The following is a 56,503-nucleotide window of genomic DNA, read 5'->3' as shown; positions in this document are numbered from 1 at the left end:
CTCAGCGGCGCTCTGGTCTGGGGTGCCACCAACGCCGACTGGAGCGGGACCAGCAGCAACAGCGGCAACACGTGGACCGCCGGCTCGTTGGGGGTGGCCAACGACAGCAAGGTGCCCATGTTCCGCGTCAAGGACATGCGACCGGGCGACACGGGCTCCAACTGCATCAAGATCAAGTCGAACGCCGACTTCCCCACCGCGCTCAAGCTGTACAGCGACTCACCGAACTGGCCCAGCAACTTCCAGTCCTTCATCGACCTCAAAATCGAGGTGGGCAGTGGTGGTGACGCCGGAAACTGCCACGGCTTCACTCCGCACAGGACCGCCTTCGACAGCACCCTGGACGAGTTCATCGCCCTGCACACCGACTTCCGCACCGGCGTGGGTCCCTGGACCCTGCCCGGCAGGCCACCCAACTCGCTGAGCTTCCGGTTCGCGTGGAAGTTCAGCCCGAGCGCGCCCGACGGCTCGCAGGGCGAGGCCACCAACGAGGCGTCCTTCACCTGGGAAGCCCGGGAGCGCAGTGACTCTCCGAAGTGACCTGGCCGTCGGCGCGCTCGGCCCGCCCACGGCCGAGGACGGGCCGCACCCGATCCGCCTCGTCACCGCGGTCATCTCACGTACCGTGCTCGGCTCGATGGTCGGGCTGATGGTGTGGGCGCATCTGCCCGTGCTGGCGCTGGGCTGGACAGCGGGCGTGGTGCAGTCCGGCTCCATGCGTCCCGCCCTCGTGCCGGGCGACGTCGTTCTCTACCAGCCGCTACCGCGCGACCGCACCCCGGCGGTGGGCCAGATCGTGCTGGTCCAGGACCCCACCCGACCCAGCCGTCTGCTCACCCACCGGGTCCACCGGGTACTTCCCAACAACGACCTGATCACCAAAGGTGACGCGAACTCCGCACCGGACTCCACGCCGGCACGGCCCGCGGCACTCCAGGGTGTAGCACGATTGCGCGTGCCCTGGGTCGGGCTGCCGGTCCGGCTCTGGCGCGCCGGGCAACACGTGCCCGCGGCGACCATGCTGCTCGGACTCGCCCTTGTGCTCACGCTTGCCGCTCTGCCACTGCACAGCGGTAGCCGCAGCCGCAGCCGCAGCCGCCGACACATGTAGCCCCGGTGGCTTCCTGAGCAGTCGGTCCTCAGTCCCCGCACACCGCCCCCGGCGGCACCTCCGCCGGTATCGCGTCGCGCTCCGCGCTCGTGAGGGCGCGTTGGCCGGTCACCGCGCAGAGTCGAGCCGCCCACTCCTCCGGGTCCAGGCGTACGGGGATCGTCTGGCCCTCGTCGTCGTACAGGACCGTCGAACCGTCCGCCGAGACGGCCGGGAACGACCCCGGGGTGGCGTTCATCGCCGTACCGAAGTCGAAGGACTCCTCGGCGGAGCGGCGTCCGACCTTGTAGATCCGTACCTTTCCGGCGTCCGCGACCAGGAAGCGCCCCTCGCCGTCGATGAACTCACCGGTGAATTCCCCGCCGCCACCGGTCCCGCCGATCGGTCCGAGTTCCCTGCGGGCCGGGTCGAGTCGCCACAGCTCCCAGTCGCCGCCCCGGCGGAAGACCGCCAGGTACCGGCCCGTGGCATCGATGCGAAGGCCGGTGGCGTCGGCCCCGATCTCGACCCGGAGTTCCTTCACCTCGCGCCCCGTACGCAGGTCGACGACATGAAGGGCGGTGTCGCCGAGCACCGCCACATGCCCTTCCTTGGGATACGGCCAGGTGACGGCATCGCCGCCGCTCCCCGCCAGGTCCAGGTCCAGGTCCGCCAGGTCGATCCGGTCGACGCGCTGCCCGCTCCTGGCGTCCCAGCGCTCGACGGTGGTGTGGGTGGTGATCAGCAGATGCCTGTCGTCCGTGAACTCGTACAGCGAGGGCGTTCCGATCTCCGCCGGGCTGAGGACGCTGACCTCGCGCAGGGACGGCACCTCCCGGATGACGATGTCCGAGTCCACGGGGTCGGCGACCAGGGAGCCGTCACCGCTGACCTTGAGGCCGGCCCGCGCCTCCGGGCCCGGCCGGTCCGCCGAGGCGGCCGCCGTGAATCCTCCGGCACCGGCATCGGCCCCCGCCACCGCCACCGTGTGCGTCCGTATCAGCTCCTCGTCGCGCCACTTGCTGATCACCGTGGCGCCGTCCGGCGTCAGGGCCGTACCCATCGCGTCCCGGTCGGCGGAAAGGAACTCCCGCACGTCGCCGGACATTCCGGTCACGGTCACACCGGTCGGGTCATAGCCCAGAAGAGAGAACCGGTCGCCCTCCCGCACCAGTTGGCCGTACGGGAAGCGGCTCCCCAGCGCGGTGTCCGTCGCGCCGACCCCCGCTCGCGCCCCGATCTCGGAGAGCGGTTTCCGCTGCTTCGTGTCGGCCAGCCACATGACGTCGCCCACGAGATCGCTGACCGCGATGTGCCGCCCCGTGCGGTCGATCGCCATTCTCTCCACGCAGGGGCCCTCGCTCGCGAACCGGCCGCTTTCCCTGCCGTCCGCCACCTGAACCACCCGGTACAGCGCCTTCGCCGAGACATCGGTGCCCCGGCAGAAGACCACCGCGCTTCCGTCGCCGGACACTTCCACCCCGTTCATCCCGGACACGACGGTGCGGGGCGGGCGGGAGCCCTCGTACGCGCGGAGCGTGTAGTCCCGGCCCGCCATGGAGTCGCCGGTGTACGCCAGCACCGTGTCCCGGTCCGCCCCGAACCAGACCGCCAGGAAATCCTGCCCCTCCGGAGGGATGATCCTGCGGACGACGGAACCTCCGGCGAGATCCCAGACCACCAGGTCGTCGCTGACGACCGCCGCCACCCGGCTCCCGTCCGACGAGATCGCGGCCTGCCGGAAGGCCGAGCCGCGGGTGGAGGCGATCGGCGCCGCGGAGATCGTCCGGCCGTTCGCCACCAACGTGTCCGTTTCGGCGCGGACCTGGTACCAGAGTAGTTTTCCGTTGGACGCGACGTAGCCGGCGCCCTTCCCGTCCCGCGCGACCACCGGATGATCCGCCTCCGCTTCCGGCGGCAGATGGGCCCGGCGTATCCGCCCGTCGTCGTCCCGTACGAAGAGAGTGGCCCGGCCGAGCGCGGTGGTCGCCAGCACGACGCGCCCGTCCTCGCTGGCGGCGACCTGCCGCACCCTGCCCAGCGTCCCCGACATCAGCAGGCTCGCCCGCCCGTATGTGAGATAGCTCCGCAGCAGGGCGTCGCGCGCCGATTCCGTGGGCGACCTGCGGTACGCGGAGATCGCGAGGAGCGCGGAGAGCGCCGGGTCGGTGGCGCGCAGGTCCGCCGAGGCCGCCGCCATGGAACGGGAGTCCGCCTCGGCGGCGCGTTCCTCGGTGACACCGGTCTGGTAGACGAAGAGCGAGCCCAGCACCGCCGCCAGCGCCAGTACGGTGCCGAGGCCGGTGAACAGCCCGCGTCTGCGCAGGGTTCTCGCGCGTACCCGGTCCCGGCCCCGGCGCAGGAAGTCGGCGTCGGCCTCGCTCAGGTCCTCGCCGCGCTCGCGCTCCCAGCGGCGCGCCGCGTCCAGCGCCGAGGCGGCGGGCAGCAGGTCCGGTACGCGGCCGGCGGCCTCCCAGCGCTCCCGGTCGTGCCGGATGCCCTCCCGCCAGGCGAGGAAGTCCCGGTCGCGCTCCACCCACGCGCCGAGCCGGTCCCATGCCCGGATCAGCGCCTCGTGGGCCAGTTCGACGGTCTCGCGCTGCTCGTCGTCGAGGCCGATGACCACCAGCCGCTCCCGGGCCAGCGCCCGTGCCACCGTCCACTCCGGCTCGCCCAGCTCGGCGCGGGGTACGACGCGGCGCGTGGCCGCCGGGCCGCCGAGCGGCAGCCGGACCAGCCGAGTGAACAGCCGCCGCGCCGTGGCCTCGTCGGCCCCCTCCGCCTGCCCCGGCCCGTCGGCCTCCCGTACCGTGCGCCGCCATACGGTCTCGGCACGCTCGGCCAACGCGCCGCTGACGCCGCCGAGTTCCTCGTACGCCTGATGGGTGAGCAGCCCGCCCCGCTGCCGCTCCCACAACTGGTCGAGGGTGAACTCCAGCAGCGGCAGCACACCGTGCGCGTCACCGCAGTCGGCGAGGATGCGCTGCTCCAGTCCGTCCGCGTACGAGACGGACGCGATCGCCGCCACCGGCAGGACCACCGCCTGCCGTACCTGCTCGGCGGACATCGCGGGCAGGAGGAGGGACGCGCCCCGCAGGGCACGTTCCAGGCCGGGGCGCGCGCTGACGGCTTCCAGGAAATCGGCGCGGAGGGTCGACAGCACGCGCAGCCCCGGCGGCGGGTCTTCGGGGAACAGCGCGGCGGCGGCCTCGGCGGCGGACCGGGCGGCGGGGCCGTGGTCGAGCAGTTCCTCAAGCTGGTCCACCACCACGACGAGACCGCGTATGCCGCGAGCGCGCCGCGTACGCGTACCGCTGCCTGTGCCCGTAGCGCCGCCCATACCGTCGCGCGTACTGCTGCCCGTACCGCCGCCCGTGCGCGTACCGCCCCCGGCCCCGCCGTGCCCGCCCGTCAGCTGCGCCAGGATCTCCCCCCAGCCGTGCACGGAGAGCTCCGCCTCCACCACCCGGCTCTCCTCGCGCTGAGCGCTGCCGGTCAGCTCCGGCTGGGTGAGCCGCGTCAGCTCCATGGCGAGGCCGCCGAGCAGACCGGACGGACCGCCGGGACGTACGACGACGACCGCGTGTCCCGCCTTCCTCAGCCGGGGCACCACCCCCGCCCGCACCAGCGACGACTTCCCGCAGCCTGACGGCCCGAAGACGGTGACCACCGGATGCCCGGCGACCAGCGCGGCGACCTCGTCGCTCTCCTCTTCCCTGCCGTGGAAGACCTCGCTGTCCGACTCCTGGAACGCCGACAGCCCCCGGAACGGCGAGGGCGGCAGCACCGCCTCCCGCAACGACGGTACGGCGAGCAGCAGTTCGCCGGTCGGGATGAGAAAGGCGGACGGCTGCCGGGGGTCGGCGGCCACCACCATGCCGACCACGGCCCCCAGCCGCTCGTCCCACACCGGTGCGCCGCTGAAGCCCCGGCTGATCGCGTGGTTGCTCCCGGCCGCCCGCTCGACCTGGAGCCAGCCGGCCCCCTGGCGCGCCCGCAGCACACCCGCGTGCCACACCCCGTCGGCATGGCGGGCCGGAAAACCGAAGGTCCGCACGGGGTGTCCCCATACGTCGTCCGCCTCGGCCATGCGCAGGGGTACGGAGCCGGGGACGGCGGACCGCAGGCGCAGTACGGCGATGTCCCGGGCCCCGGACGGGCCGTCCTCGGGCCAGTACTCCACCGCCGCGGAAACGACCACCGGACCGTCGGGCGCCGGGCCATCGGCCCGGCCCGCCGCCGGACCGAGCGGCAGGTCCACCTCGACGGTCGCCCCTGCCGCAGGGCGCTCGTCCTCGTCGAGTCCGAGGGCGGAGGCCACGACATGGGCGCAGGTGACGGCCAGTTCCCCGGTCACGAGAAAGCCGACGCCGACGGCCGAACCGTCGGGATACCGGACCCTGAGCACCCCGGCGGCGAGCGGCTCGGGCGTACTCGGCGTCTCGTCCACGTACACCCAACCCCCTGGGACGACTTGGCTGTTTGTTGACGATTTATTGAATGTTTGATTGCCCTGCTCAGTATGGCGTGCGGATGGATCTCAAGGGGGGCCATCCAGCGAACAGATCGTGCGGATCGAGCAGTCGGGCGGACCGCTCACCATCGGCCTCAACAGGCGTGCGGACGCTCCCTGTCGGCCGAGTACAGATGGCTGTCGCGGAACTGCTCCGCGGCCAGCGTCCGGCCGACCATGATGACCGCCGTCCGCACCACACCCGCCGCCTTCACCTGGCCGGCGATGTCCTCCAGCGTGCCGCGCAGCACCAGTTCGTCCGGGCGGCTGGCCATCGCCACCACCGCGGCCGGGCAGTCCGCCCCGTAATGCGGCAGCAGTTCCGCCACGACCCGGTCCACATACCGCGCGGCCAGATGCAGGACGAGCAGCGCCCCGCTCCGGCCGAGGGTCGCCAGGTCCTCGCCCTCCGGCATCGGGGTGGCGCGCTGGGCGATCCGCGTGAGGATCACCGTCTGGCCCACCGTCGGGACCGTCAGCTCACGCTTCAGCGCGGCGGCCGCCGCCGCGAACGCCGGTACGCCCGGCACCACTTCGTACGGCACGCCCGCCGCGTCCAGCCGGCGCATCTGCTCGGCGACGGCGCTGAAGACCGACGGGTCGCCGGAGTGCAGCCGGGCGACGTCGTGGCCCTCCTCGTGCGCCCTGACCAGCTCGGCCGTGATCCCGTCCAGGTCCATCCGCGCGGTGTCGACCAGGCGCGCGTCCGGCGGGCACTCGGCCAGCAGCTCACGCGGCACGAGACTGCCCGCGTACAGGCACACCCGGCAGGCGGCCAGCCTGCGGGCGCCGCGCACCGTGATCAGATCGGCGGCGCCGGGACCGGCGCCGATGAAGTACACCGTCATCGTTCTTCTCCTGCCGAGGGGGCTCCCGCTGAAGGAACCCGCGGAGGGTGGTCCTTCGTGACCGCCCATTGAGTGACCGGCATGGCCTGCCGCCAGCCGGTGAACCCGCCCACCGGAACGGCGTGCGCGACCGCCAGCCGTACGAGTTCCCCGCCGAGCCTGCGGTACCACGCGGCCAGCAGCGCCTCGGACTCCAGCGTCACCGTGTTCGCGACCAGCCTGCCCCCCGCGGGCAGCGCGTCCCAGCAGCTCTCCAGCAGTCCCGGTACGGTCAGGCCGCCGCCGATGAACACCGCGTCCGGGACGGGCAGTCCGGCCAGCGCGCCGGGCGCCCCGCCGGTGACGACGCGCAGCCCGGGGACGCCGAGCGCCCGCGCGTTGCGGCCGATACGTTCCGCCCGCGCCGGATCGCGCTCGACCGAGACGGCGCGGCACGTCCGGTGCGTACGCATCCACTCGACGGCGATCGAACCCGAACCGCCGCCGATGTCCCAGAGCAGCTCGCCGGGCGCGGGCGCCAGCGCGGCCAGGGTCGCGGCGCGCACATGACGCTTGGTGAGCTGGCCGTCGTGTGCGTACGCGGCGTCCGGCAGGCCGGGTACGGCGCCGAGGCGCGGCGCGTCCGGCGCGCGGCGGCACTCGACCGCCACGACATTGAGCGGATCGCCGGCGGGCTCGGCCCACTCCTGGGCGATCCCCTCGACATGGCGCTCCCGCCCGGGTCCGTACTCCCCGTCCCCGCCGAGCTGTTCGAGGCCGAGCGGTTCAGGGCCGAGCTGTTCACGGCCGAGTTGTTCGGGGCCGAGTTGTTCGAGTACGTGCATCCGGCTCGGGCCGTATCCGCGCTCGGTCAGCAGCGCCGCCACCTCGGCGGGCGTCCCCGCGCCCGCGCTGAGCACCAGGACCCGGCGGCCGTCGTGCAGGGCGGCGGCCAGCAGCTCGGTGGGGCGGCCGACGAGCGTGACCACCTCCGTGTCCTCCACCGGCCAGCCCAGCCGTGCGCACGCGTACGAGACGGACGACGGATGCGGCAGCACGCGCAGCGCCCCGGCTCGCAGGGCGTCGGCGCCAAGGACCTCGCGCAGGACCTCGGAGAGGGTCCGCCCGATCCCGTAGAACATCGGGTCCCCGCTGGCCGGCACGGCGACCCGGCGCCCGGCGTGGGCGGCGAGCAGTCCGGTAACGGCGGGCCGCAGCGGCGACGGCCACGTCACCCGTTCGCCCGCGCACTCCCCGGGGAGCAGGGCCAGTTGCCGGGGGCCGCCGATGAGGACGTCCGCCTCACGCAGCGCCGCGCGCGAGCCGGCGGGCAGCCCCGCCCACCCGTCCGCGCCGATCCCGACGACGGTCACCGGCGACAGCGGCGACGGCGGCAGCGGGGGCGGCACCGGAGGCCCGGTGGGCGCGGATGGCGGGGCGGGGCTCACTGCCGTACACCTCTGAACTGGGGGAAGACCGGATCCGCACTCTACTGGCCGCCCTCCGGAAGAGATGCGGGTGTCCCATACCTATGCAATCTTGAGGTCACGGCAATGGCCGCCGGCCACCACCGGCCCGCGGCCCGTCTCCTCACCGAGGGAGCGCCCCATGACGGCCAAGAGGGCACTTGCTAGCGGATGGACGGCCTTCGCCGCGGTTCTCATGATCTTCGGCGGCGCGATGACGGTCCTGGCGGGCATCTCCGCCATCTTCAGGGACGACATCTTCCTGGCGACGCGGAACTATGTGTTCTCGTTCAGTCTCGTCGGCTGGGGATGGGTCCATCTCATCATCGGCGCGATCATCTTCCTCGCGGGCTGCGCGCTGCTGCGGGGCGCGGTATGGGCGCGCGTGGTCGGTGTGATCCTGGCGGGCCTCGGCGCGATCTCGAACTTCCTCTGGATCCCGCGCTATCCGCTCTGGGCCCTCACGCTCCTCGCCGTCGACATCTTCATCATCTGGGCGCTGTGCGCGGGCGACCGGCGCCGCTCCGAGAGATAAGCCCGGAGACGGGCGCGGGGACCGGGACCGGCACGCGTGTCACCACGCGAGCCGGTCCCGGTCCGAGCCGGCCCCAGCCGGTCCCAAGTCCAGCCGGTCCCAAGCCGGTACGTGCCGGACCCGGACGGTACGGTCAGTCCGCCTCAGCCGGCCGTACGCACGGGCGTGGCACCCTCGCCCGCCGCCACCGCGGCGGCCGTCCCCGGCCGGAGCGCCCGCTCCGCCAGCGCCCCGAAGATCAGCCCGAAGGCCGTCCAGAGCAGCGCCTGCACGCCGATCGACGCCAGCCGGAACTCCCAGAGCAGCGCAGCCGGAAATGTGGCCGGAACGGCATCGGTGTTGCCGGGCAGGACAAGACAGGCCACCGCCACCGCGACGGCGTAACCGCCACCGGCCGCGACCGCCGCGTTCCAGTTGCCCAGACGCGGCGCGAGCCGTCTCCCCGCGATGACCGCGGCGACCGCCAGCAACACGCTCAACAGGATCATCAGGAAGAACAGCGTGGTGCGGGTGCCGATGGTGTCCGGACTGCCGACCGCGGGCGGGGTCGCCGGATACTTCAGGAACGGCACCAGACAGATGGTGACGAAGGCGCCCCCGGCGAGCAGGGCCGCGGTCGCCCGCGGACCGAACCGGCCGATCCTGCCGAGGCAGCCCGCGAAGACCAGCGAGGCGATCCCGCCCAGGGCCACCCCGTACACCAGAACGCCGGTGGCCAGCCCGAAGGTCGACTGCACCGGCCGGCTGACGAGTTCTTCCTCCTCTTCTTCTCCGCCGTGCTGATGCGCGGGCGCGGAGTCGGGCGCGGAGTCGGCCGCGGAGTGGGCTTCCTCCTGATGAATCCGCTCCTGCGCGATGGAGTCCCGTACCGAGGGCTCACCCGCCACATAGGCCAGCGCGAACGCGCAGAGTCCGGCCAGCACGCCCGCGATCATGCCGCGGACCAGGAGGTTTCTGACGGTGGAGGCATGCATACGCGTGATCTCCGTCGGTCGTCAGTGGCAGGGGAAACCGAGAAGATGACGGCCGTCGTGAACCCACTCGTGCACTTCCGCACCGGAGAACACCGACGTCGCGCCCTGCTCCGCGCCGACGAAGTACAGCAGCACCAGCATCAGCGTGCCCACGAACACGGCCCACGGCAGGACCGCGCGGAGCGGGAGCGGGGTGACGGCGGTGCCGGGGGAACCGGTGGTACCGGTGGATGAAACGGCCGGGGGCGCTACGGACTGCGCCATGGCACAACCTCCTTGGGGAACTCGCGTCCCATTCGGTGGAGCTCGAACGACGGCGTCCGGGTCTGACTCACCGGGCCCCCCGCTGCGCTGTGCGCAGCCGGCGCCCGGCTTACAGTGGCGCGACCGTGCCGGATTCCCACCGGACTTCCGTTCCGCCGTCGTGATTTCGACGTGAAGGTACCGCGATCCGGAGGGCCGGCCAAGAGGACCTTTTCTCGGAATCCGGCCAGAACCACGCCGGAAGCAGGCAGGGAGCACCGTATGACCACCCGGCTCATGCTCATCTCACCGGCCATGAACCCGGCCCTGCGCGAGGCCCGCTTTCCCCACACCGATGAGCCGGACCGCGACGCGCCGGACGGCGGCGGGCTGGACGGCGGCGGGCTGGACGCACTCGGGCTACGGGACGCCGAAGCCGTACGCGAGACCTTCCCCGCCACCGCCACCACGTACGTCTCCCCCACCCTCCGCTGCCGTCGCACCGCCGGGGCCCTGGGCCTCTACGCGAAGCCGCTGCCCGTCCTCGCACCGTGCGCGATGGGCCGCTGGCAGGGCCGGACCCTCGACGAGGTGGCCGCCACGGAACCGGACGCGCTGGCGTCCTGGCTGGCGGACCCGGCCTCCGCCCCGCACGGCGGCGAACCCCTGCTGGCGCTGCTCACCCGCGCCGCCCACTGGCTCGACACCCTGGGCGACAGGACTCCGGGCGACGGGACCCCGGGCGACAGGACCCCGGGCGACGGGGTTCCTGGAGACCGGACCCCGGGCGACAGCGGCACTGCGGGCGGACGCGTCATAGCCGTCGCCGAACCGGACATCGTCCGCGCCTGCGCGGTCCACGCCCTGGGCGCAACTCCTGCGGCCTTCTGGCGGATTGACGTACGTCCCCTCACCGCCACCGAACTCAGCGGGCGGGCCGGCCGCTGGAACCTGCTCAGCGGCCGTCCGCTGCACAGCGCCGGCCCACGCCCGTTCGCCTTGTGAAGACAGGCGGTGTAGATGTAGGTACATGGCCCGAGATATGGGTCGATCCTGGGCTCGGGCCCTGTCTGCCCGCTCCGGCCGGCGCCCACGGAGTCGGCGGCGTGATCACCTTGGCTCGGCGGGTGGGTGGCGCCGTCCGTCGTGGCTGAACGTCCGCACGCTCGCCGGGCAGGTCTTCATCCTGCAACTGGCGGTCCTGCTGCTGCTCATCGGGGCCTCGCTGATCTCGCTCCTCCTCGTGTCCCGGCGCGACACCGAGCAGGAGGCGCGCAACCGCTCCATCTCCGTCGCCACGGCGTTCGCGAACTCGCCGGGGATCGCGCCCGCCCTGCGGGCACCCAACCCCACCGCGATCCTCCAGCCGCACGCCGAGGCGGTCCGCAAAGCCTCCGACGTCGACTTCGTCGTCGTACTGAACACGAAGGGCATCCGGCTCACCCACCCCAACCCCAAACGCATCGGAGAGCACTTCATCGGACACATCGGGCCGTCGTTGAAGGGCCGCACCATCACCGAGATCGTGCCGGGGACGCTCGGGCCCTCCGTACGGGCGGTGACCCCCGTCAAGGACGCGCGCGGGAAGGTGGTCGGCCTCGTGTCGGCCGGGATCACCATCGCCAAGGTGCAGAGCCTCGCCAACCGCGAGGTCCCGATCGTCCTGGGCGCCGCCGCCGCCTCGCTCGCCCTCGCCACCGGCGGCACGGCGCTGGTGACCGGCCGGCTGCGCCGTCAGACCCATGGGCTGGAGCCCGTCGAGATGGCGCGGATGTACGAGCACCACGACGCGGTCCTGCATGTCGTACGCGAAGGGGTGCTCATCGTCGACGGCGACGGCCGGCTGGTGCTCGCCAACGACGAGGCGGTCCGGCTCCTCGATCTGCCCCCGCTGCCGGAGGGCCGCGACGTCACCGATCTCGGCCTGGACCCGCAGATGGCCGATCTGCTGTCCTCGGGGCGCGTCGCCAGCGACGAGGTGCTGGCGACCGGAGAGCGGCTGCTCGTGGTGAACAACCGCTCGACGGACCGTGACGGAGGCCCGCCGGGCAGCGTGGCGACACTCCGGGACTCCACCGAGCTGCGCGCGCTCACGGGCCGCGCGGAAGCGGCGCGGAAGCGCCTCAAGCTGCTGTACGACGCCGGCGTGGAGATCGGCACCACCCTCGATGTGACCAGGACCGCCGAGGAGCTGGCGCGGGTGTCGGTCCCGCGGTTCGCCGACTACGCGGCCGTGGACCTGGCGGAGGCCATCCTGCGCGGTGAGGACCCGACGGGGGTCACCGCCCTCTCCGAACTGCGCCGTACGGCCCTGGTCGGCATCCATGGCGACCACCCCTTCTACCCGCTGGGCGCGCGGTTCACGTTCCGCCCGTCGACACCGCAGGCACAGAGCCTGCGCAGCGGGCGCGGGACCGTCGAGGCCGATCTCCCCCTGGCCGACGGCTGGCGGTCCCAGGACCCCGAGCAGACCGCCCGGGTCATCGCGTACGGCGTCCACTCCCTCATCACGACCCCGCTGCGCGCGCGGGGCGTGCTCCTGGGGCTCGTCAGCTTCTGGCGGGCGGAGCGGCCGGAGCCCTTCGAGGAGGAGGACGTGACCCTCGCCGAGGAGCTGGCCAACCACGCCGCGGTGTGCGTCGACAACGCACGCCGCTACACCCGCGAGCACGCCATGGCGGAGACGCTCCAGCGCAGCCTGCTGCCCCGGCGGCTGCCGGAGCAGAGCGCCCTCGAAGTCGCCTACCGGTATCTGCCCGCGGAGTCGGGCGTGGGCGGCGACTGGTTCGATGTCATCCCGCTGCCCGGCGCCCGCGTGGCCCTGGTCGTGGGGGATGTCGTCGGACACGGGCTGCTCGCGGCGGCGACGATGGGCAGGCTGCGTACGGCGGTCGCCAACTTCTCGTCACTCGATCTGCCGCCCGACGAGATCCTCTCCCATCTGGACGATCTGGTCACCCGGATCGACCACGACGAGGGCATCGCGGGCGGCGGCGCCGTGATCACGGGCGCGACCTGTCTGTACGCGATCTACGATCCGGTGACCCGGGTCTGTTCCATGGCCCGCGCCGGCCATCCGCCGCCCGCGCTGGTCGGTACGGACGGCAGCGTGGAGTTCCTCGATCTGCCGGCCGGGACCCCGCTGGGGCTGGGCGGGCTGCCGTTCGAGACGGTGGAGCTGCGGCTGCCCGAGGCCAGCCATCTGGTGCTGTACACCGACGGGCTGATCGAGGACCGCGACCGGGAGATCGACGAAGGACTCCATCTGCTGCGCGCCGCGCTGGCCCGCTCGGACCTGGACCCGGAGGAGAGCTGTACGGCGGTGCTCGAAGCGCTGCTGCCCGACCGCCAGACCGATGACATCGCCCTCATCGTCGCCCGTACACGTGTGCTCCAGCGCGACCGGATCGCGGAGTGGGAGGTGCCCTCGCATCCCTCGGAGGTGTCGCGGGTACGCGCCGCCGTGGCCCGGCAACTGGCGGACTGGGGGCTGGACGAGCTGGCGTACACCACCGAGCTGATCCTCAGCGAACTGATCACCAACGCCATCCGCTACGCCCTCGGCCCGATCAAGGTACGGCTGCTCCGCGAGCGCTCCCTGATCTGCGAGGTCTCCGACTTCAGCAGCACCTCGCCGCATCTCAGATACGCGGCGGCCACCGACGAGGGGGGCCGGGGCCTGTTCCTCGTCGCACAGTTCACCGAACGCTGGGGCACCCGGTATACGGCCGAGGGCAAGGTCATCTGGACCGAGCAGTCGCTGCCGTCGGACGCCGGACCCGCCACGGAGAGCTGACACGCCGGGGACGGTCTGGCGCCCCGGACGGTCTGACGCTCCGGACGGTCCGGCGCCCCGGCCGGTCCGGCGCCCCGGACGATCCGCAGAGCCTCTACGGACGCTCTACGGACGGCTCCAGCCAGGGTCGCGCCCCGTCATGGCCAGCAGCGCCTCGAACGGACCCGCGTCCTCGCCCACCGGCACGGGCTCCCCGAACACCCCCATCTTCCGCGCCGTCGGAGCCAGCGCCCCGAACTCCGCCCCGAGCATCCCGACGAGCGCCGCGTCCGGCTCGTACGGCTGCCCCGTGGCCCGCGCCAGATCCCATCCGTGGACGGCCAGATCGCCGACCACCATCGCGCCCACCGTCCTGGCCGGCATCCCCATCGCCCCCGAGGTGCCCTCCTCCGCGCCCGGCGCGTCCCAGGCCGCGATGAGCCGTACGGTCTCGTCGGCGAACCGGTCGCGCCACGCCCCCGTCAGATGCTCGGGGGCGGCGCCGAAGTCGGAGTCCTTCTTGGCGGCCAGCGCCTGGAAGTTCACGATGACCTGGAAGAGATGGTCGACGAGGGCGTGTACGTCGTACTCCGCGCACGGGGTCGGCGCGGTGAGCTGGTCGTCGGTGATGTTCCGGACGACGGTGACGGTACGGTCCGCCGCCGCCTCCAGCAGCTTGCTGATGGTGTCGTTCATGGCCGTGACCCTAGGAAGCGGCGCTCCCCGGCGTCTTGAAGAAACGCGACATAGGATCCGGACATGGCAGGACCGCCAGGACCGGCAGGACCGCGGCGTGACACCCGGGGCATCGTCGACGCCCCCGGGCTCTTCGCGCGGGTACGGTTCCGCCGCCGCGAGCCCGCACCGGCCCTGCGGCCGTATCTGGAGCACTACTGGCTGATCGACTGGGATCTCGACCAGCCCTACGCCGCCCATGTCGTGCCGCACCCCTCGGTCAATGTGGTGTTCCAGCGGTTCGGCCCGGGGCCGGACAGCCCGGCCTTCGCCGAGGTCGCGGGCGTCGGCCTGGAGCTGTTCACCCAGAAGCTGGCGGGGCGGGGCCGGGTCTGCGGGGTGCAGTTCAGGCCGGGCGGCTTCCGGCCGTTCGCGCCCGGGTGGCCCGTATCGGAGTGGACGGGGCGGCGCGCGCCGATCGCCGAGGTCATGCCGGCGGCGGACGCGGACCTCGCCGCGGTGCTCGGCCCGCCCGACGCCCCGGAGGACACGCGGGTGGCCGCGCTCGACACGTATCTGCTGGGCGTCGGCCCGCGCCCGGACCCGCGGGCGGCGCACGCCATGGCGGTGGCCGACCGGATCCGTACCGACCGCACGATCCGGCGCGTGGCCCGGCTCGCCGAGGCGGAGGGGGTGTCGGTGCGCTCGCTGCAACGGCTCTTCGCCGCGTATGTGGGGGTGGGGCCGAAGTGGGTGATCCTGCGCTACCGCGTGCACGAGGCGCTGGAGCGCGCGGAGTCCGAGGTGGACTGGGCGGAGCTGGCCGCCGAGCTCGGCTACAGCGATCAGGCCCATCTCGTACGGGACTTCACGGCGACGGTCGGCGTTCCCCCGACGGCGTACGCCGGACCGCAGGCAGCCGGGCCGCGGGAAACCGGACCGCCGGCGGCCGGACGCCCTGATGTCAGACCCCCGCCCTACAGTGCCTGACATGGAGAGCGAAGCACCGCGCATACGGCTCGATCCCTGGTCCGAGGGCGACCTCGGCCTGCTCCGCGCCATGAACGCGCCGGAGCTGATGAGCCATCTCGGGGGCCCCGAGACCGAGGAGCAGCTGCTCACGCGGCACAGACGGTACGTCGACCTGAGCGCGGACCGGACGGGCCGGGGCCGGATGTTCCGGATCGTGCTGCTGCCCGCCGACGGGACCCCAGGCGAGACCGCGGGCGAGGCCGTCGAAGAGGCCGCCGAGGAGGCCGTCGGCACGATCGGGTTCTGGGAGCAGACCTGGCAGGGCCGGCGGATATACGAGACGGGCTGGGGGGTGCTCGCCGCCCATCAGGGGCGCGGCATCGCCGCGGCCGCGGCGGCGGCCGTCGTGGAGAAGGCGCGCGCCGAGGGCGCGTACCGCTCTCTGCACGCCTTCCCGTCCGTCGACAACAGGTCGTCGAACGCGCTGTGCCGCCGGGCGGGGTTCTCGCTCCTGGGCCCGTGCGAGGTCGAGTTCCCGAAGGGGCGTCTGATGCGCGCCAACGACTGGCGGCTGGACCTGACGCCCGGGAAAACCCTGGCCCGGCCCCCGCGACCGATGGCATCCTGACGACGTGAACGGACCGGAGATCCAGATCGATTTCGCCCCCGAGCTGCGGCTCTTCGTCCCCGCGGAGCGGCGTCAGGGACGTACGTGCCTGCTCACCGACGGCGCGTCCACGCTCGGTCACGCCATCGAATCGCTGGGTGTCCCGCTCACCGAGGCCGGAGCGGTACTCGTGGACGGCCGTGAGGTGCCGGTCTCGCACATCCCCGCCGCGGGCGAATCCGTCGAGGTACGGGCCGTGAGCCGCCCCCAGCGGGTGCCCGGCGCTCCGCTGCGCTTTCTGCTCGATGTCCATCTCGGCACGCTCGCGCGACGGCTGCGGCTGCTCGGCATCGACGCGGCGTACGAGAACGAGGACCTCGGCGATCCGGTCCTGGCCACCCGCTCCGCCGCCGAGCGCCGGGTGATGCTGTCCCGGGACCGAGGTCTGCTGCGGCGCCGTGAGATCTGGGCCGGGGCGTATATCTACAGCGACCGCCCCGACGACCAGCTCCGGGACGTCCTGGAACGCTTCGCGCCCGCCCTCGCGCCCTGGACCCGCTGTACCGCCTGCAACGGCGGCCTGGGCCCCGCCGACAAGGAGTCCGTGCAGGAGCGGCTGGAGCACGGCACCCAGCGTTCGTACGACGTCTTCGCCCAGTGCACGGCCTGCGGCCGGGTGTACTGGCGCGGCGCGCACCACGCCCGGCTGGCGTCGATCGTCGCGGACGCGGTACGGGAATTCGGCGACGCCGCCGCGTAGGCCGTCTCCGGCCGGTCCGGTCAGAAGACGCCGGTCCGGTCAGAAGACGTACGGGTCCCCGGTGGCCGGGGCCAGCACCCGGTGCCGGTGGTTCTCGGGGTTCGGGTCGCTCGCGCCGCCGTTCCAGGCGGTGTCGATCTGTACGACCGCCTCGACCGGCCGGCCGGCCGCCTTCAGGTCGAGAGCCGTCTCCTGGCTCCGCCCGCCCGCCCGGAGCTGCCCCGTACGGCAGAGCACCTCCCGGTCACCGGCCCACAGACAGTTGGCCGGCAGGCTCTGACCGGCCGCGACGGCCACCGAGAAGGTCAGCCGCACGGTCGCGTCCGCCAGCGCGGACGGGCCGTGGTTCTCGGACTCGAAGCGGACCGTCAACTGGTCGCCCCACAGCGACACATACCCGTGGTGCGCGAGATCGGCCTCCGGTACGACAGCACCCCGGACACCGGCGGTCCCGGCGTCGGCTCCGACGCCGGGACCCGCACCCATCACCACCGCGGTGACGGCCGACACCGTCACCAGCAACGCCTTGCGCTTGACACCCATGGCGGGAACCTATCGATCACCGCACCGCGAATCGGCCCGGCCCCGGGCCCGGCGCGCCTCCGCTCACCCACATGACACGCTGCCCCCGACACACCGCGCCGCACGCCTGGGGTCCGCGCTCCGGACACCCCGGGCACCCGCCCGCGCACCCTGCCTATCCTGGCCGTGTCCGGCATCGATCATCGCTCACACGCGCGAGGAGTTACGTCATGACCGCCGCGGGGACCCCCATCGCCGTCATCACCGGAGCGAGCAGCGGCATCGGCGCCGCCACCGCCCGCCAGCTCGCGACCGCCGGCTACCACGTCATCGTGACGGCCCGCCGCAAGGACCGTATCGAGGCGCTCGCCGCCGAACTGACCGCCGCCGGGCAGCGCGCCACCGCGTACGCCCTCGATGTCACGGACCGCGCGGCCGTCGACGCCTTCGCCGCCGAGCTGGACCGCTTCCCCTCCGTGAACGTCCTGATCAACAACGCCGGTGGCGCGCTCGGCGCCGACCCGGTGGCCACCGGCGACCCCGCGGACTGGCGCCAGATGTACGAGACGAACGTCCTCGGCACGCTCAACGTCACCCAGGCGCTGCTGCCCGCCCTCACCGCGAGCGGCGACGGCACGGTCCTGGTCCTCTCCTCCACCGCCGGCCACAGCACATACGAGGGCGGCGCGGGCTACGTCGCGGCCAAGCACGGCGCCCACGTCCTCGCCGAGACGCTCCGCCTGGAGATCGTCGGCACGCCGGTCCGGGTGATCGAGATCGCCCCCGGCATGGTCAAGACCGACGAGTTCGCCACCACCCGCTTCCACGGCGACACCGAGAAGGCGGCGAAGGTCTACGCGGGCGTCGCGGAACCCCTCACCGCCGACGATGTCGCCGACACCATCACCTGGGCGGTCACGCGCCCGAGCCATGTCAACATCGACCTGCTGGTGGTACGCCCCCGCGCCCAGGCGTCCAACTCCAAGGTCCACCGCGAGCTCTAGAGCCTGTCCGCCAGGTATTCGGACCGGGAGGGCCTGTGCCCGGTGGAAATGGCTGGCGGTAGGCCTGATGACCGGGTAGGAAGGGCGCCATGAGCTCCGCCGCGCCCCCGCCTGCCTCCCGGAACCCCGCCGACCGGCGGACCTTCGTCCGCACGACGCTCGACCTGGGCGATGTGCTGCTGCGCCCGTGGGGCCGGGAGGCCGCGGAGCCGGACACCACGCCGGACGGCCACACCATGCTGGACGGCCTGATCGCCGCCGCGACGGACCCGCTGATAGCCCTCTGGAACCCTCTCGCGACAGCCGATCGCCGCGACGCCTTGGCATGGCTGGAGTCTCGCGACGGAGGCTGGGACCGTGGCGCCGGCGCCTCCTTCGCCGCGCTGACCGCTGCCGAAGGCGTCCTGCTGGGCAGCGTCACCCTGCGCTGGGTCGACCGCGCGGACGGCCTGGCGATGATCGGCTACTGGACGGTGCCGACCGCCCGCGGCCGGGGCGTGGCCACCCGAGCGACGAGGGGGGTCACCAGCTGGGCCTTCCGGACGGCCGGTGCCCGCCGGATCGAGATAGCCCACGCTGTCGGCAACGAGGCCTCCTGCCGGGTGGCCCACCGCTGCGGCTACCTGCCCGAAGGCACCCTGCGGGACTCGCACCGCTTCGGCGACGGGGCGTACCACGACGAGCACCTGCACGCCCGCCTGGCCAGTGACCCGGAACCGACCGGCCCCGCGGGGGAGCCGTCGGCGTAGGGCATCTCGACCACCGGCCGGCACGGTCCGCCACCAGGCCGCTGATCACCCGCGCCCGGCGAGACCGCACCGCTCTTGCCCGGCCGTCGGCCGCGGCTCCCGCTCAGCCCTTCACGCAGATGACCTGCTTCAGTTTCGCCACCACCCGCACCAGGTCCCGCTGCTGGTCGATGACCTGCTCGATCGGCTTGTACGCGGCCGGGATCTCGTCCACGACACCGGCGTCCTTACGGCACTCCACGCCCCGCGTCTGCTCCTCCAGGTCCCGCGTCGAGAACCGGCGCTTGGCGGCGTTACGGCTCATCCTCCGGCCCGCGCCGTGCGAGGCCGAGTTGAAGGCCGCGGTGTTCCCGAGGCCCTTGACGATGTAGGTGCCTGTGGCCATCGAGCCGGGAATGATCCCGTAATCGCCGGAGCCCGCCCGGATCGCGCCCTTGCGCGTCACCAGCAGGTCCATGCCGTCGTACCGCTCCTCGGCGACATAGTTGTGGTGGCAGCTGATCTCCTGTTCAAAGGTGACCCGGGCCTTCTTGAATTCCCTGCGGATCACATCCTTGAGCAGCCCCATCATGATCGCGCGGTTGTACTTCGCGTACTCCTGCGCCCAGAAGAGGTCGTTCCGGTACGCCGCCATCTGCGGGGTGTCCGCGATGAAGACGGCCAGATCCCGGTCGACCAGCCCCTGGTTGTGCGGCAGCTTCTGGGCCTCGCCGATGTGGTACTCGGCCAGCTCCTTGCCGATGTTCCGTGAACCGGAGTGGAGGGTGAGCCAGACCGAACCCTGGGAATCGAGACTGAGCTCAAGGTGATGATTTCCCGAGCCGAGCGTTCCCATCTGCTTGGTAGCCCGTTCCCGACGGAACTTGACCGCATCGGCGACCCCGTCGAACCGCTCCCAGAAGTCACCCCACCCGGCCGTCGGAAATCCGTGCATCCGCCCCGGATCCACCGCCTCGTCGTGCATGCCACGCCCGACCGGAATCGCCTGCTCGATCCTGGACCGCAGCCGGGACAGGTCCCCGGGCAGATCGTTCGCCGTCAGCGACGTCTTCACCGCCGACATCCCGCACCCGATGTCCACCCCGACCGCCGCCGGGCAGACCGCCCCGTGCATCGCGATCACCGAACCGACCGTCGCGCCCTTGCCGTAGTGCACGTCTGGCATCACGGCGAGGCCCTTGATCCAGGGCAGCGTGGCAACATTCCGGAGCTGCTGCATGGCAGCGTCCTCGATCGACGCGGGATCCGCCCAGATCCGGATCGGCACCTGCGCGCCCGGCATCTCTACATACGACATAACCCCTCGATTCCCCCGAAAGTCTCATAACGCAAAAGCCGGAACCAGGGCCGTTAAAAGGGGCGGCCGACCAGCATCGACGGCGTTGCGTGCGATAGACATTGTGTCCATCGACCGTCATCCGGCGGCAAGCAGTTTTCGCGTGGAGCCCCGCGCGGAACCCCGTACAGAAGGGAGCCCGGGACCGTGCAGCCAAAGGCGCGCAAGGCGTACGTACCCGGCCTGGCGGCGCTCCTCGTGGCCGTGGTCGCCGGCTGCTCGGGGGGCGGCGCCGCGGACGGCGCCGTCACCGACACCAAGCCGGGCGGCCCCAGCACGGCCACCACCGCTCAGCCCGGCAAGTACCGCACGCTCCGCGAGCCCTGCGGCTCCGTACCGCGCTCCATGCTCAAGGATCTCCTGCCCGGCGCCGCCTCGCTCCCCGAGGACCAGCAGACGAAGGTGTACCAGGGCACGGCCTCCGTGACCTACGACACGGACCGCCGGGTCGGGTGCAGCTGGAAGGCCACCTCCCCCGACGCGTCGAACCAGCTGGTGATCGACCTCGAACGCGTCGTGTCGTACGACCCGGCCGTGAGTGACGCCGACCGGGCGCAGGAGGTCTTCACGAGGAAGGAGACGGCCGCGGGGCTGTCCCCGGCCTCCGGGACGCCGGGCGGTACGCCCTCCGCGTCGGGCAAGGGCGGTGCCGGTACGGACACGGCCCCCGGCGCGACCACGCAGACCGGCTCCCCCTCCGGTTCCGGAAGCCCTTCCGGGACCCCGTCCGGATCGCCGTCCGACGGCACGACCCCCGACGGCCTCGAACCGCGCGTCCTCGACGGCCCCGGCGACGCCGCCTTCCTGGACGATGTCCTCGCCCGCCCCGGCGCGGCGGCTCAGCAGCGCACGGTGAGCGTGGTGTTCCGCACATCGAACGTGATCGTGACCGTCCGGTACAGCGAGCAGCCCGCGCACCCCACGGTGGTCCCCGACAGCAAAGAACTGCAGGACAAGGCGCGGGGACTGGCCCGGACGCTCAACGAGCAGCTCAACGAATAGCCGCTGCCGTCCGCCCCGCCCGGCCCGCCCGCGCGGGGCACGGACTCCGGCTCCGGGAGCCCGCGGACCCGGCTCGGCGGTTACCGTGGCCGATCGGACCGTACGACAACCGACCGACTGAAGGAACCATGCACCGTTCAGCCTCGCGACTCACCCGCATACTCGCCTGCGCAGCCGTTCCGGTAATGCTCGTCGTCGCCGGCTGCTCGTCCGACTCCGACGGCAAGAGCGAGGCCGACGGCTCCTCGTCGAGCCCGAGCCCGAGCACCTCGGCGAGCCCGAGCGTCACGCCGGCCAAGTACAGCGGGCTCCCCGACGCCTGCGACACGATCGGCGCGAAGACGGTCGGCTCGCTCGTTCCCAAGGTCAAGAACAAGAACGGTACGTCCGGCAAGTCCAGCGACATCGCCACCCGCGGCAGCTGCTCCTGGAACGGTCTGGACGACAAGGGCGTCAAGGGCTCGCAGTACCGCTGGCTCGATGTCTCCCTCATGCGGTACGACTCCGACGCCACGCTCGGCAGCGGCGCCAAGCGCGCGGGCGAGTACTACGCGAAGGAGGTCGCGGGCGCCCAGGGCACCCCGGACGCCAAGGGCGTCAAGTCCATCGCCACGGCCGGTGTCGGCGACCAGGCGACGCTGGTCTCGTACACCCTCAAGAAGACCGACGAGGACTTCGCGTACGCCACGGTCGTGGCCCGCACGGAGAATGTCGTGATCACCCTCACGTACAACGGCGCGGGGTACGCGGGCGCGAAGTCGCCCAGCTCCGCCGATCTGACGAAGAACGCGGAGAAGGCGGCCAAGGAGGCCGTGGCGGCGATCGCCGCCGGCTCTTCGGACGCGCCGGGCGCCGGGGAGAGCTCCAAGGGCTCGTCGGAGTCGTCCGCGGCGAGCTGAGCCGCTCCCCGCGCCACGCCGTCCGCACACATGTGCCAGGCTGTGCCCGCCAGGTGTCGGGGCGTCGAGTCGTTCTTGTCGAGTACCTGACGCCCCATACAGGCCGAATACGGGAGGAGATCGCGGGTGGCCGCGATGCAGCTGACACGCACGCACCGGATTCTCATCGGGATCGTGGTGTTCGGAGCGGTGATCATCGCCGCGATCGGATTCGCGGGGTCCTACGCCGCCGTGCGCGAACTCGCCGAGGCCAAGGGCTTCGGCGCGTTCTCCCTGGTCTTCCCGATCGGTATCGACGCGGGCATCTGCGTCCTGCTGGCGCTCGACCTCCTGCTGACCTGGATGCGGATCCCGTTCCCGCTGCTGCGCCAGTCGGCGTGGCTGCTGACGCTGGCGACGATCGCCTTCAACGGCGCCGCCGCCTGGCCGGACCCGCTGGGCGTCGGGATGCACGCGGTGATCCCGCTCCTCTTCATCGTCTCCGTCGAGGCGGCGCGCCACGCGGTCGGCCGGATCGCGGACATCACGGCCGACAAGCACATGGAGGGCGTACGGCTCACCCGCTGGCTGCTGTCGCCCGTACCCACCTTCAAGCTGTGGCGCCGGATGAAGCTGTGGGAGCTGCGCTCGTACGAGCAGGTCATCAAGCTCGAACAGGACCGGCTCATCTACCAGTCGCGCCTTCAGGCGCGGTTCGGCCGCAACTGGCGCCGCAAGGCGCCGATCGAGGCGCTGATGCCGCTGCGGCTCGCGAAGTACGGCGTACCGCTCGCCGACACCGCGCACTCGGGGCTGGCAGCCGCCGGTATCGAGCCGGTGCTGCTGCCGCCCGCGCCCCCGGTGGCCGAACTCCCGCAGGGCCGGGGCGAGATATCCGCGGCGGGCCCGTCCCAGGAGCAGCCGGAGCACCAGGGACAGCAGCCCCAGCAACTTCCCCAGTCCCAGCCCCAGTTGCAGTCCCAGCCCGCGCCCCAGCCTCAACAGCAGCAGATACCACCGCAGTTGCGGAAGCAGGAGCAGCACCCTCAGCAGGGTCAGGATCCCCAGCAGCAGCCGCAGCCCCAGCAACAGCCCGAGCCCCAGCAGCAACCTGAGCAGCCCCAGCCTCAAGGCCAGCCCCAGCCCCAGCCCGAGCCCCAGTCCCAGACAAGCCCCTGGTTCGCGGCCCCCCAGGTGCAGGAGGCCGCGTACGAAGGCGCGTACAACCCCGCTTACGCCGAAGGCCAGGACCCCGCGCCCGTGATGATCCCCGCCGGCCCCGGCCGCAGCCGCCCGCTCGGCGGGGTGCCCAGTCAGCGCGTGGAGGGCCCGTACGCGGCCCCGGAGCCGGAACGCCCCCAGTACGCCGAGCCCGCCCCCGCCCCGGTCCAGGACCAGCCCGAGGAACTGCCCGTCCCCGTCCTCCCCGACGACCTCTCCCGCGAGGAGGCGTACTTCAACGCCTTCCGCAAGTACATCAGCGAGAACGGCGACTTCCCCAACAGCCGCCAGTTCGGGCTGTACCTGGTCGATCTGTACGGGATCACCGGCCGCACCGGCGGCCCGCTCACCGAGAGTTCGCTCCGGCCGTACCTGAAGGACTTCCGCTCCCGTTACCAGTCGGAACTGGACGACGAGTACATCGCGTAGCCGCAACCGCGCACCCGGTCACGGCGGAGGGCCCTCACCCACCGGGTAAGGGCCCTCCGGCCGTCACGTCTCAGGCTCAGCCGCCGAGCAGCTTCCGCACCCGGTCCGCGCCCACCGCCAGCAGCAGCGTGGGCAGCCGCGGCCCGGTGTCCCGGCCGACCAGCAGCCGGTAGAGCAGCGCGAAGAACGACCGCTGCGCGGTCTTCAGCTCGGCCGTGGGCTTCGCGTCGGGGGCCAGGCCCGCCATGATCTTCGGTACGCCGTAGACGAGCGTGGTCAGCCCGTCCAGCGACCAGTGGCTGTCCAGGCCCTCCAGCAGCAGCCGCAGCGACTCGCGCCCCGGCGCGTCGAGCGAGTCCAGCAGCTCCTGGTCGGGCTCGGAGCGCACGATCGTCCGCGCCTCGGCCGGCACCTGGCTGGTGATCCAGTTCTGCGCGCGGTCCAGCCGGGGGCGCGCCTCGTCCAGCGAGGCCAGCGGGCGCGCCGGGTCCAGCTCGCTGAGGATCCGCAGGGTCTGCTCCTCGGCGCCGGCCGTGATGTCCACGACCGAGGCCAGCGTGCGGTACGGCAGCGGGCGCGGTGTACGCGGCAGCTCACCGGCCGCCGTGCTCGTGGCCCGGGAGTACGCGGCGGCGTCGGCCGGCAGGACGGAACCGTCGGCGACCTTGCGCTCCAGCGCGTCCCACTCGTCGTAGAGCCGCTGGATCTCCTGGTCGAAGGCGATCTTGAACGACTGGTTGGGCCTGCGCCGCGCGTAGAGCCAGCGCAGCAGCGGCGCCTCCATGATCTTCAGCGCGTCGGCCGGGGTCGGCACGCCGCCCTTGCTGGACGACATCTTCGCCATCCCGGAGATCCCGACGAAGGCGTACATCGGGCCGATCGGCTGGACGCCGTCGAAGATCTCGCGCACGATCTGCCCGCCGACGACGAACGAGGACCCCGGCGAGGAGTGGTCGACCCCGGACGGCTCGAAGATCACGCCCTCGTACGCCCAGCGCATGGGCCAGTCGACCTTCCAGACCAGCTTGCCGCGGTTGAACTCGCTCAGCAGGACGGTCTCGGAGAAGCCGCACTCGCCGCAGGTGTACGTCAGCGCGGTCGTCTCGTCGTCGTACGCGGTGACGGTGGTGAGGTCCTTGCCGCAGCCGCCGCAGAAGGGCTTGTACGGGAAGTAGCCGGCGGCCCCGCCGCTGCCGTCGTCCTCGGCCGCCGCGCCCGAGCCCTCGGCGGCCTCCAGCTCGGCTTCCTCGACCTTCTTCTGCTGCCCCTTCTGCTGTCCGTTCGCCGCCTTGGCCGGACCCTTGTCCGGTCCCTTGTCCTTGGTCCGGTAGCGGTCGAGGATCGCGTCGATGTCCGCGCGGTGCTTCATCGCGTGCAGGATCTGCGCGCGGTAGGCGCCCGAGGTGTACTGCTCGGTCTGGCTGATGCCGTCGTACTCGACGCCCAGCTCGGCCAGCGCCCCGGTCATCGCCGCCTTGAAGTGCTCGGCCCAGTTCGGGTACGCCGATCCCGCCGGGGCGGGCACGGACGTCAGCGGCTTGCCGATGTGCTCGGCCCAGGACGTGTCCGTACCCGGAACGCCGGCCGGAACCTTGCGGTAGCGGTCGTAGTCGTCCCAGGAGATCAGATGCCTGACCTCGTACCCGCGCCTGCGGATCTCGTCCGCGACCAGGTGCGGGGTCATGACCTCGCGGAGATTCCCCAGGTGAATGGGTCCGGAGGGGGAGAGTCCGGACGCGACGACGACCGGTTTGCCAGGCGCACGTCGCTCCGACTCGGCGATGACATCGTCCGCGAAACGGGAGACCCAGTCGGTCTCGGTGCTCTGAGCCACGATCGGCACGTCCTTCTTCTTTCTCGTACGCCCAAACATTCCGGCGGCTGCCATTCTCCCAGGTACCCCCGGGAGAGCGAAAATGGCTTGTTACCCCATGGGATACTGGGCAGGACTTCCCTCCGCACCCGACAGGAACGGCACCAGCCCATGGCCTCGGTCACTTCCCTCGCTTCGACCGTCGATCAGCGCATCGCGGACGCCCTCTCGGCAGCCCTGCCGGAGGCCGGTCCCGCGAGCCCGCTGCTCCGCCGAAGCGACCGGGCCGATTTCCAGGCCAATGGTCTCCTGGCGCTCGCCAAGCAGCTCAAGGGCAACCCGCGCGAGCTGGCGACACGGGTCGTGACGTCGCTGCCCGCCGATGACGTGATCAAGGAGGTCGAGGTCTCCGGCCCCGGCTTCCTCAACATCACGGTCACGGACCGGGCGATCATCGAGACCCTCGCGGCCCGCGCGGCGGACGCCCGGCTCGGCGTCCCGCACCAGCCGGACCCGGGCACGACCGTCATCGACTACGCGCAGCCGAACGTGGCCAAGGAGATGCACGTCGGGCATCTGCGTTCCGCCGTGATCGGCGCCGCGATGGTGGAGATCCTGGAGTTCACGGGCGAGAAGGTGATCCGGCGCCATCACATCGGCGACTGGGGCACCCAGTTCGGCATGCTCATCCAGTATCTGATCGAGCACCCGCACGAGCTGGACCACAAGGGCGCCGCCACCTCCGGCGAGGAGGCGATGTCCTCCCTGAACCGGCTCTACAAGGCGTCGCGGACGCTCTTCGACTCCGACCCGGAGTTCAAGGCGCGCGCCCGGGACCGGGTGGTGGACCTCCAGGCCGGTGACAAGGAGACGCTGGCCCTGTGGCAGCGGTTCGTGGACGAGTCGAAGATCTACTTCTACTCGGTCTTCAACCAGCTGGACATGGAGATCCGCGACCCCGACATCGTCGGCGAGTCCGGCTACAACGACATGCTGGAGGAGACCTGCCGGATCCTGGAGGAGTCCGGGGTCGCGGTCCGCTCCGAGGGCGCGCTCTGTGTCTTCTTCGACGATGTGAAGGGCCCGGACGGCAACAAGGTCCCGCTCATCGTCAAGAAGTCCAACGGCGGCTACGGCTACGCGGCCACCGACCTCTCCGCGATCCGGGACCGGGTGCGGAACCTGTCGGCGACGACCCTGCTGTACGTGGTCGACGCGCGCCAGTCGCTGCACTTCAAGATGGTCTTCGAGACCGCCCGCCGGGCCGGCTGGCTGAACGACGAGGTGCACGCCGTCCAGCTGGCCTTCGGCACGGTCCTCGGCAAGGACGGCAAGCCGTTCAAGACCCGTGAGGGCGAGACCGTACGGCTGGTGGACCTGCTGGACGAGGCGGTGGAGCGGGCGACGGCCGTCGTACGGGAGAAGGCGAAGGACCTCAGCGAGGACGAGATCGCGGACCGCGGCAAGCAGGTGGGCATCGGCGCGGTGAAGTACGCCGACCTGTCCACGTCCGCCGCCCGCGACTACAAGTTCGACCTGGACCAGATGGTCTCGCTGAACGGTGACACGTCCGTCTACATCCAGTACGCGTACGCCCGTATCCAGTCGATCCTGCGCAAGGCGGGCACCACGAAGCCGGCCGCCCACCCGGACCTGGAACTGGCCCCGGCCGAACGGGCGCTGGGCCTGCACGTGGACCAGTTCGGCGAGGTCCTGGCGGAGGTCGCGTCGGCGTACGAACCGCACAAGCTCGCCGCGTACCTGTACCAACTGGCGTCGCACTTCACGACGTTCTACGACCAGTGCCACGTCCTGAGCGACGAGAACCCGGCGGAGCTGGTCGAGAACCGCCTCTTCCTCTGCGACATCACGGCCCGCACGCTCCACCAGGGCCTGGCACTCCTGGGCATCCGCTCCCCCGAGCGCCTGTAACGCTCCGTACGCACCACGGGGCGCCACCGCGAACAGCGGTGGCGCCCTTTCTCTTGCCCCTGGAGCGCCGGCTCACCGGACCGCACCCGGTACGGCCTCACCGTGAACGCGAGAACGGCGAGGCCATGCCGTGTCCGACGGACGCGTCAGAGGGCGACGATGCCTTCGCCGCCCACTCCGTCGGGAACCTTGGTGGTGCTGATCTTGGTCAGCGAGCCGTTCTTGTGGATGCGGAACGCGTCGACCGCGCCCGCGCCACCCGTCTGGACATAGAGGAAGCGCCCGTCAGGGGTGATGGACGAGTCCACCGTGCCGACGCCCGTGGGGGTGTTGCCCAGGCGTTCGAGACGGGCCTCAACCTGGCGGAAGCGGGTGACGGTGTTGCTGCCGGCGTTGGAGGCGAAGAAGTGGTCGCCCGTGCGGGATACCCAGCAGGTGGCCTGCTGGCCGGTCGGCGCGGCGTCGATGAGCGTGGTTCGGCCGTCCTTGTCGAGACGGAACGTCAGGAGGCTGTTCTCCACGCCGTCGGCGACGACGAGCCGCTCGCGCGCGTCGAAGGTCAGCCCGAACGGCTGCGCGCCCTCCTTGCTGTCCACGACGGGCTTGTGCGCGAGCGCGCCGTCGCGGCTGAAGCGGAAGACCTCGATGCTGTTGCCGCCCAGCTTGGTGGTGACGACGAGCTTCGATCCGTCGGGGGTGAAGGCCACCTGCCCCGGGGTGTGGGTGAACTCGGGCATGGCGCCGGTGTTCAGGTGCAGCTTGCGGTGCCACTCCGCGACCCGGTGCAGCTTGCCCTCCTTCATCCGGAAGCCCTGAATGGAGCCGCCCTCGCGCGCGTTGAGTACGAATACCCGGTCGCCGTGCGTGGTCACGCTGACCGGGAACATGCCCCCGGACTCGATGATCTGCTTACGGTGGAGCCGCTCGCCCTCGACCGAGAAGACGGTGACCGTGTTGCTGCCCGCGTTCACCGCGTACAGCAGCTTGTGGTGAGGGTCGTACGTCAGCGATCCCTGCGAGGCGAGGTGGTCGACGACGGAGCCGCCGAGGACACCGCCCTTGCCGCCGGTGCCGTACACCGTACGGCGGTGCAGGGAACCATCGGCGTCGCGTGCGTAGGCGATCACCTGGTTGCCTTCGACACGGTCGTTCTGGACGAACACCACCTTGCCGTGGTGGTCGGCGGGCGCAGCGGTGGTGGCGGTGGAGGTGCCGGCCGTGGCGGTGGCGGTGGCGGGCACGGCGAAGGCGGCCGTCGAGAGGGCCACGGTCATGGCGACCTTGGCAATACGGGCGCACCTGCGGGTAGTTGTGGGCATCTGCCTCTTCCTGAGTCGGGCCGGCCGGGGAGGGCGACTCCTGTGAGGCGGGCGCACCTCGCAGCCGGCGCAGAGCGTCATTCCGCCCGTCATATTGAGGGGCGAAGGGCGCGCGCCGACGGACCGTCGCCCATCGGGTAATTCCTTCGGATGATCAAGGGGCGCGAACGGTCGCGCGCCAGGCGGACGCACGTCCCTGCTTCCGGTCCGGCCCCGAGGGCTCAGTCCCGCCACGGCCGGCCGGAACAGCCCGGCTGGGCAGCGGGATCCCACGGACAGTCATCCTCCCCAGGCCACACGTGTGAACGCCAACGTGGGCCGGCTCCGGGTGCGGAGTCGGCCCACGTTCATTCCGTTCGCCGGGCGCCGAGGGGTGAGGCGTCAGCCGAGGAGGCGTCAGCCGAGGGGTGAGGCGTCAGTCGCCCGGCGCGGAGCGACCGCCCGTCAGCGGAAGCTGAGGCCCGTGGCGGTGGCCAGGTCCCTCAGGTCGACGTACTTGAAGTTCGAGCCCTCGCGGGGTTCGCCGTCCGGCCCGGTGACCTCGGGGGTGTCGAGGCCGTCGTGGATCACGGCGAGGCCGTGCGGATACCGGCCGCCCAGGGGCTTGTTGACGATGTCGAGGCTGTCCGTGCCGTCGGCGCCGTCAATGGCGTTGTCGCCCTTGCCCGCCGCCACCCGGAAGCTCGTCCTGAACTTGTTGCCCTTCGCCGGGTCGCGGTCGTACAGCGCGAAAGTGGAGTCGCCCTGGCTGGAGACCACGACGTAACCGCCACCGTTCGGCTGGTCGATCAGCGTGATGCCCTCGACGTCCGCGACGAGGTGCTCGCCGCCGAAGCCGGGGTCCTCGCCGGGGGTGCACTCTTCGGTCGCCGGGTCCTGCTCGTACGGGACGCCGAAGTCCTTGACCTTGTCGATCAGGGTGGGCTCGCCGGTGAGGTCGGCGTTGAGGCGCCAGAGGCCGACGTTCTCCTGCCCGGCGTAGAGCGTGCCGTTGGCCGGGTCCACACGCATGCCTTCGAGGTAGGGCTGCTCGCCCGGGGCCTCGCAGGGCGTCCAGGAATCGCCGTTCGGGAGCTTGAAGGTGCTGGGGAATTGGATGGTGCGGATCTTGCGGTAGCCGATGGTGCCGCCGGCCGCGTTCGTCAGCTCCAGCAGCGCCACCCGGTTCTCGATCTCCTGGGAGACCACGGCGTAGATACGTCCGGTCTTGCGGTCCTTCCAGGAGGCCAGGCCGTACGCGGTGGCCTGCTCGTTCACCTCGGCCTGGTCGGCGGAGAAGATGTACGGCGAGGTGTCCTCGGCCGTGACATCGCTGACCGGGTTCTGCCTGCGGTTCGCGTCGACGCGGTAGATGACGAGCTTGTCGCGGCCACGGTCGGTGGCGATGGCCAGGTCGGTGCCTTCGATGGCGTCGACGTTGTTGATACGGCCGGGCTCGTCGTCGGCGCTCGGCGGCTTCGGGGCCGCGAGCGCCTGGACCTGGCGCGCGGCGAGGTCGTACACGTACAGGCCGCCGACCTTGGCGGTGGCGAGCACCAGGCTGCGCTGGGCGTCCTCGGGGTTCACCCAGATCGCGGGGTCGTCCGCGCTGGAGTTGCCGCCCGCCTCGTCGTCGAAGAGCGTCGGGGTCTCGGCCTTCGCCGTCACCTCGGGTATGGCGGGGACGGGGGTCTCGGCCTGTGCCGGGGCCACCACGATCGCGGCCAGCGCCGCCGAGGCCGCGGTCACGGCGACAGCCGCGTAACGCTTGTGATCCCTGCTGAATGAGCTGCGCATGAGCACCTTCCTGAGTGGGAACAGGGCTACGGTGCGCTCCGGACGTGGCCCGGCCGTGGGCGGTCGATGGCCCCGACGGACCATTGGCATGAACATTCACGAGCACAGCGATGGTCCGGGTCGGGGCCCGGTGGGAGCGGCCTGCGGTGGCGGGACCGGGTATCCCTACGACCCCCCTGAGCACCGGCCGGCGAGCGTGTGGCGGGGCGGGACCGGGTACGACTGGGCGCATGATCTTCCATCTGCTTCCCCTCGAAGACTGGCGACGCGACCCGGACGAGCCGTACGCGCCCGCGTCGCTCGCCACCGAAGGTTTCATCCACTGCTCCCCGGACGAGCCGGTCACCCTGGCCATCGCCAACGCGTTCTACCGCGACACGGCCCGCCCGCTGCTGGCGCTGCTCATCGACGAGGAGTCGCTGGAACCCCGGTTGGTCCGGCAGCAGGCCGAGAAGACGCCGCCCGGGGTCGCGGACGACACCCGGTTCCCGCATGTGTACGGCCCTCTCAACCGCGATGCGGTGACGGGCCTACTCCAGGTCGAGTGGGACGCGACGGGTGCCGCGGTGGCGCTCGTGGACGCGGGGATCTGACCCGTGGTTCCTACGGTCGGGCCAGCAGGAGACCGAGCCAGCCCTCGGCGTGGTGCGTGACCGCCGGGGGCGTCGTCTCGTCCGCTTCCCGCCGCCGCACCCCGAACTCGCACCACACCACCTTGCCGGGATTCCGCTCCCCCACACCCCACTTGTCGGCGAACGCCGCGACGAGCAACAACCCGCGCCCGCCCTCGCCGTCAGGCGCGTCCACGATCTTGGGGACACCGGGGCCGCTGTCGTGCACCTCGATACGGAGTACGTCGCCGTCGTACCGCAGATTCAGTCGGAACCCACGGCCGGGCGGTACGCCGTGGAGCAGCGCGTTGGTGGCGAGCTCACTTACGCACAGCAACACGTCGTCGGCGGGAAAGCCTTCGGTCAAGTCCCAGTCGACCAGGGCCCAGTGGGCGAACTTCCTGGCGGCGGGGACGGACCGCCGGTCACGGCGGAAGAACCGCTCCCTGAGCACGAAGTGGCGAGTTGTCGCATCCATAGGGCGATCGTCGCGGAGAGTGACTAAACTTGTGCACCAGGTGACCCCGTACAGATCTTTTGTACGGGCTGTCCCAGGATCAAGTACGTGCGCACGTGGGGAGTTGGGCCGGCATGAATCCCAGGAAACACCCGAGGAAGAAGAACGCCTCGGCGATGAAGATGCTGGGCGCCCAAATGGCGACCTTCCGGCGGGCGGCGGGCTACACGCAGCGTTCCCTCGGTGAACGGGTCGTCGCCGACGAGGAAACCATCGCGTCGATCGAGCAGGGCCGACGGCCGCTGAAGGCGGACCTGGCGGAGACGCTGGACGAACTGCTGGACACCAAAGGGGCGTTGTCGGTCGGGGTGGCCAACATGCCGGAGATCGACCAGTTCCCGCTGTGGGCGGAGCAGTACGTGGACCACGAACGCGAGGCCATCGCCCTATCTCTGTATGCGAACCAGGTCCTGCCTGGCCTGCTCCAGACCGAGGCATACGCACGAGAGGTCTTCCGCAGCCGCATCCCGGCTTTCGACGAGGACGAGGTGGAGACCAAGACGGCCGCCCGGATCGAGCGCCAGGAGATCCTGCATCGCAAGGTCCCGCCGACTATCAACTACGTCATCTGGGAGCCAGTGTTCCGCCTTCCCATCGGGGGCCGAGAGGTCTACGTCGACCAACTGCGCCATCTACGCACCTGCGCCGAACTTCCGGGCCTTTCCATCCAGTTCCTGTTGCTGCACCGCAGCACCCACGCTGGACTGGACGGCCCCTTCATCCTGCTGGAGACTCCCGACCACCAGCACCTCGCCTACAACGAGACTCAGCGCGGTAGCCAGTGGGTCTCCGACCCCGATGAGGTGTCCATCCTTGCGCGCAAATATGCGATGCTGCGTTCGCAGGCCCTTACCCCCGAGGACTCCATGGGCCTGCTGGACGAGCTTCTAGGAGAGCAATGAACACCGCGCTTCAGTGGTTCAAATCCAGCTATAGCGGCAGCGAAGGCGGCGAGTGCCTCGAAGTCGCCTACGACTGGCGCAAGTCCAGCCACAACACCGATGAGGGCGGCGCCGTCCACGTCCGCGACTCCAAGAACCCCACAGGCCCCACCCTCACCCTCGCCCCCACCGCATGGGCCGCCTTCACCGCCTACGCGGCCGGCTGATGCGCTCAGGCCCGCCGGACCGCGGTCACCAGCAGCGTGTCGGCGGTGCGCGGCCCCTCGGCCGTCGCCGGTAGTACGTCGACGCTGATCCGGGTGAACCCGTACTCGTCCAGGGCCTTCGTCCAGACCTGCTCCTGGAGCACCCAGCGGTGCGTCGTGGTCGCCTCCCCATCCGGTGTCTTCGCCGAGACATCGGCAGGCACCACATCGGGCTGTGCGGGCGCGCCGCTCAAGTAGTGACCGAGGCTGGAGAACACCAGCCGCCCGCCGGGCCGCAGCGCGACGGCCGCCGCGGGCAGCAGGTCGCGCGGGTCGGTGAAGTCGACCGCGCCGAAGACGCTGTAGAGCACGTCGTAGGCGTCGGCCATCTCGTGCAGGTGCGGCACGACATCGGATCGCACGATGTGCAGGCGCGGCGCAAGGTGACCGTACAGATCGGTGGCCATGGCGTACTGCGCGGGCGAGGCGTCGACGGCGTTGATCCTCGCGGGCTCGTGGTGGGTGGCCAGGTGCGCGGCGTGCCGGGCGGCCCCGGCGCCCAGGTCGCCGACGACTCGCCCGGACAGGTCACCGAGGACTTCTGCGCCGGGCCCGCCGTCCTGGCTCCAGATCCAGTGGAAGGACTCCGGGACCGAGCGGTCACGCTGGGCGCGGGAGCGGCCGTAGTGGTGCCAGAGGTCTGTGGTGGTGGTTGTCACCCGCCTCATCCTGGCGGGCGCGGCCTGATGCCGGGCCGGTTCCGTGGAATCTCACCCGGGGGTGCCCGGGGCTCCGGTCAGTGGTCGGCCGGAGCCTGCGGTTCGGTCAGTGCGAGTCGTTGCCCGGGTGGCATGGGCCGCAGTCAGCGGAGTCAGCCCACAGGGGCAGGTCCACTTCCAGAACGGCACCCGCGTGCCACCGGCGTCCGCGAATTGCACACGGCCGTATGCCGGCATGCGAGCAACTGAGGTCGGTGGGTACGTAACCGGCATACGGGCGTGTGGCAGCCCCGCCTCTACCGCAGCGTGATCGACGAGACCGGCACGCATCCTGACCGTTACTCAGAACGCGTTCCCGAACGAGTGGTGGTGGTTCGGGCCCTCTGCCGATCCCTGCCGTTCGGCGATCCCGCCGTCACGAGGACCCCGGCGCCCACCGGCTGTCGTAGGTGTTCCGAAGGAATCGCCCACGACGGCCCCGCGAAGCAAGGCCGCCGTGGGCGCGTCCGCGGGAAAGAACGTCTCGATGGCGATCTCGTCCAGGGTCACGTCGCGCGGCGACCCGAACACCGTCGTGGTGTACAGCAGGGCGAGTTCGCCGTGCTCCGTCGACAGCCTCAACGGAGCGACCAGGTCGTCCGGGACGACTCCGGTTTCCGTGCAGGTCCTTGTGTCTCCGCCTCCGGGCTTCCGGGACTCCTCCGCGTCCTTGTCGGGGACCGGGTAGCTCTCCAGCTCCGCCAGCAGCTCGGCCAGGCCGGACGCCGAGGTGCGGTCCAGCTGGCGGCGGACGCGGCGCAGCACATGCGCACGCCACTGCGCGAGATTCCGGATCCGGCCCGCCAGGCCGTCAGGGTGCAGAGTCGCCTTGAGCACGTTGAACGGCTGCTGCGACGACTCCCCGCCCACGTCACCGAGAAACACCCCCATGGCCCGGTTCGCGGCCAGCAACTCCCAGCGCACGTTGACGGCGAGCGCGGGATTCGGCTCGTGCCCGGTCAGTACGGCCTCCACCGCGGCCCGCGCCGCCCCGAGATCGGCGAAGGCCCGCTCGGGATGCACCGGGGCGAAGCCCGCGGCCAGATAGAACGCGTTGCGTTCCCGCAGCGGCACGTCGAGTTCGTCGCACAGCCGCCTGATCATGTCCCGGCTCGGATTGGCCCGACCGGTCTCGATGCAGCTGAGGTGCCGGGTGGACAGCTCGGCGGCGAGCGACACGTCGAGCTGCGAGCGGCGGCGACGCTCGCGCCAACGCCGTACGAGCACCCCGACCGGTTCGGTGGTCGTCGTCATGTGCCCAGGCTGCACGGCCGTGCGGGCGACGGCAATGACCCCGCGGGTCATCGACAGTCCTCGCCGACGGAGCCAGAGTCGGGCAGGAGCACAGCTCGTACCAGCTCGATTCATCAGACGAAGGGACCCACCGCCATGACCGAGACGACAGCACACGCCGAGCAGCCCGCCGAAACCTCGTCCGGGACCGGGACCGGGAGCAGGAGCGAAACCGCCCTTGAGCGCTACTTGCGGTTCTGGAACGCTGTCACGGAGCCGGAGCAGCGACGCCTCGCGGCTTCGACCTTCACCGACGGCGTCGAGTACCGCGCGGAGATCGGAATCCTCAGCGGGGCACAGGCATTGATGGACTTCCGGAACCAGTTCGTCGGTCACGTTGGCACCGCGTCGCTGCGCCACCGCGAGCGGCCTCAGATCCACCACGACCGCGCCAGGGTGAAGTGGGAGATCCTGGTCGGCGACGGCGAAGGCACGTCCTTCGCCGCGGGGACCGATGTGATCGTGCTCGACGATGACGGCCGGATCAGCTCCGTCACCGCGTTCCTCGACCGGGCCCCCGAGGGCTTCGACCCCGCCGCGCACCACTGAAGAAGTACCTGCGCCACGACTACATCCGCGCCACCCAGATGTCCCGCCTGGGCGACCGGGCGGTGGCCCTGCTCGGGCTGCCGCTCTCCGGCGAGGTCAGGCCAACTACGGTGTGGACTCGGGCCGGTTCACGGCAAGCCACGTGGTTGTATGACGGAATGGACCAGCGAGAGACCTCTCCCGTCACTGCCCCCGCCCCGGCCCCGGCCATGCCCGCAGTCGTTCAGCTGCCCCTCATGCGCTGGGGGCGGCCCGACGCGTCGCGGCGCGCTCTGTTGCTCCACGGACTGACCTCGGCGGCGGCCTGCTGGTGGCGCGTGGCGGACGAACTGGCCGAGGCCGGCTGGTCGGTCACCGCCCCCGACCAGCGCGGCCATGGCCTCGCGCCCCGTACGCGGCGCTACGACATCGAGGGGTTCGCCGCCGACGCACTGCACCTCGTCCCGGACGGTGGCGGCGCATGGGATCTGGTCGTCGGCCACTCCCTGGGCGGCGTCGTGGCGACCGCGGCGGCGAGCGCCGAGCCCGGGTGGGCATCGCGCCTCCTCCTGCTCGACCCCGTCATCACGGTCTCGGGCGGGGTCGAGGAGTTCGTACGCGGCACCGTCACCGAGCTGAACGCGACCGAGGAGTCACTTCTCCGCGACCACCCGGAGTGGCACCCCGAGGACGTGTTCCTCAAGGTCCAGGCAGCGCGCCGGACCAGTCCGTACGTCGCCGAGAGCTTCCTGCGGCACAACACGCCGTGGTCGTACGAGAAGGAGTTGACGGAGTACGGGCGTCCCGTGACCGTGCTCGCCGCCGATCCGGGCCACAACCCGGCCTTCACCGCCGACGAGGGCCACCGCATCGCCGGCTCGAAGGCGGACTTCCACTGGACGGCGGTGGACGGAGCAAGCCACTCCGTCTACCGCGACAACCCGGCGGCGGTGATCGCGGCGGCGCTGGCCGGGCCCGAGCAGCGGTAGCGGTAGCGCCCGCGCGTACGGGCCCTTATGCCCGTCAGCCGTCGGCCGTCAGCCGTCAGCCGTCAAGCGGCTTCTGCCACTCCGACCCGCCCAGCGGGTGGTCGTACCTCGGACGCCCCGCCGACCCGCTCGTACGGAACGGCTTTCCGTTGTCGTCCAGGCGGAGCGTGCCGTGCCGCTCGCCGCTGGACCACTCCAGCTCCAGATACCAGCTGACGTCCTGGGTCTTCGCACTGGCGGAGATGTAGAAGACCTCGGGATCCGACTCGCTGACCTTGTACGGGAAGTCCCGCTGGCCCGCCTTCGGTACGGAACTGGGCCGCCCCGCGTCCAGGTTGACGCTGAAGGACTTCGTGGACACGTTGCCCCCGCAGCCGACGCCCATCGCGTAGTCGTTCCAGGCGAGCGGGGCGTCCCTCTTCACGATCTTCACGCGCAGCGCCTGGAGGACGACCGTGTCACTGCTCGTGCCCTGCACGGTCAGTTCGATGAACTGACCGTCGCTCGCGACCCCGCCGAGCGCGGCGACCCAGCCCGGCGCGTCCTGCTCGGTGGGTGGCGGGGGGATCTCCTCCGGCGGGCTGTCGATCAGGTAGTGCTGACTGCACGGGTCCTCGAAGGCGTACGGCCGGGTGGCCACCGTCACCGGCACCGCGCCACCGTCGGTCCGGCCGGGAGCCGTGGACTCCGTACCCGCGCCGGGGGCAGCGGGCGGGCTCTTGCTTCCGGAGGGTGCGACAGGAGGAGAGGCGGACGGCGATTCCTTGCCCTTGTCCTTGTCCTTGCCGTCCGACGAGGCGGAGGGCGACGCGCTCTCCCCCGGCTCCCGGGCCGGAGCCTCCGACACCTGTGTGGCGGCGGCACCGTCGTCGGTCGACCTGCCGACCCCGCTGCCGTAGGCGATGGCGGGAACGGCGACCGCCACGACCGCCACGGCGGCGAGAAGAAGACGCAGGCGTTTGGTACGGGGGAGGCGGGCGACACGGGACCCGGCGACGGGCTCCGACTCGGGTCGCAGCTCCGGCGCGGGCTCCGGTTCCGATCCCGATTCCGGCCCCGATTCCGGCCCCGGTTCCGGCTCGCGCTCCGGGGCAGCCTCAGCCGGGGTCTCGGGCGCGCCCGCAGCGTCACCGTCGCCGTCACCCCCCAAGCCGGACGCCGCCGACACGGGCGCCCCCGAGACCGACGTCCCCGAAACCGGCGGCGCCGACCGCGCCCGCCGTCTCGCCTCGTCCGCGAGGATCCACCGCCGGTGCAGCTCGACCAGTTCCTCGGCGTTCGCCCCGCACAACCGCGCGAGCCGCTCCACCGACGCGTAATCGGTCGGCACGGCGTCGCCGTTGCAGTAGCGGTGCAGCGTGGACGTACTGACGTGGAGCTTCCCGGCGAGAACGCCGTAACTGCGTCCCGAGCGGTCCTTCAGCCCCCTCAGCAGTTCCGCGAAAGCCTCGGCCTCGGTCGTCGCCACTCGCTGTTCCCCCTCCTCGTTCCTGCCGGTCCGTCCCAGGAACGCGTTCCAGGGAAACCACATCTCCCCAGGTCAGGTGCGCGTGAGCGTTCCAGCTTCCCCCATTCTCCCCTGCCGATTGCGGCCGCTTCCGGCGGCCCCGCAAGGTGAGTGCAGCACCAGCCGAACGGGGAGCAGCAATCAGAACCCGATTCCGTATCAGCCTGGTTGACGCGTTGGCAGTCGTCGTGCTGATCGCCTCCGTAGCGGTCGTGCTCACGATCATCAACCGCAACTGACCGCACCAACCACACCGACCGCACCACTCACACCGCATCGAAACGGGGAGCTCAATCCTTATGCGTACGATCCGTCACCGCGCCGCCGCCGTCGCCGCCTCCGCTCTCGTCGCCGGCCTCGCCCTCACCGCCTGCGGGACCGGCGATTCCTCCGCCGAGAAGGACTTCGGAGCGGCCGGCGCGTCCGTCAGCACGCCGCCGCCGGCCGAGCAGCAGTCGCAGGGGGACGAGAAGCAGCAGACGCCCGCCGACCGGATCAGCAGCGAAGCCAACGCCGCGCCCAAGACCAACTCCGGCGCTGACTCTGGCGCTGAATCCGGCACCAACTCCGGCACGGGCACCAGCACTCACTCCGGCACCGGCACCGGCACCGGCAACACCACGGGCAACAGCAAGAGCGGCACCACCAAGTACACCGCCTGCACCGGCGACAACACCAAGGTCAAGATCACCCGGGTGAACCGCCCGATCAACCACCTGCTCCTGACGGTCACCAACACCGGCAACAAGAACTGCGACGCCTACTACGCCCCCGCCCTCCGCTTCGACGAAGCCCAGGCCCCCACGCAGGTCATCGAGGACAGCAAGCCGCAGGCCGTCGTCACCCTCGCCCCGGGCGAGTCCGCCTACGCCTCGATCCCCCTGGGCGGCGACGGAGCCCCGGACATCCCGGCGAACGAGCTGACCGTCTACTTCACGGGGCGCGCCAACCAGGGCTCGGTGGGCTCCCCCTCCGCCCCGCTCACGCTCCCCTCGGGGACGAAGATCTCCGACAGCACGTCCGTGACGTACTGGCAGCGGGAGATGGCGGACGCCCTCACCTGGTGAAGCCCCGCACCGAGTAGCACCGCGAACCTGATCGGGGCCCCGGCTGAACAACAGCCGGGGCCCCGATCACGTCGCGACCGTACCCCGCGACAGCGTTCCGGCGTTCCGGCGTCAGAGCTTCCGCGCGACCTCCGTCGCCCAGTACGTCAGGATCATGTTCGCGCCCGCGCGCTTGACGCCGGTCAGGGTCTCCAGAATCGCCGCGTCGCGGTCGAGCCAGCCCTTCTCCGCCGCCGCCTCGACCATCGCGTACTCCCCGGAGATCTGGTACGCCGCGACCGGCACGTCCACCTCCGCCGCGATACGCGCCAGGATGTCGAGATACGGCAGCGCCGGCTTGACCATCACCATGTCGGCGCCCTCTTCGAGGTCGAGCGCCAGCTCGCGCAGGGACTCCCGGGCGTTGGCCGGGTCCTGCTGGTAGGTCTTGCGGTCGCCCTTGAGCGAGGAGCCGACGGCCTCCCGGAACGGGCCGTAGAACGCCGACGAGTACTTCGCGGTGTACGCGAGGATCGACACGTCGTCCCTGCCGATGGAGTCGAGCGCGTCGCGTGCGACGCCGACCTGGCCGTCCATCATGCCGCTGGCGCCCACCACATGGGCGCCCGCGTCGGCCTGGACCTGGGCCATCTCGGCATACCGCTCCAGGGTCGCGTCGTTGTCGACCCGCCCCTGGCCGTCCAGCACCCCGCAGTGGCCGTGGTCGGTGAACTCGTCCAGGCACAGGTCGGACATGACGATCAGGTCGTCGCCGACCTCTTCCCGCACGGCGCGGATCGCGGCCTGGAGGATCCCGTCCGGGTCCGTGCCCGCCGTACCCGTCGCGTCCTTCTTGTCCTCCTCGGGGACACCGAAGAGCATGATCCCGGAGACACCGGCGGAGGCCGCCTCCACCGCGGTCTTGCGGATCGTGTCCAGCGAGTGCTGGACGACGCCGGGCATCGCGGAGATGGGAACGGGCCGGCTGATGCCCTCGCGTACGAACGCGGGAAGGATGAGATCCGCCGGGTGCAGCCGGGTCTCGGCCACCATCCGTCGCATCACCGGGTTCACCCGCAGCCGCCGGGGCCGCGAGCCGGGGAAGGATCCGTGCACAGTCATCGTCAGTCGCCTCTTGGGTCTGCTGCTTCGTCGGGGCCCGGCCGACCGTCGGACCACCTTCGACCATAAACCCGGCATCCCCGCCTGTTTACCGACACCGCGACCGGGAAACGGGCCCGGGAGCCGACGGCGGAGACGAGGCCGGAAACGACCGTGGGGCCCGGCCACCCAGGCCCGGCCCCACAGATCGGTTCATCCCCCACACATCGGGTCAGGGGTATACGCCCGGCGGTCAGGTCGTACGGCGCCTGCGGCTGCCCGGCCGGCGCTCGCTCGGCCGCGTGACCGTTTCGCCTGCCTCCTTCGCCGCCTCGCGGCGCTGCGTGCCGAACGCGGCGAGCGCCTCGGCCAGCTTGTGCACCGACGGCTCCGGCGACAGGACGTCGACGCGCAGCCCGTGCTCCTCGGCGGTCTTCGCCGTCGCGGGGCCGATACACGCGATCACCGTCACGTTGTGCGGCTTGCCCGCGATACCGACCAGGTTCCGCACGGTCGAGGACGAGGTGAAGAGCACGGCGTCGAAGCCGCCGCCCTTGATCGCCTCGCGGGTCTCGGCCGGCGGCGGCGAGGCGCGCACCGTGCGGTACGCGGTGACGTCGTCGACCTCCCAGCCCAGCTCGATCAGGCCCGCCACCAGCGTCTCGGTGGCGATATCGGCGCGCGGCAGGAACACCCGGTCGATCGGGTCGAAGACCGGGTCGTACGGCGGCCAGTCCTCCAGCAGCCCGGCCGCCGACTGCTCGCCGGACGGCACCAGATCGGGCTTCACCCCGAAGTCCACGAGCGACGCGGCGGTCTGCTCGCCCACCGCGGCGACCTTGATCCCGGCGAAGGCACGGGCGTCGAGCCCGTACTCCTCGAACTTCTCCCGTACCGCCTTCACCGCGTTGACGGAGGTGAACGCGATCCACTCGTAGCGGCCGGTGACCAAGCCCTTGACCGCGCGCTCCATCTGCTGGGGCGTGCGCGGCGGCTCGACCGCGATGGTCGGGACCTCGTGCGGGACCGCGCCGTACGACCTGAGCTGGTCGGAGAGCGACGCGGCCTGCTCCTTCGTCCGCGGGACGAGCACCTTCCAGCCGAACAGGGGCTTGGACTCGAACCACGCGAGCTGGTCGCGCTGCGCGGCGGCACTGCGCTCACCGACCACGGCTATGACGGGCTGGTGTCCCTCCGGGGAGGGCAGCACCTTCGCCTGCTTCAGGATCTGCGCGATGGTGCCGAGCGTGGCGTTCCAGGTGCGCTGACGGGTGGTCGTACCGGCGACGGTGACGGTCATCGGGGTGTCCGGCTTGCGGCCGGCCGCGACCAGCTCACCGGCGGCGGACGCGACCGATTCCAGGGTGGTGGAGACGACGACCGTGCCGTCGCTCACGCCCACCTCGGTCCAGCACCGCTCGCTGGCCGTCCTGGCGTCCACGAGCCGTACGTCCGTACCCTGCGCATCCCGCAGCGGTACCCCGGCGTACGCCGGCACACCGACCGCGGCGGCGATGCCGGGGACGACCTCGAAGGGGATGCCCGCGGTGGCACAGGCGAGCATCTCCGTGCCCGCGTCGCCGTCCAGCCCCGGGTCACCGGAGACCGCACGCACGACCCGCTTGCCGCCCCGCGCGGCCTCCATGACAAGATTGGCCGCATCCCGGATCGCGGGGATCCCGGCGGCTGCTGACACATCGTCAACAACCGTCAGCGCTGGGGTGTGCACACCCGCCCTGGCATGGCTGCGTACGACTTCGAGCACATCAGGCTCGGCAATCAGTACATCCGCCCCCGCGAGCGCCTCGACGGCGCGGAGTGTCAGCAGACCCGGATCTCCGGGTCCGGCACCGAGGAAGGTGACGTGCCCCGATGCGGAGCAGGCTGGAAGGTCAGAGGTGGTGGGGCTCAAAGTGCTCGCTCCCCCATAAGACCGGCCGCACCCTTGGCGAGCATCTCGGACGCGAGTTCGCGACCGAGCGCGATGGCGTCGCCGTGCGACGTGGGTACGGGACCGGTGGTGGACAGCTGCACCAGCGTCGAGCCGTCGGTCGTGCCGACGACGCCGCGCAGGCGCATTTCGTTGACAACCTGTCCGTCGGCCAGCAGGTCGGCCAACGCACCCACGGGTGCGCTGCAGCCGGCCTCCAGGGCGGCGAGCAGGGAACGCTCGGCGGTCACGGCGGCCCGGGTGTACGGGTCGTCGAGCTCGGCGAGCACTGCGGCGAGGTCCACGTTGACCGCGGCGCACTCGACAGCAAGGGCCCCCTGGCCGGGGGCGGGCAGGACCGTGTCGACCGACAGGAACTCGGTCACCTCGTCGATCCGGCCGATGCGGTGAAGCCCGGCGGCGGCGAGCACGACCGCGTCGAGCTCCCCTCCGCTGACATAGCCGATCCGGGTGTCGATGTTCCCGCGGATCGGTACGGTTTCGATGGTGCGGCCGTGGTTGCGCGCGTACGCGTTGAGCTGCGCCATCCGGCGCGGCGACCCCGTACCGACCCGGGCGCCCGCGGGCAGCTCCCCGAAGGTCAGCCCGTCGCGCGCGATCAGCACGTCCCGGGGGTCCTCGCGACGCGGCACGGCCGCCAGCGTCAGATCGTCGGGCTGGGTCGTCGGCAGATCCTTGAGGGAGTGCACGGCGAAGTCGACCTCGCCCGCCAGCAGCGCGTCGCGCAGCGCGGTGACGAAGACGCCCGTGCCGCCGATCTGCGCGAGATGCTCGCGGGAGGTGTCGCCGTACGTGGTGATCTCGACCAGCTCCACCGGCCGCCCGGTCAGCTCCCGCACGGCGTCCGCCACCTGGCCGGACTGCGCCATGGCGAGCTTGCTGCGCCTGGTTCCGAGCCTCAGCGGCTTCTCGGGCCTCAGTGCCTTCTCGGTCATACTCGCCCTCTGCCTACACCGTCGGTGTCATTCAGGTCGGCCCGGCTGACGGCGGCGACCGTCTGCGGGTCGAGGTCGAAGAGTTCACGCAGCGCGTCCGCGTACCCGGCACCGCCGGGCTCGCCTGCCAGCTGCTTGACCCGCACGGTGGGCGCGTGCAGGAGTTTGTCGACGACGCGGCGCACGGTCCTGGTGATCTCGGCGCGCTGCTTGTCGTCAAGCCCGGGGAGCCTGCCTTCGAGGCGCGCGACCTCGCTGCTCACCACATCGGCGGCCATGGCGCGCAGCGCGACCACGGTCGGTGTGATGTGAGCGGCGCGCTGGGCGGCGCCGAAGGCCGCGACCTCGTCGGAGACGATGGCGCGCACCTGATCGACGTCGGCGGCCATGGGGGCGTCGGCGGACGCCTCGGCCAGCGACTCGATGTCCACGAACCGGACCCCGCCGAGGCGGTGCACGGCGGCGTCGATGTCCCGGGGCATGGCGAGGTCGAGCAGGTCCAGCCGGCTCGTACGGCTGTGCACCGCCGCCTCGACGGCGTCGGCGGTCAGCACCAGTCCGGTCGCGCCCGTGCAGGACACGACGACATCGGCGCGCGGCAGCTCGTCGGCGAGGGCGTTCATGTCGACGGCGCGCGCGAGGACGCCGGTGGAGCCGGGCTCGGTCAGGATCTGTACGAGCCGGTCGGCGCGCGCGGCCGTGCGGTTGGCGATGACGATCTCGTCGACGCCGATCCGCGCGAGTGTCGCGGCGGCCAGCGAGGACATCGAGCCCGCGCCGATCACCAGCGCGCGCTTCTTCTTGGCCCAGGCGTCCACGGCGCCGCCGGCGGCGAGCTGCTCCAGTCCGAAGGTGACGAGCGACTGCCCGGCCCGGTCGATCCCGGTCTCGCTGTGGGCGCGCTTGCCGACCCGCAGGGCCTGCTGGAAGAGGTCGTTGAGCAGCCGGCCCGCGGTGTGCAGCTCCTGCCCCAGCGCCAGCGCGTCCTTGATCTGGCCGAGGATCTGGCCCTCGCCGACGACCATCGAGTCCAGCCCGCAGGCCACCGAGAAGAGATGGTGGACGGCCCGGTCCTCGTAGTGCACATAGAGATACGGGGTGAGCTCCTCCAGACCGACGCCGCTGTGCTGGGCGAGGAGCGTGGACAGCTCGGCGACCCCGGCGTGGAACTTGTCGACGTCGGCGTACAGCTCTATGCGGTTGCACGTGGCGAGGACCGCGGCCTCGGTCGCGGGCTCCGCGGCCAGCGAGTCCTGCAACAGCTTGATCTGTGTGTCGGTGGCAAGGGACGCCCGCTCCAGCACACTCACCGGTGCGCTGCGGTGGCTCACTCCGACGACCAGGAGACTCATGCCGGCATCACCGCGGGGACGTCCCCGTCGGGTCCCTTCCGGCCCGCGGCGGCGCTGTCCGCCTCCGGCGCGTCCACGTCCACGTCCGCGGCGCCCGGCGCGCTCCCGCGCCCGGGGGCCGGCTCCGCTTCCGCGGCGGCCCCCTCGCCGGCCTTGCGCTGCTCGTGGAAGGCGAGGATCTGGAGCTCGATGGAGAGGTCGACCTTGCGTACGTCCACCCCGTCCGGCACGGAGAGCACCGTCGGCGCGAAGTTGAGGATCGAGGTCACACCGGCGGCGACCAGCCGCTCGCAGACCTGCTGGGCGGCGCCCGCGGGGGTCGCGATGACCCCGATCGAGACGCCGTTGTCGGTGATGATCTTCTCCAGCTCGTCCGTGTGCTGGACCGGCATCCCGGCGACCGGCTTGCCCGCCATCGCGGGATCGGCGTCTATGAGCGCGGCCACCCGGAACCCACGGGAGGCGAACCCGCCGTAGTTGGCGAGCGCGGCGCCGAGGTTACCGATACCGACGATGACGACCGGCCAGTCCTGCGTCAGCCCCAGCTCACGGGAGATCTGGTAGACGAGGTACTCGACGTCGTAGCCCACACCCCGCGTCCCGTAGGAGCCGAGATAGGAGAAGTCCTTCCGCAGCTTGGCGGAGTTGACCCCGGCCGCGGTCGCGAGCTCTTCGGAGGAGACCGTGGGTACGGAACGCTCGGACAGAGCGGTCAGCGCCCGCAGATACAGCGGAAGCCTGGCGACGGTGGCCTCGGGGATTCCTCGGCTACGGGTCGCCGGTCGGTGAGTTCGGCCAGTTGCCACGGTGCTCCTGCGGGATGAGCGAGGCTGCAGGCGGTCGTATGTCCCTGGACCGCCCCGTCGAATGCAGGTTATGTCTTTGTGAACGCGTGCACAAAGATTGTGTCCGCTTTGTCCGAGCAAAGTGACCGGGGTCACGCGCGTCGATCCCACGACAGTGGAACCGGGGACCGCGTCAACCCGTTGCACACACGAAGGGGGCAAAACCGCACACACTCCTTACGAATACGCCCCCGAGACCGCTCCCCCTGTCCTCCCGGGACCGATCCCCGGACGCCCGGCGACACCTCGGGACCACCCTCGCGGCCCGGAGCGTGATCACCAGAGAAAACCCAGCAAAGCGCCCACGATGGTAACCGTCTTTCCCTTCAGCCCCCCAGTTCCCGGCGGAGGCGATCGGCGTCCACCCGCCAGAATGTGTGCTGCTCCCCGTCCACCAGGACCACCGGAATCTGCTCCCAGTACGCGCGATGCAGCGCCTCGTCTTGCGTAATATCCTTTTCCTCCCATGATGCCCCGGTCTCCGCGCACACCTTTTCGATCACGGCGCGGGCATCGTCACAGAGATGGCATCCCGGCTTCGAGACAAGCGTCACCATCCGCTCGCCGGCCTTCTTCTTCGTCGTACGTCGCAGCAGGGGACTCATGCGGCCATTCTCCGCCCGGTCCGTCCGCGGCGGCGCCGGTCGTCCACAGCCGCGACGGGATCGCCCGATCAGCGGATTAACGCACCGGCCGTGGAGAGTTCACCCGGCGGCATCCCCACGCGTCGGGAAGTACCGAACAGACTGGCTATGCTCACGATATGGCCGCACTGGGATGGCTCACCCCCCGTAAGCGCTCCGCCACCGCACGGAGCGTGCTCGCAGGCGAGGCCGCAGCCGAGGCAGGACTGAGGTCCACACAGGAGTCGCACGCCGCGTCGGAGGCCGAGGCCGCCGCCAAGGCCGACGAGGTGCCCGACTTCCCCGTCTTCGGTGACCACCGCGCCGCCGCCTTCTTCGATCTCGACAACACCGTGATGCAGGGCGCCGCGATCTTCCACCTCGGCCGCGGCCTGTACAAGCGGAAGTTCTTCCAGCGCCGCGAACTCGCCCGGTTCGCCTGGCAGCAGACCTGGTTCCGGCTGGCCGGGGTCGAGGACCCCGAGCACATGCAGGACGCCCGCGACAGCGCCCTGTCCATCGTCAAGGGCCACCGGGTCGCCGAGCTGATGTCCATCGGCGAGGAGGTCTACGACGAGTACATGGCCGACCGGATCTGGCCCGGCACCCGCGCGCTCGCCCAGGCCCACCTGGACGCGGGCCAGCAGGTCTGGCTGGTGACGGCCGCGCCCGTCGAGACCGCGACGATCATCGCCCGCCGGCTCGGCCTGACCGGCGCCCTGGGCACCGTCGCCGAATCGGTCGACGGCGTCTACACCGGCAGGCTCGTCGGCGAACCGCTGCACGGCCCCGCGAAGGCCGAGGCCGTCCGCGCCCTGGCCGCCGCCGAGGGCTTCGACCTGGACCGCTGCGCGGCGTACAGCGACTCGCACAACGACATCCCGATGCTCTCGCTGGTCGGACACCCGTACGCCATCAATCCGGACACCAAGCTCCGCAAGCACGCGCGCCGTCTTGACTGGCGGCTGCGCGACTACCGGACCGGCCGCAAGGCGGCCAAGGTCGGCATCCCGGCGGCGGCCGGAGTGGGCGCCCTCGCGGGCGGTACGGCGGCCGCGGTCGCCCTGCACCGCCGTCGCCGCTGACTCACCGCTGACTCAGCGTGGCCGGACCGGCCGCAACGAGCGACACGCCCGGGAGACACGCCGCCGGGCGACAAATCGACACGTACGGCCCCACGGGACTCCCCGCGGGGCCGTACGTACATCCGTCACTCAGGCACAACCCATCACGAGAGCAGGCAGATCTTGACGCAATCCGATCAGTAAATGGTCACGATGTGCGACTAGATACGCCGCTTAGGCGTCATGGAAGCGACGTAATCGATGATTTGAGCAACTGGGTGTAGCACTGCCTGTACGAAGCGTTATTCTCCTCAGACGCATACCGGACCCCACACGTCGCCACGACGAGTGAACGGTCCCGCACTGCACGTGATGGAAGCTCTGCCTCTGGGAGTCCCGTGTACCCACACGTCGGGGTTGACGCCTCGGGCCTGGCTACGCTGCGCGCAACGGTCCTCGACCACTTGCGCGGCTTCGTCCCCACCGCGTACGCCGTCCCCGCCCTCGCCGCACCGGCCCCTGCCGTGAGCGGCCCTATCGGTCCTTGTTATGCCCTGGCGAGCGGTGGTGCGGCGGTCGGCAGACGGGGGGGTCGAAGCAGCGCCGCCGCCTCGACCACCGCCCGTCGGCCCAGCGCCGACAGCGACAGCGCCCGCATGATGGAACTCGTCGAGCGCGCCCAGGCCGGTGAGGCCGAGGCCTTCGGCCGGCTGTACGACCAGTACAGCGACACCGTCTACCGCTATATCTACTACCGCGTGGGCGGGAAGGCGACCGCGGAGGATCTCACCAGCGAGACGTTCCTGCGCGCCCTGCGCCGCATCTCCACCTTCACCTGGCAGGGGCGCGACTTCGGCGCCTGGCTGGTCACGATCGCCCGGAACCTGGTCGCGGACCATTTCAAATCGAGCCGTTTCCGGCTCGAAGTGACCACGGGCGAAATGCTCGACGCCAACGAGGTGGAGCGCAGCCCGGAGGACTCCGTCCTGGAGTCGCTCTCGAACGCGGCACTGCTCGAAGCCGTACGCAAGCTCAACCCGCAGCAGCAGGAGTGCGTCACACTGCGCTTCCTGCAAGGTCTCTCGGTCGCCGAGACGGCCCGCGTCATGGGCAAGAACGAAGGAGCGATCAAAACCTTGCAGTACCGAGCCGTACGAACGCTGGCCCGGCTGCTGCCCGAAGACGCCCGCTGACCCCACGACCGACCGCCGCTGTCCCCGGCCGTCCCCCCACCCTCCTCCAGCCGGCCGTCCCCTCTCTGCCCACCCCCACCCCGGACCCAACTCACCGTCGGTGACGCCTTGGTGACGCGCTGGTCCGATCATCCTTCGCGCGTAACCCATGTGCCGCGACGCTCGTTGTGCGAGATGCAGGCTCCCTGCGGTCACGCCATGCCCGCAGCCACTCACTCAATCGTGTGGATGTGCTCAAGGCGTGCAACCTTCCGGACCCCCAGGGGAGTCGATCGTCATGACGAGAGGAGGTGCCGCCAGTGATCGCGAACGTTTCGGCACACCGGCGGGCGAACGCCTTCGCCCAGGCCCTGGAAGACCAGACGGTCCAGGGCGCGGCGGCCGAACAGCCCGCCGAGTCGGCCGAACCGGCCGAACAGGGGCGGCTGTTGGCCCTGGCGAGTGGTCTCGGTGAACTGCCGAAACCGACGCTGGACCCCGAGGTCAAAATGGTGCAACGGGCACAGCTCGTGGCAGCCATGGAGGCCATGCTGCTGGAGGACACAGCCGCCGGGGGGGCGACTCCGGGCCCAACGGTGCCGGAGCAGCGCAAGTCCGGACGGGGCGCCCACCGGGCCTCCCGCCTCCGGAGACTGCGCCCCAGATCCCGCTGGTCCAAGGGACTTGCGGCGGGCGGGCTCACAGTCGGTGTGGCGGCGGGCGCCTTCGGCGGAGTCGCCGCTGCCAGCTCCGACGCCCTGCCCGGTGACTCGCTGTACGGGCTGAAACGAGGAATGGAGGACTTCAAGCTCAATCTCGCGGACGACGAGTCCGACCGCGGCGAGCTGTATCTCGACCACGCCTCGACCCGGCTCAGCGAGACCCGCCGGCTGATGGAGCGGGGCCGCTCCGGCCGGCTCGACCATGAATCAATGGCCGAGATCCGGCGCACGCTGAGCGGGATGAAGCACGACGTCACCGAGGGCCACCGCCTGCTCCACCAGGCATACGAACGGGACGGCTCGCTCGGCCCGATCGCCACGCTCTCATCGTTCTCCGCCTCGCACCGCCAGGCCTGGAACGGGCTGCGCGAACGGCTGCCCGTACAGCTGACGGACGTCGGCAACGAAGTCAGTTCGGTCTTCGACGCCATAGACGAAGAGGTCGCTCCGCTGCAGTCACTGCTGCCGCGCGCGCCGGAGAAACACGCGGGAGCCACGCACCCCGGCTCCACACCCGACTCCGCCGGCACCGGCCATCCCCATCCGTCGCCCTCGGCACCGAGCGAGGCCGGCGGAAGCGGCTCGCACGCCGGCGAGCGGCCCGACCCGTCGGGACCGGACGCGGACAGCGCGTCCGAGGAGGGCCTGCTCGGCGGCAGCACAGGCGGCCTGCTCGACCCGCCGCAGAGCAGCGTCACCCCGTCCCCGTCCGAGCACCAGGACGGTTCCGACCGTCCCGGACCGGACGTCACGATCCCGCCGCTGCTGCCGGATCTGCTGCCCGGACTCGGCTTCAAGGCCGAGGACGCGGATCAGTGAAACCGGTTCAGTAGAAGCGGATCGGCGAAAGCGGATCAGTTGTGCGTGAGGGGAGGTGCTCCACCGGAGCACCTCCCCTTATGCGCAGAGGGGGTCAGAAGAACACCGACCGCCGCTGCACCAGCAACTTGTAGAGCGTGTGCTGGATCTGCTCGCGAACCTGATCCGTCAGATTGAACATCAGCATCGGATCCTCCGCCGCCTCCGGCGGATAGCCGTCCGTCGGGATCGGCACACCGAACTGGATCGTCCACTTCGTCGGCAACGGCAGCATGCCCAGCGGCCCCAGCCACGGGAACGTCGGCGTGATCGGGAAGTACGGCACCCCCAGCAGCCGCGCCAGCGTCCGCGAGTTGCCGACCATCGGATAGATCTCCTCGGCGCCCACGATCGAGCACGGCACGATCGGCACCCCCGCGCGCAGCGCCGTCGACACGAACCCGCCGCGGCCGAACCGCTGAAGCCTGTACCGGTCGCCGAACGGCTTGCCGAGCCCCTTGAAGCCCTCCGGCATGACCCCGACGACCTCGCCGCGCTGAAGCAGCGTCTCGGCGTCCTCCGCGCACGCCAGGGTGTGCCCGGCCTTCCGCGCCAGCTCGTTGACCACGGGCAGCATGAAGACCAGATCGGCCGCCAGCAGCCGCAGATGCCGGTCCGCGGGATGGTTGTCGCGGACGGCGACCTGCATCATCAGCCCGTCCAGCGGCAGCGTCCCCGAGTGATTGGCGACCACGAGCGCCCCGCCCTCCGACGGGATGTTCTCGATGCCCTTCACCTCGACCCGGAAGTAGTTCTCGTAGAGCGGCCGGATCAGCGACATCAGGACCTGGTCGGTGAGTTCCTTGTCGTACCCGAACTCGTCGATGTCGTACTCGCCGGTGACCCGCCGGCGCAGAAACGCCAGCCCGCCCGCGAGCCGCCGCTCCCAGCCGCCCGCGGGGGCCGGTTCGTGCTCCGGCTCCGGCTCCGGTACGGGCGCCAGCGGTGCCGTGTCGCGTACGGGGGCAGGTCCCGCCCCCGGCCCCTGCGAGCGCTTCGGAGCGCCGTCCTTGGCGTGCTGCCGCCGGCCGCCGGCGGATCCACGCCTCGGCCTCGGTTCATCACCGAAGGGGATGACCTTGGCATCGGCCATGTCAGGTGCGCTCCTTGCTGACGAGAGTGGAGAGCCGGTCGACGGTACGGGCCACCGCCTCGGGCGGCAGCAGCCCGGCGCCCTGGGCGCGCGCGAAGTCCGCGAAGGTCTCCGCGGTCGTGTACCGGGGCACGAAGCCCAGTGTCTCGCGCAGCTGGGCCGTACTGACCACCCGGCCGTGGGTCAGCAGCCTGATCTGTTCCGGTGCGAAGTCCGTCATCCCGACCGTACGCAGAGCCGAGCCGACCCAGGTCACGGCGGGCAGCGGAACCGGCACCGTCGGCCGCCCCAGCCGCCGTGAGCACTGCGAGAGGAGCAGTACGCCCTCGCCGGCGACATTGAAGGTCCCGCTGTTGAGCGTCCCGCGCCGGGGCTCGCCGGAAGCGATCAGCAGGACGTCGACGACATCGTCCTCGTGGACGAACTGGAGTCGCGGGTCATAGCCGAAGACCGTCGGCAGCACGGGCAGCGAGAGATATTCGGCGAGCGGGGTATCCGCCGCGGGCCCCAGGATATTGGCGAACCGCAGCACGCAGACCGCCACATCCGGTCTGCGGCGCGCGAAGCCGCGTACGTATCCCTCGACCTCCACCGCGTCCTTGGCGAAGCCGCCGCTCGGCAGCGATTTGGGCGGCGTGGTCTCGGTGAAGACCGCGGGATCGCGGGGCGCGGAACCGTACACACTGGTACTGGACTTGACCACGAGCCGTTTCACCGTCGGCGATTTCTGGCAGGCGCCGAGCAGCTGCATCGTCCCGATGACGTTGTTCTCCTTGACGGCGGCCCGCCCGCCGGAGCCCAGCGGAGTGCCCGTCACATCCAGATGGACGACGGTGTCGACTCCGTGCTCGGCGAGGATCCGCGCGATCACCGGCTGCCGGATATCCGCGCGGACGAATTCCGCCCCGTCCAACTGATGCGCGGGCGCGACCACGTCCACGGCGATGACCCGGTCGACATCGGAATCACGCTGAACGCGCCGTACGAAACGGCCTCCGAGCTGACGGGCCGCTCCTGTCACGAGCACGACCTTGCCCAAGATCAGCGCCTTCCCCTGAAAGTCTCCGTGGGCGCCACCGTATCGGGTCGGTATCGCGCCATGGTGACCGTACGGCGCGCCACACCATTTCTTGACCGGCAAACGCCGCGGCCCTCCCACCGTGTCGGTGGAAGGGCCGCGAATACACGATCAGCTGCCGCTACTTCTTGTTGCGACGCTGAACGCGGGTGCGCTTGAGCAGCTTGCGGTGCTTCTTCTTGGCCATCCGCTTACGCCGCTTCTTGATAACAGAGCCCACGACTACCCTCGCTCACTTCTCTTCACTCGGTGCGGGGCGTCTGGGCCCACACGACCTACGTCGGCCTAGCCTACCCGCCGCCGAGTGAGGGGCGTAATCCGAGGGACACCCGAGGTGATTCTCCCGGCGCCACGCACCCCGTCGCGACGCTCGCCGCGACGGGGAACGAGCCGTACCGGTCTCGGCATCACGCAGACTCGACCCCCACAAATGACTCGCGGAGGTACTCGTGAACCGCTTGCTCCGGAACCCGGAATGACCTGCCCACCCGGATCGCCGGCAGATGACCGCTGTGCACCAAGCGGTACACGGTCATCTTCGACACTCGCATCACTGAGGCGACTTCCGCCACGGTAAGGAACTTGACCTCGTTGAGAGGCCTCTCGCTGCCAGCAGCCATGACCCACCTGTACCTTCCGCACGCGACGGCCACCGGCTTCCCCTCCGGTAACTCTTCGTCGCTGTGCGCTCACTCACCAGACTAGGGGCGGGTGATGCGAGTGGGGAAGAGGAGCAGCCTTCGGCCGCCTACTGTGACAGACACGCTCGATTGAGTACATAGCGCGTAAGCGGCCGGTAGTAATCAGACCGCACGGCGTCATCGAGGGGAACGGCCACGGACACCCGCCCCTCCGCCTCCCCGACGAACAGCGCGGGGTCGTCCGTATCGGCGAGACCGATGGCCTCAATGCCCAGCTGACCTGCCCCGCAGACCCATCCATGATCGCCCACGACGAGCTCGGGCAGCGGGCCCCCGGACTCCGCCACCCCCTCCAGCGCCACCCGGACCGGGAGGGGTGAATGGGTGTGCGCGCCGGTCTCACGCCCCGCGCGTCGCACTCCGGGATCCCGCATCAGCGCGACTCCCCGTACGTAGTCAAGGTTGTACGTACGTACCCCGAACCGGGTCGTTATGTCGACACATCGCCCCTGCGCGGGGGTGAGGACGAGACATCCCGCCGCCGACAAAGCGTCTGCCAGCTCCCCGTAGAACCCGAGCAGCCGATGCGGATGCCCCGTCCCGAGCAGCACCGGAGCCCTCCGCTCCGCCACGGCGCCCAGCCGGCCGGCGAAGGCGTCCAGCGCGGTCAGCGTCCGCTCGGGGTCGATGACATCGGGGCCCGCCACATGATCGGAATCGGCGGAAACTCCACACTTGTCAGCCATGAGCTTGAGCAAGTCCTGCTCATTCCATGCCCATTCCGGATCGAGTCCGAGCGTCGCCCGTGGATCGCGTGCGGCGAAGAGACGGTAGCTGCGCAGGCTCGCCTCACGCGAGGTGGCCACGGGTCCGGCCAGTCGGGCCGCCAGCAGATGCGCCCGCAGCGCTCCGGTGCTCAACACCCGCCCGATCCTGCCGCTTACGGCACTCCCGCGGGCTGGAACCCCTGATTCACCCCACAGTTGGCGTAACAGGGAACCGTTCCGCCAAGCCGGCTGAGCGCCCGGTGGTCGCTACGCCAGCAGCCCCCGCAGCGGGAACACCGCCTTACGCGTCGCCAGCACCGCCTGGTCCAGCCGGTCCGCCGGATCGTATCCCGCGTCCCACGGCTGCCAGGCCGGCGTCCGCCCGTCCGTCATCCGCCCCGGACCCAGCTGCCGCGTCCGCGCGTACACCTCGTCCTTCCAGGACTCCGGCACCTCCGACAGCGGATCGATCGGCGCGTGCGCGGCGATCGCCACCAGATGGGTCCAGGACCGCGGCACCACATCGACGACCGCGTACCCGCCGCCGCCCAGCGCGATCCACCGCCCGCCGTCCACATACTCGTGCACCAGGTCATGACAGGACGCCTGCACAGCGCGCTGCGCGTCGAGCGACACCGCGAGATGCGCCAGCGGATCCTCGAAATGTGTATCCGCGCCGTGCTGCGTCACCAGCACCTGTGGCCGGAAGTCCGCCAGCAGCTCGGGCACCACCGAGTGGAACGCCCGCAGCCAGCCCTCGTCCCCCGTCCCGGCCGGCAGCGCCACATTCACCGCGCTGCCCTCGCCCGCGCCGCCCCCGGTCTCCTCGGCCCAGCCGGTCTGCGGGAAGAGTGTCCGCGGATGCTCGTGCAGCGACACCGTCAGCACCCGGGGGTCCTCCCAGAACGCCGTCTGGACACCGTCCCCGTGATGCACGTCCACATCGATGTACGCGACCCGCTCCGCGCCCAGCTCCAGGAGCCGCGCGATCGCCAGGGCCGCGTCGTTGTAGATACAGAACCCGGACGCGGCCCCGGGCATCGCGTGGTGCAGCCCGCCCGCGAAGTTCACGGCGTGCGCGGTCTCCCCACGCCACACCGCCTCGGCCGCACCGACCGACTGCCCGGCGATCAGCGCCGACGTCTCATGCATCCCCGCGAAGGCCGGATCGTCCGGCGTGCCGAGGCCGTACGAGCCGTCGGCAGCGCGCGGATCCAGCGAGGCCCGCCGTACCGCGTCCACATACTCCTGCTCATGGACGAGGCGCAGCGTCGAATCCCCGGCGGCCGGCGCGGCCACCACGTCCGCCGCCCGGTCCAGCCCGTACGCCCGCACCAACCCCATGGTCAGCACGAGCCGTACCGGATCCATCGGATGGCTGGGCCCGAAGTCGTATCCCGTTACTGCGTCATCCCACATCAACCGTGCGCGGCCGCTCATGCCCGCCACCGTATCGGTCCCGCTCCGTCCCGAACGAGCGGGCGTACACGAGCGTCACCAAAACCATCACCATCGGTACGAGCATCGCGCCCCGGTGGCTCCACACGTCCCCAAGGGCTCCCACCAGCGGCGATCCGATCAGAAAACCCACGTAGTTGAAGATATTGAGCCGCGCCACGGCCGTGTCACTTGCGGCGGGAAACAGTCGTCCGGCCGCCGCGAAAGTCTGCGGCACGATCACACACAGCCCGAGCCCGAGCATCGTGAACCCGAGGATCCCCATCCAGGCGCCGGGCGCCAGCGCCACCACCGCGAACCCGGCCCCCGCGAGCAGCGACCCGCACCGTACGACGGCCACCGGACCGAACCGGCGCACGCCCAGATCCCCGACGGCACGCCCCAGCAGTGTGGTGACCATATAGGCGTTGTACGGAACGGTCGCCAGCTCCTCCGAGCTCCCGAGGACGTCCTGGAGGTACTTGGCGCTCCAGTTCGACACGGTGGAGTCACCGATGTAGGCGAAGGCCATGACGAGACAGAGGGGCAGGAGCAGCTTGAACGCGACTGGCTTGCTCGCGGCGACCCGGGACTGGTCTCCGTCCACATGCCCGGCTTCGGTGTCGGCATCCACGTCGGTGTCGGCGTCCGCGTCCGCGTACCAACGGCTGCCGATCAGCGCGGCCGGCAACAGCACGGCCACCACCGGGAGATACGACACCAGCAACGACAGATCCCCGTGCGCGCCCACCCAGGCCAGCGAGGCCCCGGCGATCCCACCGAGGCTGTACGCGGCGTGGAAGCCGAGCATGATGCTCCGGCCGTACGCCCGTTGAAGGCTGACCCCGAGCATGTTCATCGACGCGTCCAGCGCCCCGACCGACAGCCCGAACGCCGCCAGGGCGATGCCGAGCTGCCACACTTCGCCACCACCGGCCCCGGCGCCGAGGAGCGCGAGCAGTACGACGGGCTGCGCCCAGCGCAACACCACCCCGGGCCGTACCCGCGCGACCAGCTTCTCGGTGACGACACTGCCGACGCCGGCGAGGACCGGCACGGCGGCGAGGAAGGCGGGGAGGAGCGCGTCGGATATCCCGTACCGGTCCTGGATGGCGGGGATACGCGTCACGAGCAGCGCGAAGGTCACCCCTTGGACGAAGAAACTCAGCGCCAGAGAGAGCCGACCGTGCCGCAAGCGCGCGTCTGTCATGGCCGGACAGCGTAGGACGTTCCTCTACCCATGGGTAGATAAATCCCACAGCCCGTCCCAGGCCCCGTCTCACGGCAGATCCGGGAACGGATCAGGCAAGAAGTCCCGGCAGTTCGGCCATCCTGCTGAAGTAACCGGTGGAGCACGGAAGCTGGTCGGCGGGCGTCATCGCCGTGAAGGCGTACACATCCATACCCGCGGCCCTGGCGGCCCGGACCCCGAGGGGGCTGTCCTCCACAACCGCGCAGCGCTCGGGTGCCACGCCCATGCGCTCGGCGGCATGGAGGAAGAGATCGGGCGCCGGCTTGCCCCGCCCGACGTCCTGCGCGCTGAAGATGACGCTGTCCTCGAACCACCGGTTCAGCCCGGTCTTCCGATGCCCGACGCGGATCCGCTCATGGCTCCCGGAGGAGGCGACACAGTACGACACCCCATCGCCGGCCAGCTTCTCCAGCACCTCGGTCACACCGTCGACGGGCTCCAACTCCCGCTCGAAGGCGGCGAAGACGCGAGCGTGCAAGGTGTCGTCGAAGTCGTCGGGCAGAAGACGACCGGTCCGCTCCTTCACCAGGTCATGGACGCGATGAACAGCGGCACCCATATAGTCCCGCAGGGAGTCCTCGTAGGACGTGGGATGGCCGAGTTCGGTGAGATAGGCGGCCAGGATGGTGTTGGAGAGCGGCTCACTGTCGACAAGGACACCGTCATTGTCGAAGATGATCAGTTCGTAGCGCATATAGGGAGCCTAATCCGAACCCAGAACGCAGAAATGCCCCGCACCAGAGGTGCGGGGCATTCCCACAAAGATTGTTCGGCGGCGTCCTACTCTCCCACAGGGTCCCCCCTGCAGTACCATCGGCGCTGTGAGGCTTAGCTTCCGGGTTCGGAATGTAACCGGGC

52 protein-coding genes and 1 rRNA gene (1 of these 53 cut by a window edge) are annotated in these 56,503 nt (G+C 71.0%); 23 read left to right on the top strand and 30 right to left on the bottom strand.

From position 1 onward, the window contains the following. Both ACFRKB_RS07010 and ACFRKB_RS07005 read left to right on the top strand, forming a co-directional pair. Positions 1-540, top strand: the 3' portion of a protein-coding gene (locus ACFRKB_RS07010) for a hypothetical protein (protein ID WP_383103990.1). 60 nt of this gene lie to the left of the window's left edge; only the last 540 of its 600 coding nucleotides appear in the window; the start codon falls outside the window, past its left edge; the stop codon is at positions 538-540. Further along, complete coding sequence (locus tag ACFRKB_RS07005; RefSeq protein ID WP_383103988.1) at positions 524-1,111, top strand: S26 family signal peptidase; 588 nt, start codon at positions 524-526, stop codon at positions 1,109-1,111. Before ACFRKB_RS07010 ends, ACFRKB_RS07005 begins: the two co-directional genes overlap by 17 nt. 28 nt (positions 1,112-1,139) lie before the next feature. On the opposite strand, the gene ACFRKB_RS07000 is transcribed toward ACFRKB_RS07005, so the two are convergent. The 3 genes from ACFRKB_RS07000 to cbiE form a co-directional block, all read right to left on the bottom strand. Next, a complete protein-coding gene (locus ACFRKB_RS07000; protein WP_383103987.1) occupies positions 1,140-5,540 on the bottom strand; it encodes an nSTAND1 domain-containing NTPase in 4,401 nt (1,466 codons plus the stop codon). A gap of 158 nt (positions 5,541-5,698) precedes the next feature. Continuing rightward, positions 5,699-6,451 carry a precorrin-4 C(11)-methyltransferase gene (cobM, locus tag ACFRKB_RS06995; RefSeq protein ID WP_383103985.1) on the bottom strand — a complete coding sequence of 251 codons (753 nt, stop codon included), beginning with the start codon at positions 6,449-6,451 and terminating at the stop codon, positions 5,699-5,701. Then, positions 6,448-7,878 carry a precorrin-6y C5,15-methyltransferase (decarboxylating) subunit CbiE gene (gene cbiE / locus ACFRKB_RS06990; protein ID WP_383103983.1) on the bottom strand — a complete coding sequence of 477 codons (1,431 nt, stop codon included), beginning with the start codon at positions 7,876-7,878 and terminating at the stop codon, positions 6,448-6,450. The genes cobM and cbiE overlap by 4 nt, the downstream gene beginning before the upstream one ends. Before the next feature lie 160 nt (positions 7,879-8,038). Here cbiE and ACFRKB_RS06985 point away from each other — a divergent pair, with 160 nt between their 5' ends. Next, positions 8,039-8,431 carry a DUF7144 family membrane protein gene (locus tag ACFRKB_RS06985; protein WP_383103981.1) on the top strand — a complete coding sequence of 131 codons (393 nt, stop codon included), beginning with the start codon at positions 8,039-8,041 and terminating at the stop codon, positions 8,429-8,431. A gap of 143 nt (positions 8,432-8,574) precedes the next feature. Here ACFRKB_RS06985 and ACFRKB_RS06980 read toward each other — a convergent pair whose 3' ends face one another. Together ACFRKB_RS06980 and ACFRKB_RS06975 are read right to left on the bottom strand one after the other, a co-directional pair. Beyond that, complete coding sequence (locus ACFRKB_RS06980; protein WP_383103980.1) at positions 8,575-9,405, bottom strand: CbtA family protein; 831 nt, start codon at positions 9,403-9,405, stop codon at positions 8,575-8,577. A gap of 21 nt (positions 9,406-9,426) precedes the next feature. Next, positions 9,427-9,669, bottom strand: coding sequence for a CbtB domain-containing protein (locus ACFRKB_RS06975; RefSeq protein ID WP_376580909.1), 243 nt, complete (start codon positions 9,667-9,669; stop codon positions 9,427-9,429). A 261-nt stretch (positions 9,670-9,930) separates the two neighbouring features. On the opposite strand from ACFRKB_RS06975, the gene ACFRKB_RS06970 reads away from it, so the two are divergent. Together ACFRKB_RS06970 and ACFRKB_RS06965 are read left to right on the top strand one after the other, a co-directional pair. Continuing rightward, entirely contained in the window at positions 9,931-10,653 is a 723-nt protein-coding gene (locus ACFRKB_RS06970) for a histidine phosphatase family protein (protein WP_383103978.1), read from the top strand. 37 nt (positions 10,654-10,690) lie between these two features. Next, positions 10,691-13,444, top strand: a complete 2,754-nt coding sequence (locus tag ACFRKB_RS06965; RefSeq protein ID WP_383103977.1) for a SpoIIE family protein phosphatase — start codon at positions 10,691-10,693, stop codon at positions 13,442-13,444. Positions 13,445-13,549: 105 nt separating this feature from the next. On the opposite strand, the gene ACFRKB_RS06960 is transcribed toward ACFRKB_RS06965, so the two are convergent. Beyond that, positions 13,550-14,119, bottom strand: coding sequence for a TIGR03086 family metal-binding protein (locus tag ACFRKB_RS06960; RefSeq protein ID WP_030354724.1), 570 nt, complete (start codon positions 14,117-14,119; stop codon positions 13,550-13,552). A 63-nt stretch (positions 14,120-14,182) separates the two neighbouring features. On the opposite strand from ACFRKB_RS06960, the gene ACFRKB_RS06955 reads away from it, so the two are divergent. From ACFRKB_RS06955 to ACFRKB_RS06945, 3 genes are read left to right on the top strand one after another with little or no spacing between them, the layout of a single operon-like run. Then, positions 14,183-15,088: a DUF6597 domain-containing transcriptional factor gene (locus ACFRKB_RS06955; RefSeq protein ID WP_383103975.1), complete on the top strand. Its 906-nt coding sequence runs from the start codon at positions 14,183-14,185 to the stop codon at positions 15,086-15,088. Position 15,089: 1 nt separating this feature from the next. Beyond that, entirely contained in the window at positions 15,090-15,698 is a 609-nt protein-coding gene (locus ACFRKB_RS06950) for a GNAT family N-acetyltransferase (RefSeq protein WP_383103973.1), read from the top strand. A 4-nt stretch (positions 15,699-15,702) separates the two neighbouring features. Beyond that, complete coding sequence (locus ACFRKB_RS06945) at positions 15,703-16,437, top strand: Mut7-C RNAse domain-containing protein (protein ID WP_383103972.1); 735 nt, start codon at positions 15,703-15,705, stop codon at positions 16,435-16,437. A gap of 39 nt (positions 16,438-16,476) precedes the next feature. Here ACFRKB_RS06945 and ACFRKB_RS06940 read toward each other — a convergent pair whose 3' ends face one another. Continuing rightward, entirely contained in the window at positions 16,477-16,980 is a 504-nt protein-coding gene (locus ACFRKB_RS06940) for a hypothetical protein (protein ID WP_383103970.1), read from the bottom strand. A gap of 209 nt (positions 16,981-17,189) precedes the next feature. Here ACFRKB_RS06940 and ACFRKB_RS06935 point away from each other — a divergent pair, with 209 nt between their 5' ends. Beyond that, a complete protein-coding gene (locus ACFRKB_RS06935) occupies positions 17,190-17,963 on the top strand; it encodes an SDR family NAD(P)-dependent oxidoreductase (protein ID WP_383103968.1) in 774 nt (257 codons plus the stop codon). A gap of 89 nt (positions 17,964-18,052) precedes the next feature. Continuing rightward, positions 18,053-18,712, top strand: a complete 660-nt coding sequence (locus ACFRKB_RS06930) for a GNAT family N-acetyltransferase (RefSeq protein WP_383103966.1) — start codon at positions 18,053-18,055, stop codon at positions 18,710-18,712. 103 nt (positions 18,713-18,815) lie between these two features. Here ACFRKB_RS06930 and ACFRKB_RS06925 read toward each other — a convergent pair whose 3' ends face one another. Beyond that, a complete protein-coding gene (locus ACFRKB_RS06925; RefSeq protein ID WP_383103965.1) occupies positions 18,816-20,009 on the bottom strand; it encodes an RtcB family protein in 1,194 nt (397 codons plus the stop codon). Positions 20,010-20,195: 186 nt separating this feature from the next. Between ACFRKB_RS06925 and ACFRKB_RS06920 the strand changes: the two genes are divergently transcribed. From ACFRKB_RS06920 to ACFRKB_RS06910, 3 genes are all read left to right on the top strand, one after another. Beyond that, the gene (locus ACFRKB_RS06920) at positions 20,196-21,050 is read left to right on the top strand and encodes a DUF3558 domain-containing protein (protein ID WP_383103963.1); all 855 of its coding nucleotides are present in this window, start codon (positions 20,196-20,198) and stop codon (positions 21,048-21,050) included. Between the two features lie 128 nt (positions 21,051-21,178). Next, entirely contained in the window at positions 21,179-21,949 is a 771-nt protein-coding gene (locus ACFRKB_RS06915; protein ID WP_383103962.1) for a DUF3558 domain-containing protein, read from the top strand. A 126-nt stretch (positions 21,950-22,075) separates the two neighbouring features. Then, entirely contained in the window at positions 22,076-23,578 is a 1,503-nt protein-coding gene (locus tag ACFRKB_RS06910) for a DUF2637 domain-containing protein (protein WP_383103960.1), read from the top strand. Positions 23,579-23,654: 76 nt separating this feature from the next. On the opposite strand, the gene lysS is transcribed toward ACFRKB_RS06910, so the two are convergent. Then, the gene (gene lysS, locus ACFRKB_RS06905) at positions 23,655-25,421 is read right to left on the bottom strand and encodes a lysine--tRNA ligase (protein ID WP_383103959.1); all 1,767 of its coding nucleotides are present in this window, start codon (positions 25,419-25,421) and stop codon (positions 23,655-23,657) included. Positions 25,422-25,562: 141 nt separating this feature from the next. On the opposite strand from lysS, the gene argS reads away from it, so the two are divergent. After that, complete coding sequence (gene argS / locus ACFRKB_RS06900) at positions 25,563-27,323, top strand: arginine--tRNA ligase (protein ID WP_383103957.1); 1,761 nt, start codon at positions 25,563-25,565, stop codon at positions 27,321-27,323. Positions 27,324-27,469: 146 nt separating this feature from the next. On the opposite strand, the gene ACFRKB_RS06895 is transcribed toward argS, so the two are convergent. Together ACFRKB_RS06895 and ACFRKB_RS06890 are read right to left on the bottom strand one after the other, a co-directional pair. Next, positions 27,470-28,642: a lactonase family protein gene (locus ACFRKB_RS06895; protein WP_383103955.1), complete on the bottom strand. Its 1,173-nt coding sequence runs from the start codon at positions 28,640-28,642 to the stop codon at positions 27,470-27,472. A 444-nt stretch (positions 28,643-29,086) separates the two neighbouring features. Beyond that, on the bottom strand, positions 29,087-30,418 hold the full coding sequence (locus ACFRKB_RS06890) for a phytase (protein WP_383103954.1): 1,332 nt from the start codon (positions 30,416-30,418) through the stop codon (positions 29,087-29,089). A gap of 230 nt (positions 30,419-30,648) precedes the next feature. Between ACFRKB_RS06890 and ACFRKB_RS06885 the strand changes: the two genes are divergently transcribed. Continuing rightward, positions 30,649-31,011, top strand: a complete 363-nt coding sequence (locus tag ACFRKB_RS06885; RefSeq protein WP_383103952.1) for a DUF952 domain-containing protein — start codon at positions 30,649-30,651, stop codon at positions 31,009-31,011. A 10-nt stretch (positions 31,012-31,021) separates the two neighbouring features. On the opposite strand, the gene ACFRKB_RS06880 is transcribed toward ACFRKB_RS06885, so the two are convergent. Beyond that, positions 31,022-31,507: an ATP-binding protein gene (locus ACFRKB_RS06880; protein ID WP_383103950.1), complete on the bottom strand. Its 486-nt coding sequence runs from the start codon at positions 31,505-31,507 to the stop codon at positions 31,022-31,024. Positions 31,508-31,620: 113 nt separating this feature from the next. Here ACFRKB_RS06880 and ACFRKB_RS06875 point away from each other — a divergent pair, with 113 nt between their 5' ends. Both ACFRKB_RS06875 and ACFRKB_RS06870 read left to right on the top strand, forming a co-directional pair. After that, entirely contained in the window at positions 31,621-32,448 is an 828-nt protein-coding gene (locus tag ACFRKB_RS06875) for a helix-turn-helix domain-containing protein (protein ID WP_383103948.1), read from the top strand. After that, on the top strand, positions 32,445-32,654 hold the full coding sequence (locus ACFRKB_RS06870) for a DUF397 domain-containing protein (protein WP_383103947.1): 210 nt from the start codon (positions 32,445-32,447) through the stop codon (positions 32,652-32,654). Before ACFRKB_RS06875 ends, ACFRKB_RS06870 begins: the two co-directional genes overlap by 4 nt. A gap of 5 nt (positions 32,655-32,659) precedes the next feature. Here ACFRKB_RS06870 and ACFRKB_RS06865 read toward each other — a convergent pair whose 3' ends face one another. Together ACFRKB_RS06865 and ACFRKB_RS06860 are read right to left on the bottom strand one after the other, a co-directional pair. Further along, positions 32,660-33,352, bottom strand: a complete 693-nt coding sequence (locus ACFRKB_RS06865; RefSeq protein ID WP_383103945.1) for a methyltransferase domain-containing protein — start codon at positions 33,350-33,352, stop codon at positions 32,660-32,662. Positions 33,353-33,694: 342 nt separating this feature from the next. Then, complete coding sequence (locus tag ACFRKB_RS06860) at positions 33,695-34,645, bottom strand: helix-turn-helix domain-containing protein (protein WP_383103944.1); 951 nt, start codon at positions 34,643-34,645, stop codon at positions 33,695-33,697. A 135-nt stretch (positions 34,646-34,780) separates the two neighbouring features. On the opposite strand from ACFRKB_RS06860, the gene ACFRKB_RS06855 reads away from it, so the two are divergent. Together ACFRKB_RS06855 and ACFRKB_RS06850 are read left to right on the top strand one after the other, a co-directional pair. Then, on the top strand, positions 34,781-35,233 hold the full coding sequence (locus ACFRKB_RS06855) for an isomerase (protein WP_383103943.1): 453 nt from the start codon (positions 34,781-34,783) through the stop codon (positions 35,231-35,233). Positions 35,234-35,391: 158 nt separating this feature from the next. After that, positions 35,392-36,201, top strand: coding sequence for an alpha/beta fold hydrolase (locus ACFRKB_RS06850; protein WP_383103941.1), 810 nt, complete (start codon positions 35,392-35,394; stop codon positions 36,199-36,201). Positions 36,202-36,256: 55 nt separating this feature from the next. Here ACFRKB_RS06850 and ACFRKB_RS06845 read toward each other — a convergent pair whose 3' ends face one another. Next, on the bottom strand, positions 36,257-37,669 hold the full coding sequence (locus ACFRKB_RS06845; RefSeq protein ID WP_383103939.1) for a helix-turn-helix domain-containing protein: 1,413 nt from the start codon (positions 37,667-37,669) through the stop codon (positions 36,257-36,259). Positions 37,670-38,007: 338 nt separating this feature from the next. Here ACFRKB_RS06845 and ACFRKB_RS06840 point away from each other — a divergent pair, with 338 nt between their 5' ends. After that, positions 38,008-38,775: a DUF4232 domain-containing protein gene (locus tag ACFRKB_RS06840; RefSeq protein WP_383103937.1), complete on the top strand. Its 768-nt coding sequence runs from the start codon at positions 38,008-38,010 to the stop codon at positions 38,773-38,775. A gap of 111 nt (positions 38,776-38,886) precedes the next feature. Here ACFRKB_RS06840 and hemB read toward each other — a convergent pair whose 3' ends face one another. The 6 genes from hemB to ACFRKB_RS06810 all read right to left on the bottom strand — a co-directional run bounded on the left by hemB (position 38,887) and on the right by ACFRKB_RS06810 (position 45,543). Next, positions 38,887-39,876 (bottom strand): porphobilinogen synthase, encoded by a 990-nt coding sequence (gene hemB, locus ACFRKB_RS06835; RefSeq protein WP_383103936.1) that lies wholly within the window; start codon positions 39,874-39,876, stop codon positions 38,887-38,889. Positions 39,877-40,108: 232 nt separating this feature from the next. Further along, complete coding sequence (locus ACFRKB_RS06830; RefSeq protein WP_383103934.1) at positions 40,109-41,767, bottom strand: bifunctional uroporphyrinogen-III C-methyltransferase/uroporphyrinogen-III synthase; 1,659 nt, start codon at positions 41,765-41,767, stop codon at positions 40,109-40,111. Then, positions 41,764-42,741, bottom strand: coding sequence for a hydroxymethylbilane synthase (gene hemC / locus ACFRKB_RS06825; RefSeq protein ID WP_383103932.1), 978 nt, complete (start codon positions 42,739-42,741; stop codon positions 41,764-41,766). Before hemC ends, ACFRKB_RS06830 begins: the two co-directional genes overlap by 4 nt. Then, positions 42,738-44,093, bottom strand: coding sequence for a glutamyl-tRNA reductase (locus tag ACFRKB_RS06820; protein ID WP_383103930.1), 1,356 nt, complete (start codon positions 44,091-44,093; stop codon positions 42,738-42,740). The genes hemC and ACFRKB_RS06820 overlap by 4 nt, the downstream gene beginning before the upstream one ends. Further along, a complete protein-coding gene (locus ACFRKB_RS06815; RefSeq protein WP_383103929.1) occupies positions 44,090-44,899 on the bottom strand; it encodes a redox-sensing transcriptional repressor Rex in 810 nt (269 codons plus the stop codon). The genes ACFRKB_RS06820 and ACFRKB_RS06815 overlap by 4 nt, the downstream gene beginning before the upstream one ends. A gap of 365 nt (positions 44,900-45,264) precedes the next feature. Further along, positions 45,265-45,543, bottom strand: coding sequence for a glutaredoxin family protein (locus tag ACFRKB_RS06810; RefSeq protein ID WP_383103927.1), 279 nt, complete (start codon positions 45,541-45,543; stop codon positions 45,265-45,267). Positions 45,544-45,701: 158 nt separating this feature from the next. On the opposite strand from ACFRKB_RS06810, the gene ACFRKB_RS06805 reads away from it, so the two are divergent. The 3 genes from ACFRKB_RS06805 to ACFRKB_RS06795 all read left to right on the top strand — a co-directional run bounded on the left by ACFRKB_RS06805 (position 45,702) and on the right by ACFRKB_RS06795 (position 49,338). Continuing rightward, entirely contained in the window at positions 45,702-46,646 is a 945-nt protein-coding gene (locus tag ACFRKB_RS06805) for an HAD family hydrolase (RefSeq protein ID WP_383103925.1), read from the top strand. A gap of 377 nt (positions 46,647-47,023) precedes the next feature. Further along, positions 47,024-47,818, top strand: a complete 795-nt coding sequence (locus ACFRKB_RS06800; RefSeq protein WP_383103923.1) for an ECF subfamily RNA polymerase sigma factor, BldN family — start codon at positions 47,024-47,026, stop codon at positions 47,816-47,818. A 299-nt stretch (positions 47,819-48,117) separates the two neighbouring features. Next, positions 48,118-49,338, top strand: coding sequence for a DUF5667 domain-containing protein (locus tag ACFRKB_RS06795; RefSeq protein WP_383103921.1), 1,221 nt, complete (start codon positions 48,118-48,120; stop codon positions 49,336-49,338). Positions 49,339-49,432: 94 nt separating this feature from the next. Here ACFRKB_RS06795 and ACFRKB_RS06790 read toward each other — a convergent pair whose 3' ends face one another. The 9 genes from ACFRKB_RS06790 to rrf all read right to left on the bottom strand — a co-directional run. Further along, complete coding sequence (locus ACFRKB_RS06790) at positions 49,433-50,470, bottom strand: lysophospholipid acyltransferase family protein (protein ID WP_383103920.1); 1,038 nt, start codon at positions 50,468-50,470, stop codon at positions 49,433-49,435. A 1-nt stretch (position 50,471) separates the two neighbouring features. Then, entirely contained in the window at positions 50,472-51,509 is a 1,038-nt protein-coding gene (locus ACFRKB_RS06785; RefSeq protein ID WP_383103919.1) for an NAD-dependent epimerase/dehydratase family protein, read from the bottom strand. 160 nt (positions 51,510-51,669) lie between these two features. Next, positions 51,670-51,768: a 30S ribosomal protein bS22 gene (locus tag ACFRKB_RS06780; RefSeq protein WP_003948845.1), complete on the bottom strand. Its 99-nt coding sequence runs from the start codon at positions 51,766-51,768 to the stop codon at positions 51,670-51,672. 187 nt (positions 51,769-51,955) lie between these two features. Further along, positions 51,956-52,168, bottom strand: a complete 213-nt coding sequence (locus ACFRKB_RS06775) for a helix-turn-helix domain-containing protein (RefSeq protein WP_014046653.1) — start codon at positions 52,166-52,168, stop codon at positions 51,956-51,958. Between the two features lie 128 nt (positions 52,169-52,296). Then, entirely contained in the window at positions 52,297-53,112 is an 816-nt protein-coding gene (locus ACFRKB_RS06770) for a phosphatase (RefSeq protein WP_383103917.1), read from the bottom strand. A 111-nt stretch (positions 53,113-53,223) separates the two neighbouring features. Continuing rightward, positions 53,224-54,396, bottom strand: coding sequence for an acetoin utilization protein AcuC (locus ACFRKB_RS06765; protein WP_383103916.1), 1,173 nt, complete (start codon positions 54,394-54,396; stop codon positions 53,224-53,226). Beyond that, positions 54,365-55,603: an MFS transporter gene (locus ACFRKB_RS06760; RefSeq protein ID WP_383103915.1), complete on the bottom strand. Its 1,239-nt coding sequence runs from the start codon at positions 55,601-55,603 to the stop codon at positions 54,365-54,367. Before ACFRKB_RS06760 ends, ACFRKB_RS06765 begins: the two co-directional genes overlap by 32 nt. Before the next feature lie 91 nt (positions 55,604-55,694). Further along, on the bottom strand, positions 55,695-56,339 hold the full coding sequence (locus ACFRKB_RS06755; protein ID WP_383103913.1) for an HAD family hydrolase: 645 nt from the start codon (positions 56,337-56,339) through the stop codon (positions 55,695-55,697). A 73-nt stretch (positions 56,340-56,412) separates the two neighbouring features. Then, positions 56,413-56,503 (bottom strand): 5S ribosomal RNA (rrf, locus tag ACFRKB_RS06750); the annotation flags it as partial.

Origin of the sequence: Streptomyces scopuliridis (genome assembly GCF_042790125.1) — a bacterium.
GTDB lineage: Bacteria > Actinomycetota > Actinomycetes > Streptomycetales > Streptomycetaceae > Streptomyces > Streptomyces scopuliridis_A.
This window is presented reverse-complemented; position numbering and strand designations above follow the sequence as displayed.

Excerpts from the sequence above, each read along its gene's own strand:
- ACFRKB_RS06915 (WP_383103962.1), top strand. The coding sequence starts at position 21,179 with ATGCACCGTTCAGCCTCGCGACTCACCCGCATACTCGCCTGCGCAGCC.
- ACFRKB_RS06950 (WP_383103973.1), top strand. The coding sequence starts at position 15,090 with ATGGAGAGCGAAGCACCGCGCATACGGCTCGATCCCTGGTCCGAGGGC.
- ACFRKB_RS06840 (WP_383103937.1), top strand. The coding sequence starts at position 38,008 with ATGCGTACGATCCGTCACCGCGCCGCCGCCGTCGCCGCCTCCGCTCTC.
- ACFRKB_RS06850 (WP_383103941.1), top strand. The coding sequence starts at position 35,392 with ATGGACCAGCGAGAGACCTCTCCCGTCACTGCCCCCGCCCCGGCCCCG.
- ACFRKB_RS06940 (WP_383103970.1), bottom strand. The coding sequence starts at position 16,980 with ATGGGTGTCAAGCGCAAGGCGTTGCTGGTGACGGTGTCGGCCGTCACC.
- ACFRKB_RS06755 (WP_383103913.1), bottom strand. The coding sequence starts at position 56,339 with ATGCGCTACGAACTGATCATCTTCGACAATGACGGTGTCCTTGTCGAC.
- ACFRKB_RS06860 (WP_383103944.1), bottom strand. The coding sequence starts at position 34,645 with ATGACGACGACCACCGAACCGGTCGGGGTGCTCGTACGGCGTTGGCGC.
- ACFRKB_RS06955 (WP_383103975.1), top strand. The coding sequence starts at position 14,183 with ATGGCAGGACCGCCAGGACCGGCAGGACCGCGGCGTGACACCCGGGGC.
- ACFRKB_RS06895 (WP_383103955.1), bottom strand. The coding sequence starts at position 28,642 with ATGCCCACAACTACCCGCAGGTGCGCCCGTATTGCCAAGGTCGCCATG.
- ACFRKB_RS06880 (WP_383103950.1), bottom strand. The coding sequence starts at position 31,507 with ATGGATGCGACAACTCGCCACTTCGTGCTCAGGGAGCGGTTCTTCCGC.
- hemC (WP_383103932.1), bottom strand. The coding sequence starts at position 42,741 with ATGACCGAGAAGGCACTGAGGCCCGAGAAGCCGCTGAGGCTCGGAACC.
- ACFRKB_RS06820 (WP_383103930.1), bottom strand. The coding sequence starts at position 44,093 with ATGAGTCTCCTGGTCGTCGGAGTGAGCCACCGCAGCGCACCGGTGAGT.
- ACFRKB_RS06925 (WP_383103965.1), bottom strand. The coding sequence starts at position 20,009 with ATGTCGTATGTAGAGATGCCGGGCGCGCAGGTGCCGATCCGGATCTGG.
- ACFRKB_RS06985 (WP_383103981.1), top strand. The coding sequence starts at position 8,039 with ATGACGGCCAAGAGGGCACTTGCTAGCGGATGGACGGCCTTCGCCGCG.
- ACFRKB_RS06810 (WP_383103927.1), bottom strand. The coding sequence starts at position 45,543 with ATGAGTCCCCTGCTGCGACGTACGACGAAGAAGAAGGCCGGCGAGCGG.
- ACFRKB_RS06980 (WP_383103980.1), bottom strand. The coding sequence starts at position 9,405 with ATGCATGCCTCCACCGTCAGAAACCTCCTGGTCCGCGGCATGATCGCG.
- ACFRKB_RS06875 (WP_383103948.1), top strand. The coding sequence starts at position 31,621 with ATGAATCCCAGGAAACACCCGAGGAAGAAGAACGCCTCGGCGATGAAG.
- ACFRKB_RS06890 (WP_383103954.1), bottom strand. The coding sequence starts at position 30,418 with ATGCGCAGCTCATTCAGCAGGGATCACAAGCGTTACGCGGCTGTCGCC.
- ACFRKB_RS06805 (WP_383103925.1), top strand. The coding sequence starts at position 45,702 with ATGGCCGCACTGGGATGGCTCACCCCCCGTAAGCGCTCCGCCACCGCA.
- ACFRKB_RS06975 (WP_376580909.1), bottom strand. The coding sequence starts at position 9,669 with ATGGCGCAGTCCGTAGCGCCCCCGGCCGTTTCATCCACCGGTACCACC.
- ACFRKB_RS06885 (WP_383103952.1), top strand. The coding sequence starts at position 30,649 with ATGATCTTCCATCTGCTTCCCCTCGAAGACTGGCGACGCGACCCGGAC.
- cobM (WP_383103985.1), bottom strand. The coding sequence starts at position 6,451 with ATGACGGTGTACTTCATCGGCGCCGGTCCCGGCGCCGCCGATCTGATC.
- ACFRKB_RS06855 (WP_383103943.1), top strand. The coding sequence starts at position 34,781 with ATGACCGAGACGACAGCACACGCCGAGCAGCCCGCCGAAACCTCGTCC.
- ACFRKB_RS06935 (WP_383103968.1), top strand. The coding sequence starts at position 17,190 with ATGACCGCCGCGGGGACCCCCATCGCCGTCATCACCGGAGCGAGCAGC.
- ACFRKB_RS06790 (WP_383103920.1), bottom strand. The coding sequence starts at position 50,470 with ATGGCCGATGCCAAGGTCATCCCCTTCGGTGATGAACCGAGGCCGAGG.
- ACFRKB_RS06760 (WP_383103915.1), bottom strand. The coding sequence starts at position 55,603 with ATGACAGACGCGCGCTTGCGGCACGGTCGGCTCTCTCTGGCGCTGAGT.
- ACFRKB_RS06870 (WP_383103947.1), top strand. The coding sequence starts at position 32,445 with ATGAACACCGCGCTTCAGTGGTTCAAATCCAGCTATAGCGGCAGCGAA.
- hemB (WP_383103936.1), bottom strand. The coding sequence starts at position 39,876 with ATGACTGTGCACGGATCCTTCCCCGGCTCGCGGCCCCGGCGGCTGCGG.
- ACFRKB_RS06775 (WP_014046653.1), bottom strand. The coding sequence starts at position 52,168 with ATGGCTGCTGGCAGCGAGAGGCCTCTCAACGAGGTCAAGTTCCTTACC.
- ACFRKB_RS06765 (WP_383103916.1), bottom strand. The coding sequence starts at position 54,396 with ATGAGCGGCCGCGCACGGTTGATGTGGGATGACGCAGTAACGGGATAC.
- ACFRKB_RS06970 (WP_383103978.1), top strand. The coding sequence starts at position 9,931 with ATGACCACCCGGCTCATGCTCATCTCACCGGCCATGAACCCGGCCCTG.
- ACFRKB_RS06930 (WP_383103966.1), top strand. The coding sequence starts at position 18,053 with ATGAGCTCCGCCGCGCCCCCGCCTGCCTCCCGGAACCCCGCCGACCGG.
- argS (WP_383103957.1), top strand. The coding sequence starts at position 25,563 with ATGGCCTCGGTCACTTCCCTCGCTTCGACCGTCGATCAGCGCATCGCG.
- ACFRKB_RS06965 (WP_383103977.1), top strand. The coding sequence starts at position 10,691 with ATGGGTCGATCCTGGGCTCGGGCCCTGTCTGCCCGCTCCGGCCGGCGC.
- ACFRKB_RS06960 (WP_030354724.1), bottom strand. The coding sequence starts at position 14,119 with ATGAACGACACCATCAGCAAGCTGCTGGAGGCGGCGGCGGACCGTACC.